Raw genomic sequence first — 56301 nt, forward strand, 5'->3', positions numbered from 1 at the left:
CCGGCTGCACGCTCGTCGTCACGCTGGAGCCCTGCACCATGTGCGCGGGCGCGATCGTCCTCTCCCGGCTCGACCGGGTCGTGTACGGGGCACTGGACGAGAAGGGCGGCGCCGTGGGCTCCCTGTGGGACGTCGTCCGCGACCGCCGGCTCAATCACCGCCCCGAAGTCATCCAGGGAGTGCTCGCCGAAGAGTGCTCCGCCCTCCTCACCCGGTTCTTCCGCTCGGGCGATTTCGGAGCACGGCCCCACGTGGGCTAAGCTCTCTCTCGGTAGCGTGTCCGAGCGGCCTAAGGAGCACGCCTCGAAAGCGTGTGTGGGGGCAACTTCACCGTGGGTTCAAATCCCACCGCTACCGCTCTTGAGCAGTAAGAACGAAAGCCCGGACTCGTACGAGTCCGGGCTTTCGTTCGTCCCTGGTCTCAGTTCTGGTCTCAGTTGGCCCCTACGGGCTCCCCTCCCCCGTTGTCGTCTCCATCGTCCGGCGCCTCCCCGGGCGCGCTATCGAGCGCTTCCTTCACCCGGGCGGCGATCTCTTCCGGCGCGAGATTCACGGTCGGCCAGAGCGCGTGTCCGAGCTTGTCGGCGATGTTCTTCAAGACCGGGGCCGTCATGTGCTGGTACCGGCGGCGCATCGCTCCGCCCGGCTCCCATCCCATGATCCCGTCAACGGCGGTGTCCGGGATGCCCAAGAGCAGCAGCACCGTGGCGGCCGTGTGACGAGCGTCATGCAGACGGCCGTCCCGCACCTTCGCAGCCTTCAACAGCCGCTTCCACTCGTCCCAGTCGTAGCGCGGATTCACGGGGCGGCCCACGTCGTCCGTGAACACCCACCCGCCTTCCTCCCAAAGCTGCCGGGCGTTCTCCTTGCTCCTCTCCTGTTGCTCACGGTGGAGCTTGAGCATCGGGAGGAGTTGCGGGGGCAACCCGATCGGCCGCTTCCCTGCCCGGGACTTCGTTTCCTTCGTGGCCGGCCGGATCGGCTTCCGCTGTTTGCAGTACCCGGGCTTCCTCCCACACGGCTTCTCGCAGCCGTGCGCGTACTTCGGTCGCAGCCGACTGCGCCGGACCCGCAGAACGCCGTTGTCGAGATCCAGGTCGATCCACTTGAGGCCAAGCGCTTCTCCCTGCCGCAGCCCGATAGCGAGCGCCAGGAACCAGCGCACGGGGTGCCGCCGGTCCGCGGCGGCGTCCATCAGGCGCGCGACCTCTTCGAGGGAGTAGGGCTCGACCTCTTCCTCATCCCCGTCCGGCTTGGGTGCCTTGGCCAGCCTCGCGGGATTCACCGCGAGGTGCCGGCGGCGGACCGCTTCGTTCAGCGCGGCCCGCAAGGTTCGGTGCGATTGGTGAACGGTCGCAGCCCTGCTGCCTTGGGCCTTCATTCGGGCGTAGAAACGCTCAATGTGTTCCGGCTCCAACTTGTCGAGCCGGTGTGCCCCAAGACCGGGCGTGAGGTGGACGCGTACCGCGACCTCGTATCCGGCGTAGGTGTTCACGCTGATCACCGGTTTGGCGATGTTCTCGACCCAATGGGCAAGCCACAGCTTGACCGTCCAGGGCTTACCGGGTTTGGGCATGACGCCGGATTCCCGCTTCTTCTCCAACTCCCGCACCGCCTTATGAATCTCGGCCTTGGTCTTGCGGGAGACGTGCCGGCGGTCGGGTGTGCCGTCGTCCTTCACACCCACGGTCACTCGGCCGTGCCAACGGCCGTCTTTGCCGAAGTAGATAGTGGACTCGCCGTTGGGCTTGCGGGTGCGTTTCTCGTTCTCTGACACAGAGGTCTCCTGAGAGGTGCAGCAGAAAATGGGAGAGGCGGTGGCCAGCCCGATCGGGCTGGCCACCGGCCTGGATTGGTCAGGCGGCGCGGTGGGCGCTGCGCAGGTGTGCGAGGCAGGCCGGGACGGCATCGGCGGGCACACGGCGCAGGCGGCCCACGGGGATGGACTCCAGCGCTCCCAGACGAATGAGGCGGTAGCAGTAGGTCCGGCCGATGCTGAGGCGGCGTGCGGCCTCTTCCACGGTGAGCAGGACCAGGGTCGGGTCGTATTCGGTGTCAGGGTCGGTGGTCACGGTTGGCTCCCTGATGCGGTGAGCGGCGCGGTGGTGGGTGACCGGAGGGGCGGCGGGTCGCCACAGAAACCACGCAATACTCAGAAATCAGGGGGCGTGCGCCTGACCTGCGATTTCGTGGGTTGTGGGGCCGGTTCGGGGGCTTCCACAGAAAGGGTCGGAAGTCCCACAGAAATAGAAGCGGGTATTTCTGTGGGACTTCCAGGGGTTTCTGTGGAAGCCCCGGGCAGCTCTCCGGAGGGCGTGTTGGTGCTGGTCAGGGCGTTGGGGCGGTGTTTCTGTGTATTGCGTGGTTTCTGTGGCGGGGTCCGCCCGGTCAGGTGGCGTCGGGGTCGTGCACGCGGGGGTGCACGAGGTACCGCGGTGAGGGCGGCCGGCCGCGTCCGCCGGTCCGGGCGGCTGGCAGGGCTCGCACCCAGCCGTGGTCTTCCAGCAGACCGAGGACGGGTTCGAGGTCGGCGACGGTCTTGAACTCCGAGCGGGAGAGCTTCATCAGCAGCTCTCGTTTGCTGATCTCGCCGACCTCGGCCGTCTTCAGTACGTCCAGGACGGTCCGCGCGCGATCCACGGTGGGATCGGCTCCCATGCGGTCGAATACCGCAAGGGCGTGGGTAGCGAAGTACTGCCCCAGTTCGATCGCGGCGTTCATCGTCGCTTCGGTGACGGGCATGGTGTGGGCGTTGTCCGGGTGTTCTGCCAGGTGCAACAGTCCAGCGATGCGGGCGACGGCTCCCACGAGTTTTCCCGCCCAGTCGCTGATGTGCCCGAACGCCCCACCGCGTGCCGCCAATTTGGGCTCTACAAGGTCCTGGAAGGCCAGTAGGGCGGTGTCCGCGTCGGGGGTGAGTTGCAGTAGCGCCGGATCCGTCCACTCCGCCAGGGACAGCGTGAGGGCGATGACGCGCCGCGTGTAGAGCTCCCGAACCTCCGGCGGGATGGGTTCGGGTTTCGAGATTCGCTGACCGACCAGGGATTCGGGCAGCGAGTACAGGAACCGTCCCAGCAGGCCGCGGCCCCGTCCGCCCTTGATGCGGCCGATGTCGTCCAGGACTTGCGGTTGGACGCACAGGCCCATGGTCAGGGCGGGGTGGTCGATGTACTCGCGGCGGGTCTGGCGGTCGACCCGTAGTCGGTCCCCGGCGTGGCCTTTGAGGAATGGCCCCATGTTCGGGGAGCCGCTGGTGTAGCGGCCCGCGATGATGTCGAAGATCTCGCCCTCGGCGGACATGACGGAGATCCGCCCTTCCTGCTGTGCCATGAGGGAGATGACGGTTTCGGCGGTCGCGTCGTCGGCGAGCAACTGCGGCACCACCGGAACGGTGAGGGTTTCGGCGGTCTGTGCCATGGCCACCGCGGTGGCCATCAACTCATCACGCTTGGCGCCGTCCGCTTTGGCTTCGCTGGAATGGCTCGCGGCCCCGGCCGCTTCCTTGGCGGCTTCTTTTGCGAGTTGGGCGGTCAACTCCGCTTCGACGATCAGCGGCTGTGTCATGGCTTTGAGCTGCTTCTCGGCGTCGTACAGCGGGTTGGAGAGCAGATCGAACACAGCGGATTTGCGGTTGGCGGGCGGGAGCGCGACGACCACGAACAGGTTCGTGGGCTCTCGCCAGTTTCCCCGCACGTTGACCACCGCCCGGCCGCCGGCGGCGGTGGCCAGTACTGCCAGGGCGATGCATCCGGCGAGGTCGATGGGGGTTTGGGTCTCTTCCGCGACGGCTTCGGTGAACTCCCGCAACCAGCCCGGCAGGGCATGGGCGGGGAAGGCACGAAGCTGCCGGTGACCGGTCAGGGGGACGGGGTTGTCCCAGACCTGCGGCGCTGGCTCATCCGGGTCCGACAGGGGCGCGTCCCACAGGTCCGGCAGGGATTCGTTCGGGGTGCTCACGCGGCACGCCTCCCTTCAGCGGGGTTGCGGAGCGGGCATTGGGTGCGGTGCGCGACGTGCTGTTCCACCAGGCGCAAGACGCTTCGCCGGTCGCGGGCGCGGCGCTCGAAGCCGCACGCGCACCACGCGTGCGCGGATACCGGGGCCGTCCAGGGCTTGGGGGCCACGATGTGGATCCACCCGACCACCCACGCGGGCCCGGCGGGGGTGGTCGGGTCAGGGCAGACAGGCTTGAAAGGACGGCCTGCGGCCGGCGACTTTCGGGCAACCACCGCCCGGCCGGCGGTGGGCTTGGCCGGGGGCGCGTCCTGGCCTCCGGTGAGGCTCAGTTGTCGGCTCTTAATTGCTGGGGTTTCCGCGCCGGTGGCCGTCATGCGGGCCGTCCCGGGTTGCGGGCGATGGACCAGTTCAGGGCTTGAGTGATCGTGGCCCTGCACTCGCGTTCCGACAGCCCGGCCGCCAATCCGGCGCAATTAAGAGCCTGCTCTACCTCGGCCCGGTCGAGATCCCCGGAGGCGACGAACCGGCCCATCGCACGGGCGGCGCGGGTGAGCTTGTCGTTGCGCTCACCCACCACGGCGGCCCGCACCGCGGCTTCCTCGTTGCGCAGGCCCACCGCGGCGTAGGACGAGGCGTCGCGCGCTACCCGGACCGTGGGAGCGTGCCGGGCGGGCGGTGCCGGTGTGAGCGCTTCCTGAAGCCATGGGGGCAGTGGCGCTACCGGCAGGTCGTCCAGGACGGTGTACGCGCCGGCCCGGGTAGAGCTGCCGGCGGCGACGACGTACCCGCCCCACGCCCGGGTGTCGATCTTCTTGCCCAAGTGGTCGCGGGTGTTGTGCAGCCGCACTCCGTCCGGGGTGGTGAAGTACAGGTGCTGGCCACCGCTCGCAGTCCGCACCCTGTAGGTGGCGGGCACGGCCTGCCCGGCGCGCTCGCAGAGCACTGCAAAGGTCGTCACGCCGCACGGCGTGCCCTTCGGGTCTTTCGGCTTGGGCATGTCGAGATCGACCACGACCAGCCCGGCCGGCCCGGTCGCGATCCCGATGTTGAACGGCCGGACCGCCCACGCGGCCCGAAGGCGGCCGGGGTCGGTGGTGGCCTGCTGTTCCCACTTGCGGTGCCCGGCCGCACACGGGCCGGACCCGGTACAGGAAGTCTCGCCATGCAGGGCGGGGGGCTTGTCGCCGACGCGCAGGGGAAAGACGAGCCAACCCCGTTCAGCGGCCTGAAGTGCTGCCGTCAGGAATCGATTCGGGGGGTGATGGGTCATGCTGGGGGTTCTCCTGTTTCTTCGAAGGGACGGAGAAACCGGGGCGGTCGCGATCTTTGGCGAGAGGCGACCGCCCCGGGCGTGTGTTCAGGCGACGTCGAACAGAGCGTCACCATGGGCGGGTTGGAGCAAGGAGCACAGGGCGTGGGCGGCCTGTTGCGGTACCACCCCGTTGCCCAGCGCTTTGAGCTGCGCGGTGCGCGACAGTGCGGGCACGTCGGTGACGTGGCCGGCGGGCAGGCCCATGAGCCATTCGACGAATACGGGGTTCAGGCGTCCCAGAGCGTTGGTTGGAGCGGGAGCGGGGCGCCGGCTGAGGTGTTCCCAGCGAGTGATGGCTGGGCCGTAGGCGCCCCAATCCGGTGCGCCGCCGACGGGAGCGTCAGATCCCCCTTGGAACCCCGCTGGTTCGGGCCGCCCTTGTCCCCGTCCGACGCGCGTGGCGTCGGCAGCAGCGCCCCCTTCAGGGTCGGATTGCCCCGCCCGTAGGTGGTGCTGGTCCGGTCCGCGTCGGCTGCCGCGGGTGTCGGCAGTAGCGAGCACACTTCCGCTGCCAGGCTCAGGCCGTGCGTCCCGGCTTCCTGCGAGGGGCTGCGTTTGGTCTGCCGGTTCTCGTTGGCCGACGCCCGTGGGGTGGGAAGCAGCGAGACGACGTGTCGCAGGTTCATCCCGCCCTGTGCCGCGTGCCCTGCTCCGGTCGCCTCCGACGTCGAGGGCGTCGGGAGCAGGGATACCGCGGTGGGAAGCTGTCCGCTCTGCCCGCCACCGCGCCAGTCCCGGGCGGCCGGTGTCGGCAGGCCAGGCGAGGACGAATAGCCGGTTGCGCTGGTGGGCGGCGCCGACATCGGACGCGCGAACAGTGCACCACCGCGCATCGAACCCGAGCGCGGCAAGGTCACCGAGGACGGCATCGAATCCGAGAGAAAGGTGCCCTGCGACGTTTTCAAAGACCGCGAGCTGGGGTCGTAGAACGCCAAGGGCGCCTGCGATGTGGGGCCAGATGTGGCGGGCATCGGCTGTTCCCTTCCTGCGGCCGGCGGTACTGAACGGCTGGCACGGATACCCGCCCAGCACGATGTCGACGGGTTCCACGTCCGTCCAGCGGACGGACGTGATGTCGCCCAGGTTCGGGACGCTCGGGTGATGGTGGGCGAGGATCTTCGCGGCGCCCGGGTCGTTGTCGGCGACCCACGCGAGGTCACCGCCGAACACGGATCGGACGGCCATGTCCAGACCGCCGTAACCGGTACACAACGAACCCAGCCGCAAGGCGGTGGGAGGGCTCATGCCGGGGGTTCTCCTGTTTCTTCGAAGGGACGGAGAAACCGGGGCGGTCGCGATCCTTTGGCGAGAGGCGACCGCCCCGGGCACATTCAGGTGACGGGCGGGCCGTCGGAGTAGGCGGCGTACTGCTGCCGGACGTAGCGGCGTGGTCCGCCACCCCGAATCCAGTCGTTCATTTGCCCGTACAGCGTCCGCAGCACTTCGTCTTGCGGATGGTCGCCGGAGGTCTTGACTTCCCCGTTGTCCAGGTCGAAGAGCGCTTGCGCGGCGTCGGCGGCCACATCGGCGGCGTCGGTGTCGCCGGGGGTGGCGAGGGCGATACGGTCCAGCAGCGCGGCTTTGCGGAGCTGCAACTCCCGCTCCCGTTCGGGGGTGTAGGAGATCCGCAGTGCCGCTACGAGGTGCAGGACGGTGTTGATCTCGCGGATGATCGGCGGGGCATCGGCGTACTCCTCAGGCGACAACATGCGGGTCACCACTTCCTGTCGGGGTCGTAGTCGGCGGCGGTCAGTTCGGGCAGCCCGGCGCGGTCGAGTGCGGCGGGGTCGAAGCCCGGCAGCGCGGCGCGGACGGTGAGCGCTGCGGCCAGCGCGGTGGCGTAAGCGCCCCCGGCCTGCGCGCTTTCGACCTGCGCCCGCGCGCGGATGACTTCCACCGTTTCCACGTGCCGGTGGTCCTCGTGGCGCTCGGTGGTGCGGCGGTCGTAGGCGAGGGTTTCGCGGCGGTCGGTGCGCCAGTACCGGACTGCCAGCGTGTAGGCCAGGACGGTGGCGATCGTCCAGAGCAGCAGGGGGAGCGGCAGGCCGTCCGCGTAGGCGGCGACTCCGGCGAACGCCAGGGTTCCGGCGGCGGTGAACGCCATGGCGGTCGCGGTGCCGTCGCCGTTATACCCGGAAGCCGAGTACCCGCCGGCGATGGCCGCGCCGGTGGCGAGGATTCCCATCAGCCACGCGTCGCCGGTGCTGTGTTCGGCGCCGTTGGCGTTCCAGATGCGGGCCAGGATCAGCACGGTGGACGTGGCGATGGCCGGCGCCGCTTTCGGCAACGCGTCGGTGAGCCAGTGCCGGGCGGTGGTCTGTTCATTCACGGCGTGGTGCTCCGTTCCGGTGGTCAGGGGCGCATGTGGCCGATGGTCTGGGCCGTGGAGGCGATGCCGTGGTTGATGGGTCCGGATGCGCCGGTGGAGGCGAGCAGGAACCCGAACATCACGGCGACGAAGCAGGCGCCGGCCTTGAGAGAGCCGAACTTGAGCAGCAGGGCAAGGAAGGCTCCGAACAGCAGGACGAGGGAGACGGTCACAGCCACGGGCGGGACTCCGTTCGGGGGGTGGCGGTCGGGGTGGGTCGGGTGCCGCGTTCGTAGGTGCGGCGCCACAGGTTCCACAGGTGGCGTCCGCGGCGTATGCGGATGCCGTGGCCGTCGCAGCGCCGGCAGTGCTTGCCGCGCTTGGGCTTGCCGTTGCGCTTGTGCGTGAGTTGGAAGCCCAACCCGTCGCACTTGTGGCAGCGACCGAAGGGCTGTGCGGCACACACGGCGATATAACACAGTGTGACGATGGCGAGGAAGGTGCTAGCAAGCAGTGGGAGGGTCATGAAGGGGCTCCAGGGCCGGTTTTCGGGGTTTGCGCAGGTCAGTCGCTAGGTGCTAGGTCCCTGCTCAGATGGCGAATGGGTTGCTAGCGAGGTTGCTAGGTCTAGCGAGGGGGCTTGCTAGACCTAGCAACCCTTCGGGCTACTTCTCGGCCCGTTCCTTGTTGCGCTGAGTAATCGCGTCGATGATGTGCTGACGCTCGATCCCGCGCCGGTTGGCGTCCTTACCGGCCTCGGTCTGGCCCCACACTTGGCCGGTGGTGATGCCGAACGGCTTCAGCGCGGTCGCCAGTTGGTCAGCCTTGGCGCGGCCCTTGAGCGCCTTCCAGTCCCCGTACGCGTCGGGGTTCAGCTCAGCGAGGCGGTCCACCACCACTTCGGACCACACCTTGGCCTCCGAGCGACCCAGCACGGCCGCCACCTCGTCCAAGATGGCGTCCGCCCGCCGGGTGGCCCGCTCCTCACCTGCGGCGTCGCCGGTCAGGGTGCCTTCGGCTTCGCGCAGGGCTGCGGCGCGGGTCAGGATCGACTCGGCGTCGCGGCCGTCCGCGAGGTAGGTGCGCACGATCCCGGCGTCATCGGACATGCCCTTGAGCAGGCCCACACCCTTGTGGGACTTGAGCAGCCGGGACGCGTCCAGGCCCTCGCCGTAGGAACCGGCACCCAGCACCACTTCGGAGACCTGGTAGGAACCGACCCGCAGGCAGAAACGGGCCTGGTGCTGGTCACGCAGCTTGGACGGGCACGCGGTGTCATCCGGCTTCTGCGTGGAAAGCATCACCGACACCCCCACCGCCGGGGCGACACGGGCGAGGTAGACCAGCAGATCCAAGATGACGTTGCCGTAGACGGGGTGCTGCAAGTACTCCTGCACCTCATCGACCACCACCAGCGTCAGCGGCATGTTCAGCTTCTTGTCCCGGGAGATCTCCGGGGTGAGCTTGCCCTCCGGGCAGATGTGCAACGGCAGCTCCGACAACCGGTGGTAGCGGTCCTCCACATCCCCCTTCAGCTCCTCCAGCGCTCTGACCAGCAGCTCGACCGGGTCCAGGCCGTTGCGCGGCACGATCCCGAAGCCGATCCGGTGCGCGACCAAAGAGAACTTGCGCCAGTCCGGGGACGCTTTGCCGTCGAACACGATCAGCCGCACAAACGGATCCAGCGCCGCGGCCAGGGCGATGGTGCGTGCGGAGAACGTCTTGCCCTGCCGCGGAACCGCACCGACCAGCAGCGACAGCCACAACACGGTCGCCATGACCGGGTTACCGCGCTCATCGACACCCCACGGGAACGGCTTCCAGAAGTCCACCCGGGTTGCCCCCATCAGGGGGGAGCGCCCGGCCGGGACCGCGAGCGGGTCACGGTCGGCGATCCACATCGACACCCGCCGCTCCGACGACACGTCCGGGTCCAGAAAGAGCTGTGTGGTGGCGATGTCGATCCCGGACGCGAGCGCCTTGCGCTTGCCCAACGCGTCGTTGAAGGACTTGCCGTAGGGCAGGTCCACGATGACGCGCCACCCGTCCCCGTCCCGGCCGATCGGCCGCGGGAACGCGATCCCCTGATCCTTGACGGTCAGCCCTGCCGCGGTGAACGCGCGGGTGATGATGTCGGACGACAGCTTCCGCTTGCGGAACGTGACCTTCGCCCGGTCAATCAGCGGCCGGTCCGCCGGCGCACCCGACACTCCCAAAGTGGTCGTCATCGTGGCGACCGCCAACGCCAGCAGCCATGCGGGCGCCATCACCCAGAGCACGAGCGCCCCGGTCAAGCCGACGACTCCCGCGAGACTGGCGAGGATGCCGCGCAGGCGAACCCGCGCATCACGCTGCCGGGACAACTTCAGGTAGTCGCCCGCGTCCTCTGCTTCGACCGCCGCAAGGCGCAGTGCCTTGCCTTCGGCGTCGAACACCCAGTGACCGGCGGCTGTTGACCACCGCCACGCACCGCGGGGGGCGTAGGCGAGGAGCTTGGGTGTGTAGATGCACGGCAGGCGCCACGCGTGATATCCGGCCATGGTCGAGTAGTGCCGTACCGCCCACCGGCGCACCGCCGCGCGCTGGTCAGGCAGCTTCACCCAGTCCGGGAAGACCGGCTGCCGCGCTTTGTCGTGGGCCTGCATCCACTCGGCGATCGACGGCGGATACACGGCCTTCGGCGGGTCAACCGGGTCACCCTCCGAGACTTCCCCTTCATCGTCGGGGGTCTCGTCGGGAAGGTCGGCCTGCCACTCCCCGGGCTTGATCTCCTCCGGGATGGACAGGTCCGGGGCGGGGCTGGGCTTCTTCTTCAGCGGGAACGGCAGCACCGACGCCGAATCGGTCAGGGTGTCGGTGCCGTCCGGCTCCCCTGCCGGGTGGTCAAAGTCGTGGGTCTCAGACACGGTGGGTGAGCTCCTCAGGATGGGAGTGGAAGGGGTCCGGCCGCGCTTCGGTCGGTTGACGGCCGGACCCCGGCTCGGCGAAGCAGTGCCAGCGCAGCTCAGATGTCGGTGAGCGCGACGGACGGGATTTCGTAGATGTCGGTCACGAACTCGGCGTTGGACCAGCGGCCCGGGCCGAAGTGGACGTACGCGAGGTGGACGCTGTTTCCGTCCCGGTCGGTCGTCTCGTAGACGAGGACGGTTGCGGCACCGCGCCGACCCCGGCGAATGCACTGGCGGGCGGTATCGACCGTCATCCGCTCGGGACACCAGTGCCCCGTGCGGTTGCTGCCCGTGTAGCGGACCAGGGAATTGAACGTGACGGGACGCATGGTGATGCTCCTTCGAGGCGGGGGTTAGGCGGCGCGCTGTTCCTCGGGATAAGCGCAGGCCACGCAGGCACCGAGCGACGTGGGGATGACGTATCCGGCATCCGTGCGGCAGTGCGGGCAGATGCGCCGGGCGGTGTTCGCCGCGGCGAGCGCCGCCCACTTGGCCGGCGTCATCGGCCGGACCGGTAGGGCCCGGTCGATGCGGTACAGGTACGCAACGCGGATGCCGCGGCCGTAGCGGCGCGATGCCCACATCACCTGTGCTGCGATGCCCTGCCCGCCGGGCCGTAGCCCGGTCGCGCGCAGTTGGCGGCGGGTAGCCAGGCCGTCAGGGGCGAGACGAAACGGGTAGGTGGGGATGCCGAACCGGCCCCCGTCCGGGTCATAGAAGCGCATCAGGGCGCGTCAACGAGGACCCGCTCAGCCTTGAGCGCATCGCGCACCACCCGGGCCTTGGCCGGCGCAGTCCGCAGCTCTTTGCGGATCGCCTCGGCGGTCAACTCAGCATCCGACCAATGGGCCGTGGCCTCCCGGGCCTCGGTCAGGAGCTGATCGGCGGTGCGGGTCGGTCGGGGGTTGCGGGCCGCTGCGGGGACTCGACCGGTCGCCCGACGCTTGGACTGCGCCGCGGCCATAGTCGGCTGCACCGTGACGGGTGCGATCGGGTCGGCGGTCGGGTGCGGGTCGGCTGCTTCGAGCGCCGGATAAACCGGCGGCGGCGTGTCAGCGTCCGGGATCGATACCGGCAGGTCAGACATCGACCGATTTCCGATTGTTACCTCATATTCCTCCTGGTTTGCGTCGGGGGTGGTTGGGGCGGGGGTGAGTTCGCCGAACTTCAGCAGGACCCTCGATCGGCGGGAAGTCTTGTACCGCCACAACAGCCCGTGTGCTTCGCGCAGATCGGCCCGGGCCAACAACCGGTCCCGCTCCAGATCGAGGGCGACGGCGTAGGAGGTGATCTCCCACAACGTCATCCGGCGCCACAGCGCGAACGTGGAAGGGAAGGCCAGCAGCCAACGCGAGCGGCGGATCTTCTCCATCCGGCGGCCGGTGACCGCACCGATCCGTGCCGCGTAGACGTGCGCGGCGACCTCGGACAGTGCCACCCACAGCAGGGGCATGGTGCCGTGCGCGATCTTCGCCGACAGGGAGTTCCCGGCGGCGATGTTGAGCCAGCACGTCACCCCGGTCAGGAACCACGGCACGAACCGCACCCACGCCAACGGCATGTCCATGCGGATCAACAGCAGATTCACGATGGAGAACACCGGAATCGCCGTGTCGATGCCGATCGGGAGCATCTGCGGAGGGGTGAAACCCCACCGCACCGCGGCGGCGGTCACGGTGCCGAACGACACGGCGAAGCCGGTCCCCCCGACCCCGACCCCCAACACGATGGCCCCCATGAGCAGGGCCCGTTCGAAGCGGGACAGCGACGGCAACCGGAGCGGCTCAGGAACGGTCGTCATGGCCGGCCCCCTCGATGTCCTCAGGGCCGCACATGCACTCATCCTCGGTGGCGCCCTGCCCGATGGAGCAGGCGCAGCAGATCCCGAACCACCCGATGACCTCGCCCGGCGCCATCGTGCACCGGTCGCACTCGCCGTTGTCCGCGGTCCAGTCGTCGTCCTCGGTCGTCCCGGAGTAGGCGTAGTCGTAGTCGAAATCGTCGTAGTCGTCGGCGGTCACTTGGCACCTCCTGTGCGGGTCAGGTGGGTTCCTCGGCGGCCGGCGCGGCGGCCGTTGACCGTGGCGGCCGGGGCGGTGTCATCGGCGATGTGCCAGCCACCACCGGACTGCTTCGCGGCGTACATCGCCTCATCGGCCCGGCGCAGCAGCGCCGACAGGTCGGCGGTCTCGGTGCGGGTGTCGATGGCCACGGCGCCGATGGAGGCGCCCACGGTCAGCCGGTGGCCTTCGAACTCGATCGGCTCACGCAGGGAGCGGAGGAGTTCACCGAGCATCCACAGCAGCTCAGCGCGGCTGTGGATAACGGTGATGGCCGCGAACTCATCGCCGCCTAAGCGGCCGATGATGGGGCCGTTGATCTGCCCCCAGAGGGTGAGGCGCTGTCCCACCGTGCGCAGGACCGCGTCCCCCGCGGCGTGGCCGTGGGTGTCGTTGATCTCCTTGAACCGGTCCAGGTCCAGGACGTAGACCGCGCTGCGGCCATCGGTCAGGGCCCGGCCGGCCCGGGCGGTGAACGCGTCGCGGTTGAGCAGGCCCGTCAGCGGGTCCCGGCGGGTGGCTTCGATCCGGTGGTGCAGCCGCAGCCCATGGACGGACCATCCGGCCGCGAGCGGCAGGGCAGCAGCCAAAGCGGCCATGGCTTGGCTCATGCCGCTTCCACCGCCCGGGATACCTGGGCGGTGTGGGTGCGAGAGGAGTTCAGGAAATGCACGGTGTGGGTGAGCGCCTCGGCGTACAGCGCGTCCCACCCGGCGATCTCGTCGCCGGCCTCGCCCTGGGCGATGAGGTCGGCGAGGATGTCGCGGGCCGCAGCCTCACGCGCCGCCCGCTCCTCGTTGCTCTCGCCCTGCACACCGAGGAACAGGGCCCGGTCGATCCCGAGCGCCAGCTCGTCGAACTCTTCACTGCCTACTACCTGCTGATTACCAATGTACGAACGCATGACGGAACTCCAGTAGACGAAGGGACGGAGAACCGGGAGGCCGCGATCTTTGGCGAGAGGCGGCCGCCCCGGGATGAAGCCGAACCGGCTCCCTGCCACCCCGCCCGTACAGCGCTAAGCGCCGGACGGACGGGGGAGGCAACCGGCCGCAACGCCGTAGCGCTGCGGAAAGGCTGTTCAGCCGATCGGAGGCGCCGGACACGAGGCCCGGGACCGCCAGCGCGGCGGGTTGTTCGGTCAAGCGGTCGGCGCCGGCGCGGTGGTCACCGCGCCGGCACCTGCGTATGTCGTGGAAACACAACGTCCTCCAGATCGAGGGAACAGAGGTCTTCACCAGCAGGCCGCAGCCGAAATGCGCTGCGGCCCGGGTGACCAGTGCACGTACTGTCTCTCTTTCGGGGACGCGGCTGCCGGTTCAAGGAACAGCTCGCTCAGGCCCCGTTTGAGGCAGAGAGACGTAGACCTTTCGGTCTGCCATCCGGACTGCCAAGGGATCGCACACCCTGCGGCATGCGACTGTCCGGTGCCCTCGACCCGATCTATCCCGGGCCCCTTTTCGTGCATTTCCGAGCAGCCCAAAGAAGGCCCTCGGATTCCTGTGCTTTAGCCAATCCCTGCCGGGTTGTTCCGGCGGTATAAGCCTGTTGCAGCCGCGCTCAGCAATCCAATGACGGCTTGTCATACGGCGGTCTGTCTCTTGCTCGCCGCCCTTGGACAACATCGTGCACCTAGTGTCCTAAGTTGGCAAGTGCTTCGCCACGTCGAAAGCTGTCCGGACGTAGGACACTGGTCTAGGAAGCACGAACCCCTGACTGGAGGACCAACTTCATGACCGAGTTCCGAGGGCAGCCGGCGTACCTCCAGCTCGCCGATGACCTGCGGGAACGCATCCGCAGCGGGAAGCTGGAAGATGGCGCTGCGCTGCCGTCGACTCAGGAATTGGTCAACAGCACGGCTACGTCCACCACCGTCGTGAAGAACGCTGTATCGCTCCTACGCGCCGAGGGCTACGTTGTCGGCCACCAGGGCAAGGGCGTCTTCGCGCAGTTTCCGCCTCGTCTCGCCGACCACTCACGTGGTGTGGCCGACTGGGCGATGCCAGTCTTCCAGGCTGGTCAAGCCATGGAACGGGCCTTTCGAAGCACGCTTGAGGGCAAGAACATCGACGCTGGAGAAGGCGAATCGGCCCTTGAGCGCTGGCGGGAGGCTGTCGCAGCGCTCCCGAGCAGCGTCAAGAGCCGATTGTCAGAGACTCAGTGACGTTCGCCGGTCAGGGCCGACCAACCGTCCGTGACAAGTTGCTCAAGCCCCGAACGCTCGGGCTTCCAACCCAGCTCACGTGTGATCTTCGAGGTATCAGCCACCAGTTGAGGCGGCTCGGGCTGCGGTGGGCGATGAACTACAGGAACGTTGCGCCCGGTAACTCGCTCTACTGTGGACACGATCTCGCTCATGCTCGCTGCGGTGGCACCTACGTTGTAGACACTGCATGGAGCCGTGGAACGAGGGCCAAGCGCTAGCACATACGCGCGTGCAAGGTCATCGACGTGCACGAAGTCCCGGACCGCGCTGCCATCTCCATTCATCTCTAGATGCGGATACCGGCCGGCGGCAACGGCAAGGGCCTTGGGAATGATCCGCGTATCGTCGACGTCTCCGAACCCGTGAACGGCGCCAGAGATGTTGAAGCACCTCAGGATCACAGCCTTCAAGTGGCCAGACAGCGCCCGCTTCTGGAGCGTCTCATCAGCAGCAAGCTTGGACAAGCCGTATGGGTTGGTCGGAGCAGGTACAGCATCCTCGCCAATGGGTTGCTGTTCGGGTGCTCCGTAGACGGCTGCCGTCGAGCCCAACACAACCGTTGGCGCGTCTCCACCTTCAGCCTGTTGCGCAAGAACGTCCAGCAGAGTAGCGGTGCCCCCAGCGTTGACATCGTGGTACTCCTGCGGGTGTTCGAAGGACTCACGCACTCGCGTAAGTGCTGCCAGATGACAGACTCCTTGGACCCCGTCCAGCGCACCGCGTAGCGACTCAGGAGACCGAACGTCGCCATGGAAGACGCGGGCAACCGGCAGCTCGGGCAAGGGAGCATCCGCTGGTCGATGGGTCAGGGCCCATACTTCGTGCCCCGCCTCGGAGAGTCGCCGTACGACTGCGTTGCCTACGAAGCCGTAGGCGCCGGTCACTAGAACGCGCACTTAGATCCCTTTCACCCAAGAATGATCCCGCGATGTTGCCACGCCAGGTCGAGGCAGGCGGCAGCAGCGGATGCCAGGGGTTCATTGTCCAGGAGACGCCTGATGTTTGCGCGGGTGAACTCAACCCCGGCAGTGTCCTCTCCAGCCCGGCCGGCAACCACAGTGCCCTCAGAGTTCCGGGACACCATGCCGGCGAAGACGGAGTCGTACACGTCAGCATCAATGACCACCACACTTAGGATTTCTCCCGCGAGAGTGAGCGGGTCCAATCCGATCCCAAAGCAGTATGGCCGAACTTTCCCTTCCCGCCGAGCCTGGTTGAGCGTTCGAAAAGGCTCTGCTCCGTCGTAGTCGATTGGCTCACCACTGCTGCCGTCCGCTTCGGGGTCTCCGAGGAACTCCTCCGCGTACTCCCGCAGGACATTGCGCCAAAGGTTGAAGTCGTTCGACTGGTCCCACGGCATGATGGAAGAAGGCTGGAAGACTCCGGCAGGCATGATGTGATACGTGCCGCCAGCGACCGCAACGTTGCTAGCGGAGCGGTGGTGCAGCGGAAATGAGGCACCGTCTGAGCCGAGCCGGATCGTTAGGGTATCGATGGATGGCAACAGGGCCCGTCGATTTAGATCAAACGGGTCTCCAACGAGAGAGCGGAAGGGGAGTGCGTCCCAGGTAGGATCAGTGATCCACGCCGAATCGCTCCCCGTCGCCAGCCACGCGCTCGCCAGCTCGTGTGCGACTCCCTCGCAGATGTCGGCCATGTCGAAATATGTCGTGTATCCGAAAGATAGTTTGGGCCTACCGTCAATCGTGGAGACGTCCAGCAGCCGGAAGCTCGGTCGGTTCTCGAAGAGGGATGGCCGGTCAATCATCCGGATTGCCTGCGAGTACCGGTCGAACCGGGCGCCACGTGGTGACAACGGACGCACGCCTTCGGACTGCGGCTCATTGCCTAGAACTTTCGGCGCTTCGGTCTTGGGGAGCCAAGCGAGGTCAATCTCAGCGAAGTCGATCGGCTCCGACCACATCCACGACGTCTTAGTGATGACGGGGCTATCGCCCGCGCGGTCCGCGGAGTACAGTCGCGCGGCTGCATTCGTGAGCTCGCTCCGATGCCGGTTCAACTCTCGGCGCGTCATTCGCCATCGCCGCTGTTCGTCTAGCGCGTCGTGGGGATTGGGACCGGCCTGACGGACTGTTTCTGCGGGCAGGGCGACTGCCGTATCGGCGGTAGGAAGCAGCCCGAGTTCATCCTCAGGCAGACCTAGCACTTGCGCGAGCCGGCGGAGTTCGTCCATGTCGCGGATGGTGCGCTTGCCTCGCTCAAGTAACGAAACGTATGACTGGTCATACCCGAGTAGGTCGGCGAGGTCCTGTTGCTTGATCTTGTGTAGCGCCCGATATGCTTTTAGAACATCGGTGAGGTTCGACCCGTCCGGAGGTGCGCTCCGCTCGGTTTCGGTGGCAAGCCAATGGCGATTGTCCGCGGACTCCATTTCTGGCCGGGTGGGGGTTGAGGCAGCTACACCTACAGCGCGACGGCAAGGGCTGCACATGGAGTCGGAATTGCCCCGGCCGAGCTTTGTCCCGCATCTGTTGCAAGTTGCGGCCACAGAGGGTGCGACGGCCATTTGACTGTCATTCCTTTCCGAGTATGACGATATGGAACAGTTTGCCTTCTGGAACTGCTTAATTCCTAAGGGTCAATAGACCCCCGGCGTGGAGACGGCAACTCGCGTAGTCCAAGGTCGGCATCTGGTCCTTCGAGCGCGTCATCCAAAGTCATTGTTGATGGATCCGGCCCGAATGCGCGAACGTCCATAGTGGCTTGTCGCCCACTAGACATGTGCAAAACGCCTCTTACGAACACGGGGCGCCTCTCGGCCATATATCGGGATGCCATCCCAAAGCTACGCCAGTCGAGGTCAAATTTTACCGTTCTAGCTCTACCGTTTATAGCTGCCTGCACTGTCACGCGTCCGTTGCCTTCGCGCAATGGGGCGGCACAATTTGTAATTATTCCAAACACAACTTGTTCTTCTACATGCTCGAAATCCTTAAGGGTACTAGCAATTCCCTCGACTACGTAAACGGCTCCTTTAGGAAATTCCACACTGTCGGCAAGTAGCCGAGGGGGACTCACAGCAGGTGCCCATTGGAAATTAATATCGTAGCTGTCCACTTGACCTGTTGCCAAAACCCTGAACACGGCATCGCAAAGTTCACGCGACACTCCTTCTGCTACGGCATCATGCACATCGGCCGCGCTCGGAGTACGATCCCGCGTAACTGCAATCTCTTCTAGAACTTCTAGTGCATGCGCCATCGTTGTGGTCACACGACGGTCAAACCGCGCTTCCTCAACCTTGAGATCGAGCTTGGGCTGACTGCCCGAACCTTCGTCGGCCGCGTAGACATCCGGCATACGCACTTCATTAATGATCGGAACAATGTACGATCCCTGAATCGTATGACCTAGACGAACATGCTTAGCGTGATTTAGGGCTCTCTTTGGCATACTGCGCCCAAAGTTTCCTTGTCGCATCAACGTCGAAGCGGCCGAGGCAGTAACTAGGCGCTTGGCTGACTCAAACAGAGCAATCCCGGCATGGAGCGGAATCGTATCGCCGATTAGATCGACACTGGCAGCACGCAGATTTGTGATATCCAAGAATTGCCGCGCCATATCATCACGGACTTGGGCAGAGCTTCGCCCTTCCATATTTGCGAGTTCGTTGGTAAGGCTACTCAACATGCTTTGATAGTCGGGCGCAGACGGTACCTTGGGCACCATGATGCGACGAAGATTACCCGAGCTGGCTTCCCAGATCTCGGCAAGCGGCCCCTTCATGACCGGCTGCCAGGCAGCGCGTGTTAAATAACTCGTCATATCGTCGAACCCGACTCGCAAGCTCGTCATGCCGTGATCACCGCCTGTGCTCCATGCATCAATCTGACCCACGCATGAGAGAACATCTCCTCGAACCCGGGCAGGTCTATTCTTTGGGTCGTTGGTAGATGAATCGCTTTCGAGCTTGTGTTCTCAACGGGCGGAGCATCTTGGATTTTTGCCCAATAACCAGAGCATCGCATCGTCAATTCGCGCTCATCATGAATCATCCATTCCTCGATATCGCGAGGTACGATGACAAGCCCGAGAAATCCCACCGCAGTTCTGGTGTGCGCACGCAATTTATCGTAAGTGGGTATGTCCAAGTCGTAGGAGTAAGAAGTTCCGTGGGATGACATTTTAGGACTGTAAGTGCATTTCATTTGTAGCTCGAACGCCAAGCCGTCGGCGCGCTTGACAGATAAATCCACACCGTCTTTGTCGACCTCCCACTTGCCAAGGGTGTAGCCACCCCTTGTGGCCAAGGCCGCAACGTAAGCCAAGCTGACTTGTTCCTGCTGCCAACTGTCGGCAACTCCCATGATCCCCCCTCCATTACAGAGGGAACGTAACCTACTACCCACCGTGTCCGCATATCTAGGTGGGGGAGCCTCTCGTCTCCGAAAGCCCCGTATGCGTAGGCGCGTTGGGTCTTGTGCAGGACCTACGCGCCGGCATGGGGCACGCGGCGTCGGAGGCACCTTCCCCTGCTCATGAAGGCGCGGCTCCAGACGGAGCCTCATACACCGAAGTCGGCATCAGGGGAGTAATCGTCGTCCCAGGGCAGTTCGCGGCCATCAGGGCGGGGGCGCCGAAGGGGGTTTCTGTGGTCCCGACGGAGCGTGGCGGGGTGTCGCCAGGTGGCGACGGAGGAGTATTCGTGGCCGTCGATGGGGGAAACGGCGTGCGCCGGGGCCAGGAACTCAGTGGGGGCAGGCTCTCCCGACAGGCGGTCGCCGGATCCGTTGCGGGTCTCGACCCGGGCCCACAAAGAGACGGTCAGCTGGTACCACCATGACCCGTCGCGATCCTTGATTCGCCGCAGAACGATCGCCTGGACGGTCTGCCCGTCCGGAAGCCGGACGGCCGCCAGTGGCCCACTCTCCAGCGCCTGCGGGTGGTGTCCGACGATCCCCATAGTTCGATTCTAGTTCGAATTTTCGAAATGCTTGTTACCAGGGCCCATCCGATGGTCGTGTTCTGTCTCACCGAAGGCCAACCACTCTCACCAGGACTGGACACCGAAGTCAGCGCCGTTTACCGAGGCTAGGCAGTCCTCCGGCCACCGCCCGAACGCTGCTCGACGGTTCGTCGGCGACGTATCGTGAAGATTTGGGAACGGGGGGCTTCCGAACAGCTCTCAGCGGTGGGAGCAGGGGCGGCTCACCACCTTGCGGGGGTGTCACGACATCTCCAGAGGCTGAGCAGGCAGTGCTTCCCCCCGGTACGTGGTGGGAGTAGAGACGGCCGGTGCGGGTGTTGACCTTCGTCGTTGCACCGCAGTCGGCGCATTCGTGGCGTATCGCGTCCGGATTTCGCACTCTGCCTCCTCCGAGAGGCCGCTGCCGGCGGAACCTGCCCGGTCACCTCCATCGTGGCCTGCACGCCCTGTGTTCGCTAGAGCATCGTGGGTTCCGGTTCCTCAGCCTTCCGAGACGGGACATCGTGCGCTGACGGTGGACAGCCTGCTGGCATCGGTTCCCTCCCCTCTTCTACTGCTTCTCGCCTCCGGCCAGACTCGAAACCGAAGGAGAGGACGCATCTCGGCGAGGCCGTGTGGGCAGGAAGTGGTAACCCCCCACACGGGGTGCCGGGGCCATGGAGGGAGAACGCTTGTTAGGCGTCAGGGAACTCAGCAAGCATCGGCAGCGCATGGTGAAGGCTGCGGGGGTCGCTCGGGTCGAACTTGTGTGCTCTCCCGCAACCTGGGGTGAGCTGCGAGAACGGTGTTCTGACTCCTACGGCTTCGCACACTTCCCGCAAGAAGCCGATGCGTCCACGTCTGATGGACTTGTGCACGTCCAACTTGAAGGTCCCCACCTCTCCAAACTCATGCAGCGGACGTTTCGCGGGTCCCTGCTGTGGGGTCTGGAAGGTGGAGACGGACGTGCGCTCTGTCGCCGCGCCTACGACGCGGCGGCCGACGTGGTGGACGAGATCGATCTGTCAGCGGTGACAGGCAAGCCCGTCCGCGACATAGTCCTAGACGCTCGCCTTGGGTACTCTTAGCGATCACCCGGGGGGCCATGGAGTGCCCCGGCCGAAGCCAGCCCAGGACATCGTGGTCTCAGTCTTGGTCTCATTCACTGACGTTCGCGACGGTTCACGGACGTACGTCCGCCACATCCAGGGCCAGGCCGGACCACCTCTGACCTGCGCTGTACACCCGATCACAGACCTCGAAAGCGTGTGTGGGGGCAACTTCACCGTGGGTTCAAATCCCACCGCTACCGCTCTTGAGCAGTATGAATGGACCACCTACGGATTTCCGTAGGTGGTCCATTCTGCGTTCCCGTCTCAGTTTCCGTCTCGTTTGGCCTCTCGGGAGCGCTCTACGGGCTCCTCTGGCACGCTCTCCGGTGCCTTGGCCGCTCGCTCCCAGAGGAGCCCTCCGACGCGCTTGGCGACGTCTTGGCGGATCGAGTCGGTCACGTGCTGATACCGCGCGGCCATCGCGGTTGAGGACCAACCCATGATGGCCATCACGGTCCGCTCAGGGACGCCAAGGATGAGCAGCACTGTGGACGCTGTGTGTCGGGCATCGTGCAGGCGCCCGTCCCGGACACCGGCACCGGTCAACAGCCGCTTCCATTCGTCGTAGTCCGTCCGGGGGTTCAGCGGAGCGCCGGTCTCCGACGCGAAGACCCAATCCCCCGGGACCCATCGCTCGCCGGCCGCGGCGCTCTCCCGGCCCTGCGCTTCGCTATGAAGCTTCAACAGCTCGGCCAGTTCCTCGGGCAGCCCGATCACGCGCCTCCCTGCCTTCGACTTGGTGTCGTCCGTGTCCTTGTTCGAACGGGACCGCTGCGGGCAGTAACCCGGGTGCTTCCTGCCGCACGGTTCGTCGCATCCGTGGGCGTACTTCGGACGGAGCCGGTTCCGGCGGACACGGATCGCTCCCCTTTCGAAGTCCACGTCACGCCACTGGATCCCGAGGCATTCGCCTTGGCGAAGCCCGAGAGCGAGAGCAATAGCCCATCGGGTGCTGTTCCGGCTCTTGGCAGCCTCTTCCAGCAGCCGCTGAACCTCCCTAACGGAGTAGGGATCGACTTCTTCCTCTGTGATGCGCGGAGCCTTTGCCAACGAGGCCACGTTGCGCACGATGTGACCTCGCCGCATCGCTTCGTTGAGCGCCAGCCGGATGGTTCGGTGCGCCTGATGAGCCGTCGCGGGCTTGCTGCCGTTGCGCTGCATCTTCGTGTACAGCCGTTCCAGATGTTCCGGCTCCAGCTTGTCGAGACGATGCCCGCCGATGCCGGGGATCAGGTGGACGTTCACGGCGGCTCGATAGCTGGAGTACGTGCTCTCTCGCACTACAGGCGGCGCGGTGATGTTCTCCAGCCAGTGCACGAGCCACGCCTTCACCGTCCAAGGCTTGCCAGCCTTCCGTACGGCTCCGGCCTCGCGCTGTTTCTCCAGATCACGTACGGCATTGATGACCGCGGCTTCCGTCTTCCGCTCAACGTGCCGCCGGTCGGGCGACCCATCGTCCTTGACTCCGACGGTCACCCGTCCGTGCCATTTGCCGTCCTTGCCCTTGTAGATGCTCGAAGCCCCGTTGGGCCTGCGGGTTCCCATGGCTGGCTCCTCACACGACAGATTGATGGGCGGCGGTGCGGTTCGCCCGACGAAGGCGGGCGACGTATTCGAGAACGGCCTCAGCCGGGACCTTGCGTAAGCGCCCGACGGGAACGGACTCCAGCTCTCCCGAGCCGATAAGGCCGTAACAGAACGTGCGTCCGATACCGAGGCGTCGTGCGGCCTCTTCGACGGTCAACAAGGCGATCGTTGGGTCGATGGCGATCGCTACCTGATCCGGGATTTCCCTCACAGCAGCCTCCTGACGGCAGGCGCGGCAGAGAGCGGGTGCAGCGCAGTGTCCGCAGCGTCCGTAGTGTCCGGCGCGGCGAGTTCGGGCAGGTCGGAGACCGTTCGGGCGCCGGACGCTGGCAGGCGGTCAGTGTCCGTTCCAGTGTCCGCAGCGTCCGGAGTGGACCAGGGAGGGCGCTGTGCGGACGCTGGAGTACGGTCGCTCTCTACTGAGGTCAGGCAGAACAGGCGGCTTCGGCGCTTGTCCGCGCTGCGCTGGCTGTCGTCGACCTCGATGCCGATGGCTCGCAGTGCGGGGGCGAGCCGCTTGAGTTGGCCGCCGGCGCGGGTCGGATCCTTGGGCCATTTGCGGGGCAGCTTTTCCGGGGTGGCGACCTTGCCGAGGATTTCGGCGGCCGTCATCTGAATGCCGGTAGGTCCGGCTGCTCGCACCAGGTCGACGAGAGCCTGTGCGAAGGGCTCGCCTTCGAGAACGTCGGCGACGGCATCGGCAGCCGTGGCCTTGTAGCTGCCTTGGGTGTCCCAGCCGGTCACGTGGTCGACGGCAGCCAGCACGCGGGCGAAGTCCGCCATACGCGGCCGGTGGGTCAGCACCACGTCCGGCAGGACCCTGAGCACGTTGGCCAGGAGGTCGAACAGCGACGCCAGGATGCCCGCATGGGCATCGCGATAGGCGCGGTCAAGCTCGGCCTCTTCGCGGCGGGCCCGGTCGGGAATGGTGTGCAGCTCGATGGTGAGGAGCCGTTCGGCGAGGTCGCCTGCCAGGGCTCCGGCATCGATCGTGGTCATCGCCAGTACACGGCGGAATTCCAGGACCACGACGTCATCGTCGGTGTAGAGAGCCCGGTCGACGATGCCGTCCCCGGTCACCGCTCGGCACAGCGCGTCGGAGAACCAGTCCGGGATGTACGAGACATTGTCGATGCACAGCGCCCACGAGTTGAACGCCTGCGTTGCCCACGACTTCACGTCCCGGGGTGCGGTCCGCTTGGGTGCGCCGGACGGGTCCACGATGCCGATGACCATGGCCGCGCCTTTGGACTTTCCGGTGCCTTGCTCGCCCCGAAAGGTGAGGATCGGGTGCGGCAGATCCGGGATGAATGAAGCCACGAGCCAGGCGGTGAGGAGGTGAAACCCTTCATCGTTGGTGTTCATGAGCGCCCGCAATTTGGCGAGCCCGTCTCCGTCGCGGACCGGCGTCGGCAACGCCTTCATGGCACCGGAACGGCGGAACAGGACGGGCGAGCGCGGGCAGCGTAGCCATCCGTCCGGGCTGACCAGCACGCAGCGTCCGTCAGGCGTCGCGAGGTCAATGACGATGAGGTCCTCGTGACGCGCGGTACGCAATTGCGGGGTGCAGGGGTCGGCGATCGCCGCGATGCCTTCGAGCACGGTCATCGCGTCGGCGAGAGCGGATTGCGAGGGGACGTTGCCGCCGGATACCTCGGTGTAGATCCGGGCGAGCTGCGACCGGAGGCCGGCCCTGCCTCGCAGTGGCAGGGCGATGTTCGGGCCACCTTCGGCAACGGCGTACGGGCGACCGTCCTCGGACATGAAGACTTCAAAGCGTTCCCGGGCGAGGGTGACCAGCTGCGATGCCTGGGACGGGCCTTTTCCTTCCTTTGCTTCGAGATTGATGCCGTTGGCGGACAGGATCTCTTTGGCTTGCTCCGTGCTGTTCATCGCCCGCCTCGAACCTTGCGCGCGGCAGACGCCACGGTCGCGCGGGCTTCGCGTTCCGGCAGCCCGATACTCACGGCAGCGTCCAGAAGGGCGGCAGCGAGCCCGCCCGCGGCCTCGCCACCGGTTTCGTACGCGCGGCAGGCTGCCCAGTACAGCCGGTTGTTCCGCTCGCCCTCTCCCGACTCCAGCACTGTCTTCACCAGGCCCACGGCGCCGCTGCCGGTGATCGGGCCGGTGTGCGCCCGTAGCGGTGGCGAGGGACGCACGGTCAGGGCATACGCGAGCCAATCCGGTAAGACGGCCGGCCGGACGTCGTTGATGATCTCGTAGGAACGGCCGTTGACGGTGCTGCCTGCCGCGACGACGTATCCGCCCACGGCGCGGGTATCGACCTTCCATCCCAACTTGCCGCCGCTGTTGCGCAGCTCGATGCCTGCCGCCGCAGCGAAGTACAGATGCATTCCGCCGCGACCGGTCCTGACGGTGAACGTGTCGCCCGGATAGGGCTGGCCGTGCCGCTCGCTCAGCGTCGCGAGCACGTCCATGCCGTCGACGATGCCGGGCAAGGACCAGGCCGGCGGAGGGAGGTCATCGGGCGTCTTGGGAGTGTCGAGATCGACAACCACCAGGCGGGAAGGGCCCGTGGCAAGGCCGATGTTGTAGCGGCCGTGCTGCCAGCACCGTTGGATCCGATCGCGGTCGATGGTCGCCCGCTCCTCCCATTCGAAGATCACCGGGGGCTTGTCTCCCGGAACGAGAGGAAAGACGTGCCAGCCTCGTCGCGCAGCATCGAGAGCCGCGGTGAGCAGCTCGCTGGCACCGGGACGGCTGGGGGCGAGATAGGGCATTCTGAGGGTCTCCTATCTGGTTTCGGTCGGTTGGGAGACCGGAGCGGCGGGCTGTCCTTGGCCGGGAGACCGCCGCTCCGGGCACCGCTAGTCGTGCTGGCGCCAGGCGGCGTATTCCTGCCGGACGTAGGGGCGGTGGCTGGGGTCCCACTCGATGGAGTCGGGATGATGCGGGCCGACGACCAACCCGGGGTGCTCGCGGTCGAGCGCAACGAGCGGCGCTGTTGCCTCCACGGCGGCGGTGATCGTGTCGGCCCTGTGGTCTTCCAGGGCGATGCGGTCCAAGAGCGCGGCCTTGCGAAGCCAGAACTCGCGGTCATCGACCGGGGCGGCAGACAGCCCCGTTCGACGTTCGGCGGATCGCTTGCTGACCATGGCGAGTACGGCGCTGATCTCGCTCGTGATGCTCGGCGCGTTGGCGTAGGCAACAGCGGGAGTAGGGGCGTCGAAGCCTTCGCCTGTCTGCGGATCGGTGATCACTTCCGGGTCCCTTCGATGGCGGTGTGGTTGAGGGGCAGGTCGGGCAGCCCCGCTCGGCTCAGCGCGGCAGGGTCGAAGCCCGGCAGGGCGGCGCGAGCGGTGAGGGCGGCTGCAAGCGCGGTGGCGTAGGCGCCGCCTTCGCGGGCTGTCTCGACCCGTGCCCGGGCGCGGATGATCTCGACGGTCTCGGTGTGCTGGTGGTTCTCGTGGCGCTCGATGGTGCGGCGCTGGTAGGCGACGGTTTCCCGGCGGTCGGTGCGCCAGTAACGCGCTGCCAGGGCGTAGGCGAGAACGGTCGCGATGCCCCACAGGAGCAGGGGTAACGGCAGGTCATCGGCGTAGGCGGCGACTCCCGCGAAGGCGAGCGTTCCGGCAGCGGCGAACGCCGTTCCGGCGAGGACGCTGTCAGCGTTGCGGCCGGTCGCGACGCTCCCGCCAGCGAGGGCGGCCGCGGTGGCGAGAATGCCCATGAGCCACCCGTTACCGACGCTGTGTTCGGCGCCGTTGGCGTTCCAGATACGGGCAAGGATCAGCACCGTTGACGTGCCAATGGCAGGGGCCGCTTTGGGCAGGGCAACGGCGAGCCAGTGCCGTTGCCCGGACTGTGCGTCGATGATGCGCTCGTACATGGCGGGTCTCCGTTCGGTTCAGGCGCGCAGGCTGGCGATGAAGTGAGCGAACGAGGTGAAGGCGTCGTTGATCGGGCCTGAGGCGCCGGTACTGGCGGCGAAGAACCCGAAGAGGAACAGCACAAGGGCAGCGCCGAACGATGTGGACTTGACCTTGAGGGCGAAGACGGCGGCGACTCCGAAGAGCAGGACAGCGGAGATGGACAGCGTCACGGCGGGGCTCCGATCTGAGTGGCAGATGGGCGGCGGTCAGCGGGTGCCGGCGCTGTACGTGCGGCGCCACAGGTTCCACAGGTGGCGGCCGATGCGTATGCGGGCGCCGTGGCCTTTGCAGCGGCGGCAGTCCCGCCCGCGCTTGGCCTTGCCGCGGCGGGTGGTCTTGACCAGGAAGCCGAAGCCGCGGCACTTGCGGCAGGCCGCGAACGGGTTCGCGGCACACAGAGCGACGTAACCGAGGGTGAATAGCAGGATCAGGGCGCTAGCAGCGAGGGCAAGGGTCATGACGGGCCTCCCTGGCGGTTTCAGGGTGTGCGAACGGGAGGGTGCTAGGTACTAGCACCCTGATCAGGGCATCTTTGGGTCGCTAGCGGTGCTGCTAGACCTAGCGGGGGTGGCCGCTAGGTCTAGCAGCGGATCTCGCCTAGTCCGCGCCCGGCTTTCCGTCACGCTTCGTGACAGCAGCGGTGATGTCGGAGCGGGTGACGCCGCGCCGGTTGGCGCCCTTGCCGTCCTCGGTCTTGCCCCACACCTGGCCCGTGGCCACTCCAAGCGGCTTGAGGACGCCGGTGAGTTGGTCGGGCTCCCAGCCGCCGTAGACCGCCGGTCGCAGCTCGGCAAGGCGGGACAGGACCGTCTCGGACCACGCCTTGGGCTCCTCGGCAGGGACCACGGCGAGGATGTCGGCGAGCAGATCGAACGCCGGACCGGTGGTGACTTCCGGTTCCTCGCCGAGCGCGTGGCCAGACAGCGTGCCGGCCCGCTCGCGAGCCTTGCGGGCGCGCAGCGCGATGACTTCGACGGTGGGGGCGTCGGCGTACACGGACCGCACGATGCGGGCGTCCGCACCTTCACCCACGAAGTAGTGAATGCCCTTGTCAGCCCACGCGAACATCGTCGCCCGCACGCCGCGCTTGTAGGACCCGGTCCCGAGAACCATGTCGTTCTCGATCTGACCCATGACCTTGAGGCAGAACCGGGCGGAAGCGTTCGCGCTGATCCCGGTCGGGAGCGCATCCTTGTCCGGGCGCTGCGTGGCCAGGAGCAGCACGATGCCGGTGGCGGGGCCGCGCTTGACCAGGTCCGTGCAGATCTCTTCGAACTCCGCCCCGTACTTGGGGTGCTCGAACCACACCTGGCACTCGTCGACCCCGATCACGATCGGGTGCAGCCCCAGCGACTTCTTCGAGGCGAGTTCGCTGGTCACCTTCGACTCCGGGCAGATATCGCGAGGCAGGGAGCGGATCATCTTGGCGCGGCGCCGCAGCTCCTCCCGCAGCGCTCGCAGGTCGGCGATCGCGTATTCGATGTCCGCGTCGTCGTCGCCGGCGCGGTGCCGGTGGGAGACCTTCTCCCCGACCGGATCGAGGTCACCTGTGCCTTTCAGGTCGTAGGTGTGCAGCTCGGCGCGGGGATCGAGTGCGGCGATGAGCAGGAGCAGGCGCAGCAGGAACGTCTTGCCCATACGCGGGATCGCACCGATGACCGCGGCGATGTACATGAGCGTCAGTTCCACCCAGCGTCCGCGCTGGTCAGTGCCGAACGCCACGGGCTTGAACAGGTCCACAGTCCCGGACTTGGCCAGCGGCCACGTAGGCTGCTTGGCCTTGGACATGTCCTGGTCGCCCACCCACAGGACCAGTCGGCCGGTGTGTTCGTCGGGGACGGCTTCGGGCCAGACGCAGCCCAGCGGGCGGCGCAGTCCGGAGGCCAGGCGGTCGCGCCGGTCCATGACGTCCGAGACGGTCACGCCGTACGGGAGGTCGCCCTCAGCTCGCCAACCGGGGCCGTCGCGGGTGATCGGGGACGTGAACACGAAGCCGGGGCCGCCCTTGGCAACAGCCTGGTTGATCTGAGCGATGCTGATCGACGCCAGCGCCCGCAGCACGATGTCCGAGGTCAAGCGCTGCATCTTGGGAACCTCCACGGCTCGGGAGATGACGGGTGAGTCGGCCGGTGCGCCGGCCCAGCCCAAGGCCGCGGTGACCACCATCGAGGCGATGACCAACAGCCAGGTGGGAGCGAGGATCCACAGCGCCAGCGCGGCGCCTAACCCGACCACCGTGGACAGGACCGTGATCAGGGTGCGGAGCTTGACCCGCGCGTCCCGCTGCCGCGACAGCTTGAGATAGTCGCCCGCGTCCTCGCGGGCCACTGCATCGGCGCGGACCGGAGCTCCTTCCGCGTCCGCGACCCAACGCAGCGTCCCGCCGATCGTCTTGGCTGCCCCAGCCGGGGCGCGCAGTGCGAGGGTTCCGGCGTAGATCGGGGAGCGGACCGCGTGATAGGCGGTGATGTGGCCGACGTATCCCGCTGCCCACGTGGCGACGGCCTTGAACTCGGCGGTCGACTGGAGCCAGTCCGGCAGTACCTGCCGTCGCTTGGCACCCATCCACCGACCCAGTCCGGACGGACCGACCGGCGCGGGCCCATCGACCATGACTACAGAGGGGCCCGTTTCAGTCGCGACCGCGTCCGCCCGATCTGCACGGCTGGCGCGAGCCTTCTCCAGAGACAGGACTTCGCCTCCGGAGTCGGCCGCGAGGTCCTTCTCCAGTCGGTTGAAGAGTTCGTTCTCTTCTTCGTGATTCACTGAACTTCCTTCCAGTTCAGGAGGGGTGGCGGGACCCGGGATCGCTTTGGTCGGTTGAGACCGGGCCCCGCCGTTGGTCAGGCTGCGTATTCGCTCGGGTAGGCACAGGGGATGCAGCTGCCGAGCGAGGTCGGTATGACGTATCCGGCCTCGATCTGGCATTGCGGGCAGGTCCGGCGAGCCTTCATCGCCGCGGCGTGGGAGGCCCATTTCGCAACCGTCATCGGCCGGACCTTCTTGGCGTGCCTGATCTCGTAGAGGTAGGCAACCCGGATGACGCCGGCCCGCCGGGTGCGGCACATGACCTGAGCTACGACCGGGTGCCCTCCAGGCCGTAGACCCTGAGCCCGGAGCTGCCGGCGCGTGGCCAGGCCGTCCGGCGCAAAGCGCCACGGGTAGGTGGGCATGCCGTACTGGGCACCGGTCGGGTCGAAGAACTTCGACGGTGTGGCCATCACTGATCACCGCCCACAGGAACCAAGTGCAGTCCCACGTGGTCAGACTCGGCCGAGATCGAGGACCCGATGGTGAGCGCGTTCTTCGTCTCGCGAATCCGCGCGCGGCACCACGTCTCGCCGCGCCCGCACTCTGCCGCGAGCTCGCGCCATGACACTTCATGGCCCTCGCTCAACCGCCGTGCGACCCACGCCCGCGCCGCTGCCTGCTCCTCCGGATCGGTGGCGCGGGCGGTGTGGGCAGCGGCCGTCCGTGCTGCCGGGACCTGCTTACGGCGAGCCTTCACAGGCTCCTTTACCGGCGGGGGGTTGTTGGGCGCGACCTGTGCGTTTGCTCCGTCCGCGACCTGGCGCGCGGGATGTTCCGCGAGCGGTTTGCGGACGGATCCCGGGTCGGGTGAGAGCTCCCCTTCGAGCTCGCGTGCGGGCGACAACTCGCCGATCTTGAGCAGCACGCGCGTACGGCGCGGGGTCTTGCGCCGCCAAGCGCGGCCGTGTTCCTCGCGCAGGTCGGCACGGATCAACTGGCGATCCCGCTCGCGGGCGAGAGCATCGGCGTAGCCGGTGATCTCCCACAAGGTCATGCGGCGCCACAGTGCGAACGTGGACAGCGGAGCCAGGAGCCAGCGGGAGCGGCGGATCTTTTCAATCCGGCGCCCGGTGACCGCACCGATTCGGGTGGCGTAGACGTGGGCGGCAACCTCGGACAGCACCACCCAGAGCAGGGGCATGGTGCCGTGCGCGAGCTTCGCCCACACCGAGCGTCCTGCGGCAACGTTGAGCAGGCATGTCACGCCGGTCAGCGCCCAGGGCACGAAGCGCACCCACCCGAGCGGCATGTCCATTCGGATCAGGAGCAGATTCACGGCGGTGAACACCGGGATCGCCACATCGATGCCGATCGGCAGCATCCACGGTGCGGTGAATCCCCAGCGGGATCCTGCCGCGGTCACCGCCTCGAACGAGGTTGCCAGCCCGAAGGCTCCGACGATGACCGCTGCCACGGTGACCAGGCTCAGCAGGGCCGTCTCAGACTTGCTGAGCGGAGGCGCTGCGACCGGCGCCGGCGCCATCACGCTGCCACCGCCTTGGAACTGCCATGGGCCCGAAGGCCACGGCGGGCGGTGTCTGCGCTGCACTCCCCCGGTCCGTGCTCCGGAACGATCGTCATCGCGACCGGCACCGGTTGAGCCGGAACAGTGGGCTTCCGGAAGTACTTGTAGATCCGGAACCGCTGGTTGGGCGTCTTGCCGCCGCGAATTCCGAACCGGTTGCTGTGGCCGGCGCCTCCTTCAACCCTCAGGGCATCGACCAGGCAGGCAGCAACCACGGGGCAGTGGGCGCAAATCTCCCTCGCCAGGTTCGCGGTCTTGGAGTCGCCAGGCTCAGGGAAGAACAGCTCAGGCTCGATACGAGCACACAGCGCACCGACCAACCCCGGGTCGAGCGCCAGGTCGAGCGCAAAGTCCTCGCCGCCAAGGCTCCGGGGTGCGAGGTGGGCGGAACGCCTACCTACGAGCGTCTGCGGGCTGCGGAGAACAGGCATCAAGCTGCCCTCCACTGCACGGTGCGGCGCCGCATCAGCGCCTTTGCGAATGCAGCGTCCTCAGGGGCGTGTTCGCTGAGGTCTTTGATGACCTCAAGCGCCACTGCCAGGCGAGGGCGCCGCTCTTCGGGGGACTCACCGGGAACGCCGGTGAACAACTCAATCTCGATGCCGAGTGCCAGCTCGGTGAACTCGGAAGCCGATAAGGCTTCCTGACCAGCGACGAAGGTTCGCATCGGTCCTCATCTCTCGGTCGGTCCGGTACGAAGAGGCGGGGCTGTCCTTGGCCGGGAGACCGCCACTTCGGGGAAGAGATCGGTGCTCGTGAGGGCGAAGCCGCCCCCACATCAACTAGCGTGCACTAGTCCATGCTGGTGTGGCAAGGGGATGAGCAACGTGGACTAGCACGGCCTGACGGATACGCTCGATCCATGACGATTGCGAAGGACGGACCGAGGCTGCGGTCGGTGCAGGTGGCGGACGAGTTGCGCAAGGAACTCGACGCGGGGAAGTACGTCCCGGGCAAGAAGATGCCTTCGATCAAAGATCTTGCCGAGCGGTTCGACGTCGCCGAAGAGACCGTCAAGAAGGGACTCGCAACCCTTCGGGAGGAACGGCGGATCTTCTCCGTCCCTAACCGCGGACACTTCGTCGTCGACCCGGACAGCGAGGCCGGCGAGGCTACCGCCGGTCGCGAGGATGTGCTCGAACTCATCAGTGCCCTCCGCTCCGAAGTCCGCGAGCTGAACACCCGAGTCGCCCAGCTGGAAGAGCGGATCGACTCCGGCGATGCTTGATCTGGCCCCACAATGAGTGGCCGAAGCCTGAACCCACAGTGATAGGAGCCGGTCGAGCGGGGGACTACATGGATAGGGAGCGCGTCACCGGGTTGTCACCTTGACTGTCACCGGGCACCCCGTAGTGAGATCGGAGCAGGCACCCTGAGGAGGGCGTAATGAGCGACGATCGACCCGCATGGGCACGGCGCATGGTCGCCGAGAGGGACGCGCGCGACTGGTCCCAGCTCGACACGATCCGCGCGATGCGCGCCCACTCTCCAAAGGAGCTCCCCGAGGACGCGAACATGCTGCGTCAGTGGAAGCGCTGGGAGGCCGGCGACGGAATGCCGGGCACGTTCTACCAGCCGATCATCGCCGCCACCTTCGGGACCGTCACTCACGCGCTCTTCCCCATGAAGGGGCGCCGCAACGCTAGTGCGGAGATCGCCGCTGCCAGCGGGATGGAAACCTTGGAGATCGTCAGTCGGCTGCAAGCCTCCGACGTCGACAACGCCACGATCGAAGCGCTCCGAATCACCGCCGACCGACTGTGCTCCGAGTACCCGTATCTCCCGAGCGAACAGCTCATCATCGAAGGCCGCGCCTGGCTCCGACGCGTCGGGCAGCTCCAGGAACAGCGCCTGACGCTCGCTCAGCACCGCGAGGTTCTCACCCTCTCCGGATGGCTCGCCCTTCTCGTCGGCTGTGTCGAGTACGACAGCGGCCAGCGGCAAGCCGCGGAATCAACCCGCCGCGCTGCGCTCTCCCTCGCCAGCGAAGCCGAGAATGCCGAGATCCAGGGCTGGGCCCATGAAATGCGCGCCTGGTTCTCCCTGACGACCGGCGACTACCGCGGCGTCATCGCAGCCTCACAAACCGGAACCAGCCTGGCGCCTCACCACAGCGTCTCCGTACAGCTCGCTGCACAGGAAGCGAAGGCATGGGCCCGCATCGGTGACCGACGCCAGACCGAGGTAGCCCTAGACCGAGGCCGGCGCCTCCTCGAATCAATGCCCCACCCGGACAACCTCGATCACCACTTCGTCGTGGATCCCGCGAAGTTCGACTTCTACGCGATGGATTGCTACCGACTCCTGGGCGAGGACCGCATGGCGCGCAACCTCGCGGAAGAGGTCATCCGGGTAGGCACCGACTTCGACGACACCGAGCGCTCCCCCATGCGCAACGCCGAAGCCCGCATCACCCTCGGCGTTGCCGCGGCCCGCGAAGGCGACCTAGACCAAGCCATCTCGTTCGGCGAGCGAGCCCTGAGCGGTGACCGGCAATCTGTGCCGTCGCTCATCATGGTCAGCCGCGAACTAGCCGCAGTAGTGAACAAGCGCTACAGCGCAGAACCCGCAGCCCAGGATTACCTCACGCACTTGAACGACCTCGGCCGCGCGAAACCCGGATTCCTGCCATCGTGAAGCGCATCACCGAATTGCTCGGGTTCTCATTTTGGCGTGTTCGGAGCCAGAAATAGGAAGATCATGAACCCTAAGGCAGTGGTGATACGTCGGCGCCACCAGAATTCCTTCTTTCAGTCTGCATACTGCACCAAGCCTGCAGCCCAACCTGCGAAGCGCCGTAGACACACCATGTGTCAGCCACTGGCTGGTGGTGCCGGCCGGTCCGTCGTCAGCCTGCCCCATCAAGCGAGCCAGTGTGCCCCGGGCATTCCAGCGGCGTTGCTCTTGGGAGGGTAGGTAGGCGCCCCAGCGCGCGTAGCGCCTCCGGTGGCGAACGCCAGCCATGAGGAGGAACCTGGTGCCTACAGGCCAGAACCGGAATGCGTGGGCATATACGAAAGTCGCGGCAGACCTGGAGCGATTATGAATATTCTCGTCCATATACTGGCGGAGAATTCAGAACTAGGGGCTTCTCTCTCGACTCCCAATGCAACCACTTCCAGTCTTGTGCAGTCACTCATGACGGCGGAGATAATACCCCCAAAGCACCCACAATCCCGGTTGCTTCGTTCAATGAAAATCGGATCACGAGTTCCCTCGGTCGATATATCTATATGGCGTAAACGCTGGGCAGAGACAACGAGCCATCAGAACATTATGGACGTCAGCGAGGCAGATGCAATTCGTTGGACTGCCGTAGCGGAGGGCAAAGAATCCGCGTTTTTCCTCCCCGACGATCACCGCAACAAGGGTGGGGACATCCAGCTATTCTCATCCATTGGCGGCCACCCGGGGCGACTGCGAATTATTGGAGACCTGTGGGAGCAGGAACGAATGACCAGCATTTCCGACATAGTCTTCGAATCCTCAATGCTTTGCAACGATTCTCCCTGCGATCCTGGAAAAACTGGCGACTGTGGCGGTTGCTGCAAACTTTGCGTGTGCCAGCCATTGGTCGACGAAAGAAAACCCGTCTTCCGATGCCACTGCCCGAAGCATCACTAACGGCTCCGAGGAGAAACGGCGGCTAGAATGCCTGCAGAGGATGTAACGCTGGCTGTCGGTACTTGGATAGTCGGATCCTCGGCCACGTGGGCCGTGGGTCTAGGGGCTGCCTACATCGGATACCGACAATTGATAAATTCGTCATTCCGCCCGAAAGTCGAAGCAAGTTGGGAAGTTGCATTCCCTGACAAAAGGCGAAATCGCCGGATGATTGTGATAAGGATCCAAAATCGCGGTGGCGCTGGAGGAATGGTGGAACAGGTCTACGTAGTCGGCACTCGAACACACAGTGATCGCGAGAATTTTCGATACGAATCATGGGAAGCTTCTCAACCTCCGATTCCGTTCATGCTCCCCGGAAAATCCTCTGCGGTGCTAACTTTGAGGCCAACTGGATTTCGAACAAATTTTGCAATGGATCGGGAAATTCGCCTGATTTGGGGAAATGGAACCGAGGATATTGTGCAAATAAATTCCTGCTATTCGAGTCTGTACGGCTCTAGTACCACAATTCCGCCGGGCTCCTTGCCTAATACTGGCCGAATTGGTCCATTGTGATTCATCTATAAACCTTGAACAGTCGAAACAGAAAGTCCCACCAATCGCCATTCATTCTACGGGCGCCTAAGTTGAGGCCGATCGACAGTCTTGCTACACACTTCTGGAAGCGGCGCGGGCGGAGCCCCTCTGCGGTAGACCCGGGGCATGAGACGACGCGTATTTGGGTGGGTTGCGGCGACGCTCGGCATCGTGGTGTTCGTGTTACTGCTCTGGAAGGGACCGTGGTGGGCAGATGGCGCCCACCTCGGACCGAGCTTGACGCCTGGCGCTGGAGCAGTAGTGACGGGGTTCAGGACGGCGGTCGTCGCGGTGGGGGCCGGCGTTGTGGCTGGCTTCGGTCTGTTCTATACGGATCGGAACTTCCGACACACGCGAGAGCTGTTCGAACACGTACGCGAAAAAGATCGTGAGCAGGCGGACCTCACTCGTGAAGGTCAGATGACGGACCGCTACGCCACCGCCATCGGCCTGATCGCAGCACCGGAACTCACGAAGAGGCTGGGCGGGATCTACGCATTGGAACGGGTGATGCGCGACTCCCCGAAGGATCACGCCACCGTCGTGGAGGTGCTGGCAGCGTTCATCCGCGAGCATGCTCCTGCGCCAGGGCTAGATGCAGCAGCGCCTGCTGATGACGCAGATCTGCGACCGGCAGAGCATGTTCAAGCGGCCTTGACCGTTCTCGGCCGCAGACCCGTGCAGGAGGAGCCCTTCCGAGTCGACCTCAGGCGGACGGATTTACGGGGTGCGGACTTGCGTGGAGCCCATTTGCACAGGGCCCGATTGCAAGGGTCTCGCCTGGAATCGGCCGATCTGTCCGGGTCCAACCTTGAGGAAGCAGAGCTTGGTGGCGCGCGCATGTCAGGGGTCCATCTGACTGATGCGCGATTGGACCAAGCGGAGCTAACCTCAGCGATCTTGGACAATGCATATCTAACGAGAGCCTCATTGGTAGGCGCAGGTCTCGCCGGCGCTAGCCTACGTGCGGCCTTCCTTGAGGGCGCCGATCTGCGGGAAGCCCTCTTGATTGGAGCCCACCTCGAGGGCGCACTCCTCAACGGGGCGGACCTGCGACGAGCCCGGATGAGTGAGACCCACCTCAGCGGCGCGCTCTTGATCAACGCCGACCTCCGGGAGGTGAGCGGATACGTTGTGCATCTCGACGAAGCGACGCTGTATCGCTCCAATCTGTGTGATGCCCTTCTACACAGAACTGATCTAAAGAACGCAGACCTGCGCGAAGCGGTCTTAGCAGGGACCCAACTGGATGGGTCCCAACTTGAGGGGGCCAACTTCTCCACGAGTGTCGGCCTCACCCTTGAGCAGATTCTGGCGGCCTGGCCCACGGACACCACCCAGCTTCCTGATGAGCTCTCCGCCAGCGCCACCCTGCAGGCGCATATCAGCGGTCGGGGAGGGGGAGCACCGCCTCAGTCCTGACTGCTGCTCGTCCTCCCCGGCCTTCGGCTGGCCAGACTCAGGGACCGCGCTCCGTCTCAGTTTCCGTCTCGTTCGGCTCGGTCCGGCTCCGTTCACGGCCGTACGGCAGACCGGTCCGCCCAGGTCACAGGCTGTGTGTGGACCCGCGCGAACGGTCCTGGACGGCTCCCCGCGGGCTCCCCGGACACGGGTGCTGACCTCGAAAGCGTGTGTGGGGGCAACTTCACCGTGGGTTCAAATCCCACCGCTACCGCTCTTGAGCAGTACCGAGCAGTACCCAGTAGTAAAGACGAAAGCCCCGGCTCGTGCGAGCCGGGGCTTTCGTCGTTCCCGGCTTCTGACGGCGCGTCCGGGCGGGCCGCCGGATGTGGGCAGGAGGAAGGGGACCTTCGTGCTAAAGCGCCGGTTGAACCGCTGGCGGGGCCGCTGAATAGGCCGTTCGATGGATAGACTCCACCAATCGCACGCTGGGGACAGCCGGTGGGGGCTGCCACTGCTGCCGGGGAGGGCAAGGGGCATGGCGCAGGCGAAAAAAGTCACCATGTACGTACTCGTGGTCTTCGTGCTCTACACGATCATCACGCAGCCAGCGCGCGCCGCCGATCTTGTGCAGGTAGGGTTCGAGGGCATTTCGAACGCCGCAAGAGGCATCGGAGAGTTCATGCACGAGCTGGTCAACTGATCGGCGCGCTGCCGGTGAGGAGTCCCGCGTGATCCGCCATCTGGTCCTGTTCAAGCTCAATGACGGTGTCGGCCGTGACGAGTCCCGGGTCGCCGCCGGAGCGAAGGCGTTCGAGGAGCTCGGCGGGCTGATCCCCGAGCTGACCTCGTGGGAGTGCGGCTGGAACATCACCGACCGGCCGATCGCTTACGACTTCGCGATCAACTCCTCGGTCGCGGACGCCGCCGATCTGAAGACCTATCTGGAGCACCCCGCACACCAGGCGGCGGCGGGCCAGTGGCGTGAATTCGCGACCTGGGTGATCGCCGACTACCCCTTCTGACGGTGCCTGGCCGCCGGTCCGCCCGGTAGCCGCCGCACCCGTCCCGGCCCGTCCCACGGCCGGTCACACGGCCTGTCGCTCAGCCCCCCGCCCACCGGGCGGGGGGCTTTGTCGTGTCCCGCCAAGGTCAACTCACCGCCCAACACGGCGTTATTAGGTGCTTGCGTACAGTGCACATGAATTGTGATGCTATGACCGCTTTTGCCGGATGAGTGGACCGATGAGGGGTGGTGTGTCCGTGTCGGCCCGAACGGCGTCAACAACTTTCGCCCGCAGTAGGACGAGTACGCCCAATACCAATGCCCTGGAAGCGCGTGCGCTGACGACCGTGCTGTTCGAGGAGATCTCCGGGCTCGAACCCGGAACACCCGAACACGCACGCGTACGCGCCGCGCTGATCGAGGTCAATCTACCCCTCGTCCGCTACGCGGCAGCCCGCTTCCGCAGCCGGAACGAGCCCATGGAGGACGTCGTCCAGGTCGGCACCATCGGGCTGATCAACGCGATCGACCGGTTCGACCCGGAGCGCGGGGTGCAGTTCCCGACCTTCGCCATGCCCACCGTGGTGGGGGAGATCAAACGTTACTTCAGGGACAACGTGCGGACCGTTCACGTACCCCGCCGGCTCCATGAGCTGTGGGTCCAGGTGAGCGGGGCGATCGAGGACCTGACGGTGCTGCACGGCCGGTCGCCGACGACCGGAGAGATCGCCGAGCGGCTCAAGCTGGCCGAGGAGGAGGTGCTGGCCTGCCTGGAGGCGGGGCGGGCGTACCACGCCACCTCACTGGAGGCCGCACAGGAGGGCGACGGCGCTCCGGGGCTGCTGGACCGGCTCGGGTACGAGGATCCGGCGCTGGTCGGGGTCGAGCACCGCGACCTCGTCCGGCATCTGCTCGTACAGCTGCCCGAACGGGAGCGGCGGATCCTCATGCTGCGGTACTTCGGCAATCTGACGCAGTCCCAGATCAGTGCCGAGCTGGGCGTCTCGCAGATGCACGTGTCCCGGCTGCTGTCCCGCAGCTTCGCCCGGCTGAGGTCCGCAAACCAGCTCGAAGCGTAACTCTTGGGGAGGAACGGTCCTGCAGAAATATGTCGACTTGGCGCTACAGCGTGTTGCCGACATGTGACATTCTGCAGGAACCGCGTTTGTCGCGACCCGGCCTCCGGTATTCAGGTGGAGGAACAAACCGTCGCTCGCGACACCCGTCCGCGACCTCAAGGGGGTGGCATGTCCGTTCAGGTGGGCAGTCCTCAGGTGCGCCGTACCAGCGCACCAATCGATGCACGCACCGGCGAAGCCATCGACACCCGCACACTGTCCCGTTCGCTGTTCCTGCGCCTTGCGGAACTGGAACAGGACAGCCCGGAACGAACCTATGTGCGTGACACGCTCATCGAGCTGAACCTGCCACTTGTTCGGTATGCGGCAGCCCGCTTCCGCAGCCGCAACGAGCCGATGGAAGACATCGTCCAAGTGGGCACGATCGGCCTGATCAAGGCAATCGACCGCTTCGACTGCAACCGCGGCGTGGAGTTCCCGACGTTCGCGATGCCCACCATTGTCGGCGAGGTGAAGCGGTTCTTCCGCGATACGTCGTGGTCAGTGCGGGTGCCGCGGCGGCTGCAGGAACTGCGGCTGGCGCTCACCAAGGCGAGCGACGAACTCGCGCAGAAGCTGGACCGGTCGCCGACGGTGGCCGAACTGGCGGTCTGCCTGGGCGTGTCCGAGGAGGACGTCGTCGACGGCCTCGCGGTCGGCAACGCCTACACCGCCAGCTCGCTCGACTCGCCGCCGCCGGAGGACGACAGCGGTGAGGGCACCCTCGCGGACCGCCTCGGCTACGAGGACACCGCGCTGGAGGGCGTGGAGTACCGCGAGTCGCTCAAGCCGCTGCTCGCCCAACTCCCGCCGCGTGAGCGCCAGATCATCATGCTGCGGTTCTTCGCGAACATGACGCAGTCGCAGATCGGCGAGGAGGTCGGCATCTCCCAGATGCACGTCTCCCGGCTGCTCACCCGCACGCTCGCCCAGCTCCGGGACGGCCTGACAGCGGAATAGACCGGCCCGCTGGTTCGCTGACGTTCCGTCAGTAGACTGGCGCGATGGTCGCGATAGCACGGATGTCTGGCCGCCGGGGCGCGGCACTCGCCGTCCCGGCGGTTGGCGTGGCCCTGCTGCTGGCGATGACGACGGCCGGCTGCGGAGCGGCGGGCGACGACGGGTACGTGGCGGTCGGCGGGGTCGGTCCCTCGCAGGGCGACGCGACGGGGGACGTACCGCCGGTCGGTCCGGTCGTGATGGTGCCGCTGGACGGCCCGGCACCGCCGGGACCCGGCAGTGGCACACCGTCCGCACCGGGCTCGACCCCAGGATCCGGATCAGGCCCCAGCGCTCCCGGATCGGCTCCCGGTTCGACGGGGGGCCAGGGGACGACCCCTGGAACCACGCCCGGGGGCTCCGGCACGCCGGGGAACGGTTCACCGGGGACGTCGCAGCCGGGAGGCGGCGGCTCGACGGCACCCGCACCACCCGGCACGACCCCACCGCACACGCCACCACCGGGCACGACGCCGCCGGCATCGCCCGCGCGGCTGACCGTGAGCACGCCGAAGCGCGCTCCGGCCGCGGACCGGTGGTGCGAGAAGGTGACGGTCACCTTCACCAATTCCGGCGGCAGAGCGGCGACTTCAGGCAGCGTCACCTTCGGCACCCACATCATCGGCGGCCTCGGCATCGACTGGGCGACGATCGAGACCACGAAGCCGGTGCCGGTGCCCCTGGCGGGCGGCGCCTCCAAGGTGCAGACCTGGGAGATCTGCGTGGATGCCTGGCGGGTTCCGCTGGGCATGCACATCGAGACCCGGGACGTCACCCTTACGTGAGCGACGCGGTCCGGTCCCGTGCCGTCGGGCGGTGCCGTCAGCGCATCGCGAGCGCGACGACTCCGGCGATCACCAGGACGGCGACGACGATGCCGATGATCAGGCCCGTGCGCTTGCCGGACCCGGTCTGGGCCTGCTGCTGCTGGAGTTGCTGCGGCTCCTCGACGAAGGCGCGGAACATCTGGGTGTCGCCGGCGGGGTCGTAGTTGTTCTCAGGGTTCGACATGCTGCCCGACCCTAGCGAACAAGCGGAATCCCGGGCACCCCCGGGTGCGCCTGGGAGACCGACGCCACGTCCCCGTCACGTCCGCCGGAACCTCCCCCTGTCACCTCCCCGCAGGAATACCGCCGGCTCCCGGCCGGTTGTAGGTGCCCATGGCACGCATCGGAACATCTGATCTGGACGTCTTCCCGCTCGCCCTGGGCGGCAACGTGTTCGGCTGGACGGCCGACGAGGCGCAGAGCTTCGCCGTACTGGACGCGTACGCGGCGGCCGGCGGCAACTTCGTCGACACCGCCGACGGCTACTCGGCGTGGGTCCCGGGCAACTCGGGCGGTGAGTCGGAGACCCTCATCGGGAAGTGGCTGGCCTCCCGCGGCAACCGGGACGCGATCGTGGTCGCCACCAAGGTCAGCAGCCACCCGGACTTCAAGGGACTGCGGGCCGACAACATCCGGGCCGCCGCCGAGGCGTCGCTGCGCCGGCTCGGCACGGACCACATCGACCTCTACTACACGCACTTCGACGACCCGCAGATCCCCGTCGAGGAGATCCTCGGCGCCCTGGACGAGCTGGTGCGCGAGGGCAAGGTGCGGCAGATCGCCGCGTCCAACATCTCCGCGGAGCGGCTGGCGGAGTCGCTGGCCTTCTCCGAGCGGGAGGGGCTGGCCTCGTACGTCGCCCTGCAGCAGCTCTACAACCTGGTGGAGCGCACGGACTACGAGGGGGCGATGGCCGAGGTGGTCGCCTCGCACGGCCTGTCGTCGGTCCCCTATTACGCGCTGGCCTCCGGCTTCCTGACCGGCAAGTACCGGACCGGCACCGTGGTGGACAGCCCGCGGGCGGGCGGCGCGGGGAAGTACCTGGCGACCGGCCGCGGACAGCGGGTGCTGGTGGCGCTGGACGAGGTCGCGCAGGCGCATGACGCCGAGGTCGCGACCGTGGCGCTGGCCTGGCTGGCGGCGCAGCCGACCGTCGCGGCGCCGATCGCGAGCGCGCGCACCGTGGAGCAGCTGCCAGCGCTGCTGGCGGTGGCGGATCTGAAGCTGACGGCCGAGGAGCTGGACCGGCTGACGGCCGCGTCCGCCTGACCTGCGGATATGACGTAGCACTCGCTTATCCCATCGGGGGGATCGCCCGTCTCGCTTTACTGGAGGCGGGCGATTCCTTTGGGGATTCTTGACCGCCTAGGGCGCAGATTCATTTGCCTGTAGCAACCAACCACCCCTACAGTTGCTCAAGGCAACCAATTGGACGATGAGACGATCGGCGGGGCTGTGGCGACGAAGGAGCACTGCGCGGAGCTCGCCCGCCAGTTGCGCGTCGTCATGGGCGTCGGCAGGGAAGTGGGCCGGGCACTGCCGCCCGAGACCCCGCCCTCGACCGTCGCGGTGCTCACCGTGCTCGGCCGGTACGGCGAGATGCGGATGAGCCGGCTCGCCGAATATCTCGATATCGATATATCGGTCACCAGTAGACATGTCGCCTATCTCGCCGAGCGCGGCTGGATCGACCGCACTCCCGACGCCCTCGACAAACGATCCCGGCTGCTGCGCCTGAACCCGCACGGCGAAAAGGTGCTGGCCGCCTCTTCGGACCGTGCCGCCGAGGTGCTGGCGGCCCATCTGAGCGACTGGTCAGACGACGACGTCGACCTGCTGTCCGGCCTGCTGGACCGGCTGCGCCTGAGTTTCGGCGACTGCCGGCCCAAGGCCCACGCCCCGCACGCCCGGACGGCCCACGCAGCGCACCCGGCCACCACGGCCGGCACCGGCACGGCCCACACACCCCGTACACACGCGAATTGACGAGGATGAAGATGGCTACAACCACACCGACCGGTGTGCGGGAGGCGGAAGCCCACGGTGGGCCCGCGGCCCCCATGTCGCACCGGCAGATCATGGAGGCGCTGTCCGGGCTGCTGCTCGGCCTGTTCGTGGCGATCCTGTCGTCCACGATCGTCTCCAACGCCCTGCCCACCATCCTCGCGGACATCGGCGGCGGGCAGAGCGCGTACACCTGGGTGGTCACCGCCGCCCTGCTCGCGGTCACCGCCACCACCCCGCTCTGGGGCAAGATGTCCGACCTGGTCAGCAAGAAGCTGCTGATCCAGATAGCCCTGGTCATCTACGTACTCGGCTCGATCATCGCCGGGTTCTCCACCAACCCCGGCATGCTGATCGCCTGCCGGGTGCTCCAGGGCGTCGGCGCCGGCGGTCTGTCGGCCCTCACCCAGGTGATCATGGCGGCGATGATCTCCCCGCGGGAGCGCGGCCGTTACAGCGGCTACCTCGGCGCGGTCTTCGCCGTCGCGACCGTCGGCGGCCCGCTGGTCGGCGGCGTCATCGTCGACACCGACTGGCTCGGCTGGCGCTGGTGCTTCTACGTCGGTGTACCGTTCGCGATCATCGCGCTCATCGTGCTGCAGAAGACGCTGCACCTGCCGGTGGTCAAGCGGAAGGTCAAGATCGACTGGTCCGGCGCGTTCTTCATCTCCGCGGCCGTCAGCCTGCTGATGATCTGGGTCTCGCTCGGCGGCACCAACTACCCGTGGATGTCCTGGCAGACCTATGTGATGGTGCCCGGCGCCTTCCTGCTCGGCCTGGTCTTCCTGTTCGTCGAGTCCAAGGCGTCCGAGCCGATCATTCCGCTGCGGCTGTTCCGCAACAAGACGATCACCCTCACCTCGCTCGCGAGCCTCTTCGTCGGCGTCGCGATGTTCGCCGGCACCGTCTTCCTGAGCCAGTACTTCCAGCTCGCGCGCGGCAAGACCCCGACCATGTCCGGCGTGATGACCATCCCGCTCATCGCGGGCCTGTTCATCTCCTCGACCGTCTCGGGCCAGATCATCACCAGGACCGGCCGCTGGAAGGGATTCCTGGTCGGCGGCGGAGTCCTCCTCACCGCGGGCGCCGCGACGCTGGGCCTGCTGCGCTACGACACCCCGTACTGGCAGGTCGCGATCTACATGGCGCTGCTGGGTCTCGGCATCGGCATGATGATGCAGAACCTCGTGCTCGCCGTGCAGAACCAGGTCAAGCCGGAGGACCTCGGCGCGGCCAGCTCGCTCGTCACGTTCTTCCGCTCGCTCGGTGGCGCGGTCGGCGTCTCGGCGCTCGGCGCCGTCCTCGGCAGCCGCGTCACGAGCCTGGTGTCCGACGGCCTGGCGGCCCTCGGCATCAAGGGCGGCGACGGCGGCGGCATCCCGGACGTCGCCAAGCTCCCGGCCCCGGTCAAGGGCGTCGTGGAGAGCGCGTACGGGCGTGGCATCGGCGATGTCTTCCTGTACGCGGCACCGTTCGCACTCATCGCGCTGCTGCTGGTGATCTTCGTCAAGGAGGTGGCGCTCAAGACCAACAGCGGTCTGCAGCAGGTCGCGGGAGCGGAAGCGGCTGCCGCCGCCGGTGGAAGTGCCCGTGGTGCCGAGGTGACCCTGCCCGCGACCTCCTTCGCCAAGGAGGTGGCCGCCATGACACCGGTGGCGATACTGGACGACCGGCCGGTGTCGTCCGGCGACGACGGCACGCCCGTGCACGGCATCGTCAGGATCACCGACGGTACGGCCATCAACCACGCCAAGGTCACGCTGATCTCGCTCCAGGGACAGCAGCTGGGCAGGTCCGTCACCGGCTCCGACGGCCGCTACCTTCTCGAAGCGCCCGGCGCCGGCTCGTACGTCCTGATCGCGGCGGCCGACGGCCACCAGCCGCAGGCGTCGACCGTGCTGGTCGGCGACGCGCCCCTGCCGTTCGACGTGGTGCTCAGCGGCGCCGGCGGGCTCACCGGGACCGTGCTGGGCGCGGTCGACAGCCTGCCGGTCGTCGAGGCGATGGTCGTCGTGACCGATGTGCGCGGCGAGGTGCTGGGCACCGGGAAGACCGGTGACGGCGGCGGGTTCGCCTTCGCCGAACTGCCCGCGGGCGACTTCACCGTCGCCGTGAACGCCCCCGGCTTCCGGCCGGCCGCGCTGCCCGTCGAGGTCGGCGGCACCGGCGCCACCCGCGTCGAGGTCGTGCTCCAGCCCGGCGCGCAGGTGCGCGGCGTCGTACGGGCGGGCGCCGACCGGCGGCCGCTGCCGGACGCCAAGGTCGTCCTGGTCGACGCGGCCGGGAACGTGGCCGGTACCACGACCACGGGTGCGGACGGCGCGTACGCGTTCACGGACCTCGACGCGGGCGAGTACTCGCTCGTCGCGAGCGGTTACCCGCCGCTGGCCACCGCGTTGAGCGTGCAGGGGCGCGGGGCCGAGGAGTTCGACGTCGAGCTCAACCACCCCGAGGGGTAACGGGAACAGCCCCCAGCCCCCGGACTCCGGACCGTCGGACTTCGGACTTCGGACTTCGGGGGACAGGCTTCCGGACGATCGGCCCGCGTGCCTTGCGGAGAGGTGCGGGCCGGTCCGGAGGGATCGGGATCCGAGCGACGGCCGGAGCAGGGGACGGCCGAGGCCGTCGCACCGGATCCCCTCGCCGGGCGGGCTCCGTCGAACGGGCCCGCCCGGCGATCGACAGCAGCGCGGCACCACTGCACCACCGCACCAGAGCACCACGGCCGGGCCCACGGGACACCGGCACGTCACGGGAGGCGAACCTCGATGAGCAGCCACGGCCTGCGGGCCCGCGTACGCACCAGGGACGGCTGGGCCGTCTCGCACGCGGTGCTGACCGTCACCGACATGACGGGCAGTCAGGTCGACCGGCAGGAGGCCGATTCCGACGGCGTCGTCCGTACCGGACCGCTGCCCGCCGGCTCCTACACCGCCATCGTGACGGCGATCGGGTATCTGCCGGCCGCCTCGACCGCGATCGTCACCGCGTCGGGGTCCGCCGACGCGGGCACCGTGACGCTCAACCGCGCGGGCGGCGTGGAACTGCCGCCGCCCGGCACCTGGACCATCGACCCGGCGCACTCCTCCGTCACCGCGACCGCCCAGCACCTCGGGATCTCCAGCGTGCAGGGCCGGTTCACCGTGTTCGGCGGGCGGATCGAGATCGACGGGCGGACCGCCGCGTCATCCGTCGACGCCGTCATCGAGGCCGCGTCGATCGACACCGGCAACGCCCTGCGGGACGGGCATCTGCGCTCCTCCGACTTCCTCGACGCCGAGGTCCACCCCAAGATCACCTACCGCAGCACGGGCGGCCTGGAGCCGGCCGGCGAGGAGCGCTGGACCGTGCAGGGCGAACTGACCCTGCACGGCGTCACGCGGCCCGTCGATCTCGACCTCGCGTACCTCGGCACCGGCCCCGACCCGTGGGGCGGGGTGCGCACCGCCTTCCGCGCCACGACCGAGCTGCGCCGCGCCGACTTCGCGATGAACTACAACCAGGTCGTCCAGGCCGGGATCGCCGCCATCGGCACCACACTCAAGGTCGAACTCGCCATCCAGGCGGTGCGCGGCACCGAACTGCCCGGGTCGTAGCGCGAGAGCCAGGGTGCCGGGGGCGTTACGCGAGGCGGGCCGGGAATCCGCCGGTCGCGATCGGGCCCCAGCGCTCCGGGGTGATGCGGATCAGCGACTTGCCCTGCTTGATCATCGCGGCCCGGTACTCGTCCCAGTCCGGGTGTTCACCCGAGATGTTGCGGAAGTACTCGACGAGCGGCTCGACGGAGTCCGGCGGATCGATGACCTCGGCAGAGCCGTCGATCTGCACCCAGGGCCCGCTCCAGTCGTCGGAGAGGACGATGACGCTGGCGCGCGGATCCCGCCGGGCGTTCCTCGTCTTGGCGCGTTCCGGGTAGGTGGACACGACGATCCGCCCGGAGTCGTCGACACCGCAGGTCAGCGGCGAGCCCTGGGGCCGGCCGTCCGCGCGGGTGGTGAGCAGGATCGCGCGGTGGCGTGGGCGGACGAACTCCAGCAGCTCGTCGAGGGACGCCTTGGTGTTGGTGGCAATCGTTTTGGGAGCCATGCCAAAACACTAGCGGCGCGGCTCCCTGCCGGGCCGGTGCGCACGCCGGTCCCCGGAGGCCTCAGGTCTTCAGGTCCGCAGGTGCCGGTCGCGCATCGTCTCGATACCGGCGATCACGCACTCCAGCCCGAAGGTGAAATCCCGCTCGCGCTGCTCGGCGACGGACACGGTGCGGTGTTTGAGCAGATCGAGCGACTCCTCGAAGCCGGGACGGTCCGCGACGGTGCCGGCCCAGTCGGCGTAGAAGTCGTCCTCGTCCTGGCCGCTGGCCCGGAACCGTCCGCCCCACGGGCCCTCGACGGTGCCGTAGCCGTAGACGAACTGGAAGACGCAGCCGAGCGCGCCGGTCATCTGCTCGGCCGCCAGGCCGGAACGGGCCAGGGCGCGCATCGAGAGGTTCGCGAAGTCCATCGCGAACGGACCGATGTTGAGGTATTCGCCGATCAGGTGCGCCGTCCAGGAATGGCGCACCAGCATCGCGCGGTAGCCGACGGCGAGTTGGCGTACCTCGTCGCGCCAGTCGGCGTCCGGCTCCTCGGCCGGCAGCGCGATCTCGCCGTGGACCGCGTCCAGGACGCGCTCCAGCAGGTCGTCCTTGCTGTCGACGTACCAGTAGACGGACATCGCGGTCACGCCCAGCTCGGCGGCGAGCTTGCGCATCGAGAACTTGGCGAGACCGTCCGTGTCGAGCAGCCGGACGGCGGTCGCGACGATCCTGTCGCGGTCCAGTCCGGCCGGCTGCTCGCTGCGGCGCTTGGCCGCCGGACGTTCGTGCAGCCACACGCTGGCACCGGGCGTGGTCGCGCGGCTGTCCTCGGCCATGGCGGGCGGTTCCCTTCGGGTGTTCCGGGTCGTCGGGCCTGAGGGCTGCCCGCCCCCGATGCTATGCCGCTTCCGAACGCTCGGCCCTGCGCAGCAGGAGTGCCGCGAGGAGACCGCCGAGCAGTACGGCGGCGGCGCCGATCAGGGCGGCCGGCAGCGAGCCCGCCGCGAAGGAGGAGGCCAGGACGGCACCGAGGACGGCGACGCCGAGCCCGTTGCCGAACTCGGTGAGCGTTCCGTTGACGCCCGCGCCGATACCGGCCCGCTCCACCGGGATGGCACTCATGATCGCGTTGGCCATGGCGGGCATCGCGAAGGCGATACCGGCGCCCATCAGGACCAGACCCGCGCACATCCCCGGATAGCCGTGGCCGCCGAGCAGCGCCACGGCGGCCAGGCCGGCGGCGAGCATCGACATCCCGGCGAGGATGGCGACCGGGGTGCCGGCCTTCGCCAGCAGCCGGGCGCCGATGCCCGCGAGGTTCAGTACGACGATGCTCAGCGCGAGCGGCGCGGTGCGCAGCCCCGCCTCCAACGGCGTGTACCCGAGCACGAACTGCAGCTGCTGGGTGAGCAGGAAGAGCGACCCCGCCATGCCGAACGAGACGAGGATGCCGCCCGCGACGGCGCCCACGAAGCGGCGGTCGCGGAAGAAGGTCATGTCGAGCATGGGGTGCGGGGTGTGCAGCTCCCAGCGGACGAACGCGGCGAGCCCGGCGCAGCCGGCGACGGCCGGGAGCAGGACGTCGGCCGAGGTCCAGCCGTGCCCGGGACCGGAGATGATCGCGTAGACGATGCCGGTCATCCCCACCATGGAGAGCAGCGCGCCGAGGAGGTCGGGGCGGTCGCCCGACGGGTTCTTCGACTCGGGGACGAGCCGTGCCACGGCGGCGCCGCCGAGCAGTGCGACGGGGATGTTGACCAGGAAGATCGCACCCCACCAGAAGTGATCGAGGATGACCCCGCCGATGAGGGGTCCCGCGACGAAGCCGAGCGAACTGATCGCGCCCCACAGGCCGATCGCCTTGGGCCGTTCCTCGTCGTCGAAGATCTGGACGACGACGGCCAGGGTGGTGGTCATCAGCAGCGCGCCGCCGATGCCCATGCCCGCGCGGGCCGCGATGAGCTGCCCGGCGGAGTGCGCGAAGGCGGCGCTGCACGAGCCGGCGCCGAAGAGCGCCAGACCGACGAGCAGCATCCGCTTGCGGCCGTAGCGGTCGGCGGCGCTGCCCGCGGTGAGCAGCAGGCCGGACTGGACGAGCGCATAGGCGTTGATCATCCACTGGATGTCGGAGGTGGTCGCGCCCAACTCGGTGCCGAGGGACGGGATCGCGACGTTCAGGACCGTGTTGTCGAGCAGCACGGTGAGCTGGGCGAGACAGATGACGCCGAGGATCAGCCAGCGCTGGGGGTGGCGTTCCTTGGCCGCTCGCGGGATGGCGGTGGTTGCCGTGGCTGGCAAGCGGACTCCTTATACGGTGTACGGGGCAATACGTTGTACGCCGTACAGCTGTCCCTGTACGGTGTACAAGAGATTTCACGGAAAGGGCGGTACCCGCAGGTCACGATGCCTGCGGATACCGCCCTACCCCTCTCGATCGTCCTCTCGGGCGTCCTCTCGATCGCTCTCCCGAACGCCCTGCGTCAGCTCTTCGCGGGGCTCGTCAGGTCGTAGACCGTCGTGCTGCCGACCGTCTTCGCGGTGAACGCGGAGGTGACCCAGGTGGTGATCGCCGAGGACGTGCCCTGGCCGCCCATGCCACCGCCCATTCCGCCGGAGGAGGAGATGAAGTAGTGGATCTTCCCCTCGGCCACGTACTGCTTGAACTGCGCGAGCGTCGGTGACGGGTCGCTGCCGTTGAAGCCGCCGATCGCCATGACCGGGTCGCCGGTGGCCAGTTGGTAGCTGGCGGAGTTCTGCGAACCGATGGCCGCCGCGACCCAGGTGTAGTCCGAGGCGTTCTGCTCCATGAGCGTCTTCATCGCGGAGCTGACGGTGGCGCCGCCGAGCAGCCCGCCCATCCCGCCGCCACCGCGACCACCGGCCGTGCCGCCGTCGCCGGTACCGCCACCGGCCGTACCGCCGCGTGGGAAGCCCTGCGCGCCCTGGCCGGGCTGACCCTGCTGACCCTGCTGGCCGGGCCGGCCGTTCTGGCCGCCGCCCGGAACCGTCGGCGGCTGCCCGCCGCCGCCGGGCAGGGCCTGGCCGTTCTGGCCCGCCTGCCCCGGCATGCCGCCGGGAGCGCCGCCGCGCATCCCGCCGGGACCGCCCCTGCCGCCCTGGACGGCGGGGCCCGCCGTCACGATCGAGCCGCTGTGACCGGTGTCGACGGTGTTCAGGGTGTACGCGAACGGTGCCGCGAGCGCCGCCGCGATACCGAGACCCGCCACGGCGGCCGCGAACCGCCGGCCGAGCCGTACGGCGAGCAGCAGTCCGGCCGCCGCCAGCAGCCCGCCCGCCAGTACCGTCCAGCGCAGCCACGGGTGCCAGTCGGTCGCCCGGCCCAGCAGGACGTACGCCCAGTACCCGGTGCCCGCCGACGTCGCGGCGAGCGTGGCCGCCGCCGCGAGGTGCGTGCGCTTCTCCCAGAGCAGCGTCGCGCCCATGCCGACGAGGGCGGCGATGTCGGGCGCCAGGGCGATGTTGTAGTACTGGTGGAAGATGCCCGACATGAAGCTGAAGACCCCGAAGGTCATCAGCAGCGAGCCGCCCCAGACGAGGAACGCGGCGCGCCGGGCGTCGGTGCGCGGCGCCCGCCGGGTCAGCCACAGCCCCGCGGCGATCAGGACGAACGCGGCCGGCAGCAGCCAGGCGATCTGACCGCCCATGTCACCGTCGAAGAGCCGGGTGATGCCGGTGGCTCCCCACTGGCCACCGCCCTGGCCGCCGCCCGCTCCCCCGCCGCCGACGCTGCCCGTCTCGTTGCCGGTGATCCGGCCGAAGCCGTTGTAGCCGAAGGTCAGCGACAGGAAGCTGTTGTCCTGCGAACCGCCGATGTACGGGCGGGACGACGCGGGCCACAGCTCGACGATCGCCACCCACCAGCCGCCGGAGACCAGCAGGGCGAGCCCTGCCAGGGCCAGTTGGCCGACGCGCCTGCGGAAGGCCGTCGGCGCGACGACCGCGTAGACGACCGCGAGCGGCGGAAGGATGAGGAAGGCCTGCAGCGTCTTGGTCAGGAAGGCGAGACCGAAAGCGACACCGGCCCAGACCAGCCACTTCGTCCGGGCGCCTTCGAGGGCGCGCAGCACGCAGTAGGCAGCGGCCGTCATCAGGAGCGCGAGCATCGCGTCCGGGTTGTTGAAGCGGAACATCAGCGCGGCGACCGGGGTGACCGCCAGGACGGCGCCCGCGATCAGTCCGGCGGCCGGGCCGAAGCGGCGGCGGACGGCGGCGTAGAGCACGCCCACCGTCGCGACGCCCATCAGCGCCTCGGGGACCAGGATCGACCACGAGTTGAGGCCGAAGATCCGGACGGCGATCTCCATCGGCCAGAGCGAGGCCGGGGGCTTGTCGACGGTGATCGAGTTCGCCGCGTCGGACGAGCCGAAGAAGAGCGCCTTCCAGCTCTCGCTGCCCGCCTGGACGGCAGCGGAGTAGAAGGAGTTGGCGTATCCGGACGCGCTCAGGTCCCACAGGTACAGCGCGGCGGTCACCGCCAGCAGCGCCAGGAACGCGGGACGCACCCAGCGGGCGTCCTCGGCCCGTCCCCGCCAGACGCGCGCCGCGAAGCCGCGGGGGCCGGACGGGGAGGACAGGGCGGACGGTGCGGCCGCCCGGTGCCCGCCGGGCGGCGGGGCGTGCTCGGGCACCGGGGTCCGGGTCACCGGACCGGGCAGGTCGGCGGGCTCCGGCGGCGGACCGGCCGGGGTGCTGTACGGCACGGTCATCGTGCGCTCCTCGGATCGGAGTCGTAGTCGTAGGTGGGAGTGGGGGTGGGGGTGGGGGTGGCGTCGGACGGGGCCGCTCCGGACGGGAAGACCCAGGCGCGGAAGAGCAGGAAGCGCAGCACCGTCGCCGCGAGGTTGGCGGCGATGAGGACGGCGAGCTCCGTGCCGTGCGAAGGACGGGTGTTCGCCGTCTGCAGGGCGGCCAGCGAGCCGCTGGTCAGGGCGAGGCCGATCGCGAAGACGACCAGGCCCTGCGCCTGATGGCGGACGGCCTGCTCCCGGCCGCGGACGCCGAAGGTGAGCCGGCGGTTGGCGGCGGTGTTGCCGATCGCGGAGACCAGCAGCGCCGCCGCGTTGGCGGGCTGTGAGCCGAGCCCGAGCCGGAAGCCCGAGTACAGCACCAGATAGACCAGGGTGCTCAGCGCCCCGACGACGCAGAAGCCGACCAGCTGGCGGGCGAGGCCCGGTGGCACACCGCCCAGTTCGCGGTCGCGCGGATCGTCGCCGAACGGCCGGCGCAGCCGGTCGAGCGCGAGCGCCCCGGTGGCGAGCGCCCGGCCCACGCGCCAGACCCCTTTGAGGTCGTCGGCGGCCGTGCGGACGATGTCCACGGTGCTGTCGGGGTCGTCGACCCAGTCGACCGGCACCTCGTGGATCCGCAGTCCGGCGCGCTCCGCGAGCACCAGCATCTCGGTGTCGAAGAACCAGCCGGTGTCCTCGACCATCGGCAGCAGCCGCTCGGCGACGTCCTTGCGGATCGCCTTGAAGCCGCACTGCGCGTCGGAGAAGCGGGCGGCGAGCGAGCCGCGCAGGATCAGGTTGTAGGTGCGGGAGATGAACTCGCGCTTGGCGCCGCGCACGACGCGGGAGCTGCGGGCCAGCCGGGAGCCGATCGCCAGGTCGGAGTGGCCGGAGATCAGCGGGGCGACCAGCGGCAGCAGCGCGTTCAGGTCCGTCGACAGATCGACATCCATGTAGGCGAGCACCGGCGCCTCGGACTCCGTCCAGACGGCCCGCAGGGCCCGCCCGCGCCCCTTCCGGTCGAGCCGGAAGGACTCGACCTCGGGGATCTCCGTCGCGAGGCTCTTCGCGACGGCCTCCGTGAGGTCGGTGCTCGCGTTGTCCGCGATGGTGATCCGGAAGGGGTAGGGGAAGGTGTTTGCCAGGTGCGCGTGCAACCGCCTGACACAGGGCTCCAGGTCGTTCTCCTCGTTGTGGACGGGGATCACGACGTCGAGCACCGGGTCGCTGTGTGCGACCGGCAGGTGCTGCCGGGACGGCAGAGTGCCGAGGTGAGTTCGCATACCCCGACGCTCCACCGCCGCGCTGTCACGACCTTGTGGTGAACCTGAGTCCCGGCTGTGAGTCCGGCCGCGCGTCCGGCAGTTCGTCCGTCCGCACGTCGTGTGCCGTCATCTGGCGTACAGGTGACGGGAGTTGGACGGTGAACGCGGTGCGGCCGGGGGCGCTCTCGACCCACACGCGGCCGCCGTGCGCCGCGACGACCGCGTACACGATCGCCAGCCCGAGGCCCGTGGAGCCCGATCCGGCACCCCGGGCGCGTGACGCGTCGCCGCGTGCGAACCGTTCGAAGATGTACGGCGTGAGGTCGGGCGGGATGCCCGGACCGTCGTCCACCACCTGGAGCAGCACCCCGTGGTGCCGGTCACCGGTGACGCGCGCGGTCACGGTCGTGCCCGGCGGGGTGTGGGTGCGGGCGTTGCCCAGCAGGTTCGCCAGCACCTGCTGCAGCCGGTCGGCGTCTCCGTGCACGGTGGCCGGCTCGTCGGGCAGGTCCAGCCGCCACACGTGGTCGGGCCCGGCCGCCCGCGCGTCGCTGACCGCGTCCACGACGAGCGGTGACAGATCCGTCCCGGCGAGGCTCAGCGGCCGCCCCGCGTCCAGCCGGGCGAGCATCAGCAGATCCTCGACCAGCGACGTCATCCGTCCGGCCTCGGACTCGATACGGCCCAGCGCGTGCCGGGTGTCGGGGCCGACGTCCTCCCGGCCACGCCGGGTCAGCTCCGCGTAGCCGCGGATCGAGGCGAGCGGCGTCCGCAGTTCATGGCTGGCGTCGGCGACGAAGCGGCGGACCCGCATCTCGCTCTCCTGCCGGGAGTGCAGCGCGGAACCGACGTGCCCGAGCAGCCGGTTGAGGGACGCGCCGACCTGCCCCACCTCGGTGCGCGGATCGGTGTCCGCCTCCGGCACCCGCTCGTGGAGCGCCACCTCGCCCCGGTGCAGCGTCAGTTCCGACACCCGGGAGGCGGTCGCGGCGACCCGGCGCAGCGGCTGGAGGGAGATACGGATCAGGGCGGTGCCGGCGAGCCCGGCCGCCGCGAGACCGGCGGCGGTCACGCACACCTCCACCCAGACGAGGGTGTTGAGGGTGTCCTGCGCGCCGGAGGCCCGGATGCCGACGAGGTACGTGCCGTTCTGCGTCGTGACCGACTGCATGCGGTAGGTACCCAGGCCGGGGACGTCGATGCTGTGCGCGGCGCCGTCCAGCGGCAGGCTGCCCAGCGCCGCGGTCTGCGCGGCGTCGAGGGTCTCGGGCGTCACCTGCGGCCCGGCCTCGCTGTTCTCCGTCTGAGCGCTGAGCGCGCTGTCGGTGATCTTCCCGTCGCTGACCTTGGCGCCGATCGTGCCGAGCGGCTGGCCGCCGCCGATGACGAACCCCAGCTCGTTGCCGGACCGCAGGTGCGGCAACGGATTCGAACCGGGCGGCGGGCCCTCGGCGCGGTGCGCGACGGCGGCGAGCTGGGTGTCGAGCTGCCCGTACAGATAGGTGTGCAGGGCGATCGCGGTGACCGTGCCGATCACCGCGCACACGACGGCGACCAGCGCGACGGACGACACGACGAGCCGGCGCCGGAGCGACCACGGGCGGCTGGGCAGCGACCAGCGCCGCCGGCGCGGGGCCTTCACGCCGTCTCGCCCGGCTTGATCAGATACCCCGCCCCCCGCCGGGTGTGGATCATCGGGGCACGTCCCGCGTCGATCTTCCGCCGCAGGTAGGAGATGTAGAGCTCCACCACGTTGGCCTGGCCGCCGAAGTCGTAGGACCAGACCCGGTCGAGGATCTGCGCCTTGCTGAGCACCCGGCGCGGGTTGCGCATCAGGAAGCGCAGCAGCTCGAACTCGGTGGCGGTGAGGTGGATCGAGTCGTCGCCGCGGTACACCTCGTGGCTGTCCTCGTTCAGTACGAGATCACCGACGACCAGCATGGATTCGCTCCGTGCCGCGGCGGCGCCCGAGCGGCGCATCAGCCCGCGCAGCCGGGCGACGACCTCCTCCAGGCTGAACGGCTTCGTCACGTAGTCGTCGCCGCCCGCCGTCAGTCCGGCGATCCGGTCCTCGACGGCGTCCTTGGCGGTGAGGAAGAGCACCGGCACATCAGGGGCGTCACGGCGCAGCCGGGCGAGCACCTCCAGGCCGTCCATGTCGGGCAGCATCACGTCGAGGACGACGGCGTCGGGCCGGGCGTCACGGGCGGCGCGCAGCGCGCCGGCGCCGTCGGCCGCGGTACGGACCTCCCAGCCCTCGTAGCGCAGGGCCATGGACAGCAGGTCGGAGAGAGCGGCCTCGTCGTCGACGACGAGGACACGCACCGGGGACCCGTCGGGACGGGACAGGTCGGCGGAGGCCGCAGCGGGGAAGGAAGGCATGGGACCAGCCTGGGAGGGGGCCCTGAGAGCATTCTTTCGGCTACCTGTGAATCTCCTGAGAAACGGCCCGTGGGGCCTGTGAGGGTTGGGCGGGGGTCCGCCGGGGGCCGGAATACGGGAGTCGATCACCGGGTTGCCACCTGCACGCACCGAGAACCAGGGAGCCGGGAACATGGGGAGCAACGACAGCGGCGGCGGCACGGCCGCCAGGGAGTCCGTCGGCCGCTACGGCATCTGGAACGCCGGGCTGCGCTCGGACGATCCGGCGCTGCGCGGCGAGATCGCCGAGGCGGCGGCCGAGCTGGACGAACTGGGCTTCGGCGCGATCTGGCTGGGCGGCAGCAGCTCCGTCGAGCACGCGGCGCGGGTGCTCGACGCGACACCGCGGATCGCGGTCGCCACCGGGATCCTCAGCATCTGGGAGCACGAGGCGGCCGCGGTCGCCGCGAGCACGGCGGCGGTGGAGGCCGCCCACCCGGACCGTTTCCTGCTCGGCCTCGGGGTGAGCCACGCACAGATCGCCGACCGCTACCGGCGCCCGTACTCGGCGATGGTGGCCTATCTGGACGCGCTGGACGCCGCGCCCGCGCCGGTGCCGGCCGGGCGGCGCGTGCTGGCCGCGCTGGGCCCGAAGATGCTGGAGCTGTCCCGCGACCGGGCGGGCGGCGCGCACCCGTATCTCGTCACGCCGGAACACACCGAACAGGCCCGCTCGCTGCTGGGCTACGGCCCCTTGCTGGCACCCGAGTTGAAGGTCGTGCTGGAGACGGACCCGGCCGTCGCCCGCGAGATCGCCCGCGGGTATCTCGCCGTCTATCTGGCGATGCCGAACTACACCAACAGTTTCCTCCGACTCGGCTTCGAGGAGCCGGACTTCACCGGTGGCGGCAGCGACCGGCTGATCGACACCGTCTTCGCCTGGGGCGACGAGGACCGCATCCGGCGGCGGATCGAGTCCTTCCACGCGGCCGGTGCTGACCATGTGGCCCTGCAAATCGTCACCGGCCAGGACCGATCCGTGCTGCCGTGTGCCGAATGGCGGCGCCTGGCCGAGGTGTTGGCCTGACCCGGACGGCGTTCGGCGCACCGCGCTCCACAACTGACGGAGTGTTCAGCGGTGTTGATCAACTGATGCTGTGGGGTTGCCGAGTTGATCAACTGCCCTTGTTTGTCCACTATGTGATCAATCGTCATATTTGCGACAAATAACGGCAGTTGTCAGCACCCACGCAAACGCATCATGTCGTCTTCGTACGAAACCGATCGCCGCACCTCCACCCCGCGACAAACGGAGGTACGTTCGCCGCATGGACAGTGGCGCCGTCCCTTACACCGTCTCCGTCGACCGCATGGCCTCCGGAGATCACGCCTGTCTGGGCTTCGACAGCCACCGGGCCCGCTGGGCGGTCCGGGCCGCCTTCACCGAGGCCGGCCTGCTCCGCGGTGAGCGGGTGATCCTCTTCGTCGACCCCGGCACCACCCCGGGGAAGGCGGCCGCCCGCCTCGCCGACCACGGCGTCCCCGCCGCCCAGGCCCTGCGCGACGAGCGGCTGCTCGTCATCAACGAGACCCCCGGCTACGACCCGGAGCGCGGATTCGACGCCGAGAGCCGTGCCGCGACCTGGCTCGA

The 56301-nt window shown here is 67.8% G+C and carries 59 protein-coding genes, 1 tRNA gene and 1 pseudogene (2 of these 61 running past the window's edge); 17 read left to right on the forward strand and 44 right to left on the reverse strand.

Annotated features, from left to right (window positions below):
• Both tadA and C8250_RS21580 read left to right on the forward strand, forming a co-directional pair.
• Positions 1–260 carry the 3' portion of a tRNA adenosine(34) deaminase TadA gene (gene tadA / locus C8250_RS21575; protein WP_138356239.1) on the forward strand. 196 nt of this gene lie to the left of the window's left edge, so the window shows 260 of its 456 coding nt (coding positions 197–456); its start codon lies off the left edge, out of view; it ends in the stop codon at positions 258–260.
• Between the two features lie 10 nt (positions 261–270).
• Positions 271–357 (forward strand) — tRNA-Ser (locus C8250_RS21580).
• 76 nt (positions 358–433) lie between these two features.
• On the opposite strand, the gene C8250_RS21585 is transcribed toward C8250_RS21580, so the two are convergent.
• The 18 genes and pseudogenes from C8250_RS21585 to C8250_RS21660 all read right to left on the reverse strand — a co-directional run bounded on the left by C8250_RS21585 (position 434) and on the right by C8250_RS21660 (position 13489).
• Positions 434–1777, reverse strand: a complete 1344-nt coding sequence (locus C8250_RS21585) for a site-specific integrase (RefSeq protein ID WP_244809264.1) — start codon at positions 1775–1777, stop codon at positions 434–436.
• Positions 1778–1856: 79 nt separating this feature from the next.
• On the reverse strand, positions 1857–2072 hold the full coding sequence (locus tag C8250_RS21590) for an excisionase family DNA-binding protein (RefSeq protein ID WP_138356241.1): 216 nt from the start codon (positions 2070–2072) through the stop codon (positions 1857–1859).
• A gap of 316 nt (positions 2073–2388) precedes the next feature.
• The gene (locus C8250_RS21595) at positions 2389–3957 is read right to left on the reverse strand and encodes a YfjI family protein (protein ID WP_138356242.1); all 1569 of its coding nucleotides are present in this window, start codon (positions 3955–3957) and stop codon (positions 2389–2391) included.
• Between the two features lie 370 nt (positions 3958–4327).
• Entirely contained in the window at positions 4328–5227 is a 900-nt protein-coding gene (locus C8250_RS21600; protein ID WP_138356243.1) for a bifunctional DNA primase/polymerase, read from the reverse strand.
• Between the two features lie 87 nt (positions 5228–5314).
• Positions 5315–5473: a hypothetical protein gene (locus tag C8250_RS44880; protein WP_346268809.1), complete on the reverse strand. Its 159-nt coding sequence runs from the start codon at positions 5471–5473 to the stop codon at positions 5315–5317.
• Between the two features lie 23 nt (positions 5474–5496).
• Complete coding sequence (locus C8250_RS44885; protein ID WP_346268810.1) at positions 5497–6126, reverse strand: hypothetical protein; 630 nt, start codon at positions 6124–6126, stop codon at positions 5497–5499.
• Positions 6077–6514, reverse strand: a pseudogene (locus C8250_RS44890) (DNA cytosine methyltransferase); the annotation flags it as partial. The pseudogene C8250_RS44890 and the gene C8250_RS44885, both read right to left, overlap by 50 nt.
• An 86-nt stretch (positions 6515–6600) precedes the next feature.
• Entirely contained in the window at positions 6601–6978 is a 378-nt protein-coding gene (locus C8250_RS21610) for a hypothetical protein (protein ID WP_138356245.1), read from the reverse strand.
• Positions 6979–6983: 5 nt separating this feature from the next.
• Positions 6984–7598, reverse strand: a complete 615-nt coding sequence (locus C8250_RS21615; RefSeq protein WP_138356246.1) for a hypothetical protein — start codon at positions 7596–7598, stop codon at positions 6984–6986.
• Positions 7599–7621: 23 nt separating this feature from the next.
• Positions 7622–7816, reverse strand: a complete 195-nt coding sequence (locus C8250_RS21620; protein ID WP_138356247.1) for a hypothetical protein — start codon at positions 7814–7816, stop codon at positions 7622–7624.
• A complete protein-coding gene (locus C8250_RS21625; RefSeq protein WP_138356248.1) occupies positions 7807–8103 on the reverse strand; it encodes a hypothetical protein in 297 nt (98 codons plus the stop codon). Before C8250_RS21625 ends, C8250_RS21620 begins: the two co-directional genes overlap by 10 nt.
• Before the next feature lie 139 nt (positions 8104–8242).
• Positions 8243–10483 carry a cell division protein FtsK gene (locus tag C8250_RS21630; protein WP_138356249.1) on the reverse strand — a complete coding sequence of 747 codons (2241 nt, stop codon included), beginning with the start codon at positions 10481–10483 and terminating at the stop codon, positions 8243–8245.
• Between the two features lie 98 nt (positions 10484–10581).
• On the reverse strand, positions 10582–10854 hold the full coding sequence (locus C8250_RS21635) for a hypothetical protein (RefSeq protein ID WP_138356250.1): 273 nt from the start codon (positions 10852–10854) through the stop codon (positions 10582–10584).
• A 24-nt stretch (positions 10855–10878) separates the two neighbouring features.
• Positions 10879–11250 carry an RRQRL motif-containing zinc-binding protein gene (locus tag C8250_RS21640; RefSeq protein ID WP_138356251.1) on the reverse strand — a complete coding sequence of 124 codons (372 nt, stop codon included), beginning with the start codon at positions 11248–11250 and terminating at the stop codon, positions 10879–10881.
• The gene (locus tag C8250_RS21645; RefSeq protein WP_346268765.1) at positions 11250–12368 is read right to left on the reverse strand and encodes a DUF2637 domain-containing protein; all 1119 of its coding nucleotides are present in this window, start codon (positions 12366–12368) and stop codon (positions 11250–11252) included. The genes C8250_RS21640 and C8250_RS21645 overlap by 1 nt, the downstream gene beginning before the upstream one ends.
• Positions 12310–12546 carry a hypothetical protein gene (locus C8250_RS21650; RefSeq protein ID WP_138356253.1) on the reverse strand — a complete coding sequence of 79 codons (237 nt, stop codon included), beginning with the start codon at positions 12544–12546 and terminating at the stop codon, positions 12310–12312. The genes C8250_RS21645 and C8250_RS21650 overlap by 59 nt, the downstream gene beginning before the upstream one ends.
• A complete protein-coding gene (locus C8250_RS21655; RefSeq protein WP_187144936.1) occupies positions 12543–13196 on the reverse strand; it encodes a GGDEF domain-containing protein in 654 nt (217 codons plus the stop codon). Before C8250_RS21655 ends, C8250_RS21650 begins: the two co-directional genes overlap by 4 nt.
• Positions 13193–13489, reverse strand: a complete 297-nt coding sequence (locus C8250_RS21660) for a hypothetical protein (RefSeq protein ID WP_138356254.1) — start codon at positions 13487–13489, stop codon at positions 13193–13195. Before C8250_RS21660 ends, C8250_RS21655 begins: the two co-directional genes overlap by 4 nt.
• A gap of 828 nt (positions 13490–14317) precedes the next feature.
• On the opposite strand from C8250_RS21660, the gene C8250_RS21665 reads away from it, so the two are divergent.
• Positions 14318–14749, forward strand: coding sequence for a GntR family transcriptional regulator (locus C8250_RS21665; protein WP_138356255.1), 432 nt, complete (start codon positions 14318–14320; stop codon positions 14747–14749).
• Here C8250_RS21665 and C8250_RS21670 read toward each other — a convergent pair.
• The 18 genes from C8250_RS21670 to C8250_RS21755 form a co-directional block, all read right to left on the reverse strand.
• On the reverse strand, positions 14743–15687 hold the full coding sequence (locus C8250_RS21670; RefSeq protein ID WP_138356256.1) for an NAD-dependent epimerase/dehydratase family protein: 945 nt from the start codon (positions 15685–15687) through the stop codon (positions 14743–14745). The two genes, C8250_RS21665 and C8250_RS21670, sit on opposite strands and share 7 nt — an antisense overlap.
• An 11-nt stretch (positions 15688–15698) precedes the next feature.
• Positions 15699–17183: a helix-turn-helix transcriptional regulator gene (locus C8250_RS21675; protein WP_138356257.1), complete on the reverse strand. Its 1485-nt coding sequence runs from the start codon at positions 17181–17183 to the stop codon at positions 15699–15701.
• Between the two features lie 200 nt (positions 17184–17383).
• Positions 17384–18649, reverse strand: coding sequence for a hypothetical protein (locus tag C8250_RS21680; protein ID WP_138356258.1), 1266 nt, complete (start codon positions 18647–18649; stop codon positions 17384–17386).
• Positions 18604–19119 (reverse strand): DUF4365 domain-containing protein, encoded by a 516-nt coding sequence (locus tag C8250_RS21685; protein WP_138356259.1) that lies wholly within the window; start codon positions 19117–19119, stop codon positions 18604–18606. The genes C8250_RS21680 and C8250_RS21685 overlap by 46 nt, the downstream gene beginning before the upstream one ends.
• Positions 19120–19316: 197 nt before the next feature.
• Entirely contained in the window at positions 19317–19715 is a 399-nt protein-coding gene (locus C8250_RS21690) for a hypothetical protein (RefSeq protein WP_138356260.1), read from the reverse strand.
• A 1379-nt stretch (positions 19716–21094) separates the two neighbouring features.
• Positions 21095–22375 carry a tyrosine-type recombinase/integrase gene (locus tag C8250_RS21695; RefSeq protein WP_138356261.1) on the reverse strand — a complete coding sequence of 427 codons (1281 nt, stop codon included), beginning with the start codon at positions 22373–22375 and terminating at the stop codon, positions 21095–21097.
• Between the two features lie 10 nt (positions 22376–22385).
• The gene (locus C8250_RS21700) at positions 22386–22628 is read right to left on the reverse strand and encodes an excisionase family DNA-binding protein (RefSeq protein WP_244809269.1); all 243 of its coding nucleotides are present in this window, start codon (positions 22626–22628) and stop codon (positions 22386–22388) included.
• The gene (locus C8250_RS21705; RefSeq protein WP_203218438.1) at positions 22625–24310 is read right to left on the reverse strand and encodes an ATP-binding protein; all 1686 of its coding nucleotides are present in this window, start codon (positions 24308–24310) and stop codon (positions 22625–22627) included. Before C8250_RS21705 ends, C8250_RS21700 begins: the two co-directional genes overlap by 4 nt.
• Positions 24307–25158 (reverse strand): bifunctional DNA primase/polymerase, encoded by an 852-nt coding sequence (locus C8250_RS21710; RefSeq protein ID WP_138356262.1) that lies wholly within the window; start codon positions 25156–25158, stop codon positions 24307–24309. The genes C8250_RS21705 and C8250_RS21710 overlap by 4 nt, the downstream gene beginning before the upstream one ends.
• An 87-nt stretch (positions 25159–25245) precedes the next feature.
• On the reverse strand, positions 25246–25638 hold the full coding sequence (locus tag C8250_RS21715; protein WP_138356263.1) for a hypothetical protein: 393 nt from the start codon (positions 25636–25638) through the stop codon (positions 25246–25248).
• Entirely contained in the window at positions 25635–26267 is a 633-nt protein-coding gene (locus C8250_RS21720) for a hypothetical protein (RefSeq protein ID WP_138356264.1), read from the reverse strand. The genes C8250_RS21715 and C8250_RS21720 overlap by 4 nt, the downstream gene beginning before the upstream one ends.
• Positions 26268–26285: 18 nt before the next feature.
• Positions 26286–26480, reverse strand: coding sequence for a hypothetical protein (locus C8250_RS21725; RefSeq protein WP_138356265.1), 195 nt, complete (start codon positions 26478–26480; stop codon positions 26286–26288).
• Between the two features lie 36 nt (positions 26481–26516).
• Positions 26517–26768, reverse strand: coding sequence for a hypothetical protein (locus tag C8250_RS21730; RefSeq protein ID WP_138356266.1), 252 nt, complete (start codon positions 26766–26768; stop codon positions 26517–26519).
• Positions 26769–26907: 139 nt separating this feature from the next.
• Entirely contained in the window at positions 26908–29076 is a 2169-nt protein-coding gene (locus C8250_RS21735) for a cell division protein FtsK (RefSeq protein WP_138356267.1), read from the reverse strand.
• A 77-nt stretch (positions 29077–29153) separates the two neighbouring features.
• On the reverse strand, positions 29154–29531 hold the full coding sequence (locus tag C8250_RS21740; RefSeq protein WP_138356268.1) for an RRQRL motif-containing zinc-binding protein: 378 nt from the start codon (positions 29529–29531) through the stop codon (positions 29154–29156).
• The gene (locus C8250_RS21745; RefSeq protein ID WP_138356269.1) at positions 29531–30604 is read right to left on the reverse strand and encodes a DUF2637 domain-containing protein; all 1074 of its coding nucleotides are present in this window, start codon (positions 30602–30604) and stop codon (positions 29531–29533) included. Before C8250_RS21745 ends, C8250_RS21740 begins: the two co-directional genes overlap by 1 nt.
• Positions 30604–31077, reverse strand: a complete 474-nt coding sequence (locus tag C8250_RS21750; protein WP_138356270.1) for a WhiB family transcriptional regulator — start codon at positions 31075–31077, stop codon at positions 30604–30606. The genes C8250_RS21745 and C8250_RS21750 overlap by 1 nt, the downstream gene beginning before the upstream one ends.
• A complete protein-coding gene (locus C8250_RS21755) occupies positions 31077–31313 on the reverse strand; it encodes a hypothetical protein (protein WP_138356271.1) in 237 nt (78 codons plus the stop codon). Before C8250_RS21755 ends, C8250_RS21750 begins: the two co-directional genes overlap by 1 nt.
• 195 nt (positions 31314–31508) lie before the next feature.
• On the opposite strand from C8250_RS21755, the gene C8250_RS21760 reads away from it, so the two are divergent.
• The 8 genes from C8250_RS21760 to C8250_RS44485 all read left to right on the forward strand — a co-directional run bounded on the left by C8250_RS21760 (position 31509) and on the right by C8250_RS44485 (position 40158).
• Positions 31509–31874, forward strand: a complete 366-nt coding sequence (locus tag C8250_RS21760; RefSeq protein ID WP_138356272.1) for a winged helix-turn-helix domain-containing protein — start codon at positions 31509–31511, stop codon at positions 31872–31874.
• 158 nt (positions 31875–32032) lie between these two features.
• On the forward strand, positions 32033–33283 hold the full coding sequence (locus tag C8250_RS21765; RefSeq protein ID WP_187144937.1) for an XRE family transcriptional regulator: 1251 nt from the start codon (positions 32033–32035) through the stop codon (positions 33281–33283).
• Between the two features lie 1692 nt (positions 33284–34975).
• Entirely contained in the window at positions 34976–36271 is a 1296-nt protein-coding gene (locus tag C8250_RS21770) for a pentapeptide repeat-containing protein (protein ID WP_138356273.1), read from the forward strand.
• Between the two features lie 517 nt (positions 36272–36788).
• Positions 36789–36953, forward strand: a complete 165-nt coding sequence (locus C8250_RS21775; protein ID WP_187144938.1) for a hypothetical protein — start codon at positions 36789–36791, stop codon at positions 36951–36953.
• A gap of 28 nt (positions 36954–36981) precedes the next feature.
• Positions 36982–37275 (forward strand): Dabb family protein, encoded by a 294-nt coding sequence (locus tag C8250_RS21780; protein WP_138356274.1) that lies wholly within the window; start codon positions 36982–36984, stop codon positions 37273–37275.
• A 232-nt stretch (positions 37276–37507) separates the two neighbouring features.
• Positions 37508–38335, forward strand: coding sequence for an RNA polymerase sigma factor SigF (locus tag C8250_RS21785; RefSeq protein ID WP_138356275.1), 828 nt, complete (start codon positions 37508–37510; stop codon positions 38333–38335).
• 168 nt (positions 38336–38503) lie between these two features.
• Complete coding sequence (locus C8250_RS21790) at positions 38504–39334, forward strand: RNA polymerase sigma factor SigF (RefSeq protein ID WP_138356276.1); 831 nt, start codon at positions 38504–38506, stop codon at positions 39332–39334.
• Positions 39335–39378: 44 nt separating this feature from the next.
• Positions 39379–40158: a hypothetical protein gene (locus C8250_RS44485; protein WP_274599401.1), complete on the forward strand. Its 780-nt coding sequence runs from the start codon at positions 39379–39381 to the stop codon at positions 40156–40158.
• Between the two features lie 37 nt (positions 40159–40195).
• Here C8250_RS44485 and C8250_RS21800 read toward each other — a convergent pair whose 3' ends face one another.
• Positions 40196–40384 (reverse strand): hypothetical protein, encoded by a 189-nt coding sequence (locus tag C8250_RS21800; protein ID WP_138356277.1) that lies wholly within the window; start codon positions 40382–40384, stop codon positions 40196–40198.
• Between the two features lie 149 nt (positions 40385–40533).
• Between C8250_RS21800 and C8250_RS21805 the strand changes: the two genes are divergently transcribed.
• The 4 genes from C8250_RS21805 to C8250_RS21820 all read left to right on the forward strand — a co-directional run bounded on the left by C8250_RS21805 (position 40534) and on the right by C8250_RS21820 (position 45800).
• Positions 40534–41469, forward strand: coding sequence for an aldo/keto reductase (locus tag C8250_RS21805; RefSeq protein WP_138356278.1), 936 nt, complete (start codon positions 40534–40536; stop codon positions 41467–41469).
• A 186-nt stretch (positions 41470–41655) separates the two neighbouring features.
• Positions 41656–42186, forward strand: coding sequence for a MarR family transcriptional regulator (locus tag C8250_RS21810; RefSeq protein ID WP_138356295.1), 531 nt, complete (start codon positions 41656–41658; stop codon positions 42184–42186).
• A gap of 11 nt (positions 42187–42197) precedes the next feature.
• The gene (locus C8250_RS21815; RefSeq protein WP_138356279.1) at positions 42198–44663 is read left to right on the forward strand and encodes an MFS transporter; all 2466 of its coding nucleotides are present in this window, start codon (positions 42198–42200) and stop codon (positions 44661–44663) included.
• 309 nt (positions 44664–44972) lie between these two features.
• Positions 44973–45800 carry a YceI family protein gene (locus C8250_RS21820; RefSeq protein ID WP_138356280.1) on the forward strand — a complete coding sequence of 276 codons (828 nt, stop codon included), beginning with the start codon at positions 44973–44975 and terminating at the stop codon, positions 45798–45800.
• 25 nt (positions 45801–45825) lie between these two features.
• Here the strand turns inward: C8250_RS21820 and C8250_RS21825 are convergent, their stop codons facing one another.
• From C8250_RS21825 to C8250_RS21855, 7 genes are all read right to left on the reverse strand, one after another.
• Positions 45826–46290 carry a PPOX class F420-dependent oxidoreductase gene (locus C8250_RS21825; RefSeq protein WP_138356281.1) on the reverse strand — a complete coding sequence of 155 codons (465 nt, stop codon included), beginning with the start codon at positions 46288–46290 and terminating at the stop codon, positions 45826–45828.
• Positions 46291–46359: 69 nt separating this feature from the next.
• Entirely contained in the window at positions 46360–47112 is a 753-nt protein-coding gene (locus C8250_RS21830; protein ID WP_138356282.1) for a TetR/AcrR family transcriptional regulator, read from the reverse strand.
• Between the two features lie 61 nt (positions 47113–47173).
• Positions 47174–48574: an MFS transporter gene (locus tag C8250_RS21835; protein ID WP_138356283.1), complete on the reverse strand. Its 1401-nt coding sequence runs from the start codon at positions 48572–48574 to the stop codon at positions 47174–47176.
• A gap of 182 nt (positions 48575–48756) precedes the next feature.
• Positions 48757–51003: a glycosyltransferase family 39 protein gene (locus C8250_RS21840; RefSeq protein WP_138356284.1), complete on the reverse strand. Its 2247-nt coding sequence runs from the start codon at positions 51001–51003 to the stop codon at positions 48757–48759.
• On the reverse strand, positions 51000–52307 hold the full coding sequence (locus tag C8250_RS21845; protein WP_138356285.1) for a bifunctional glycosyltransferase family 2/GtrA family protein: 1308 nt from the start codon (positions 52305–52307) through the stop codon (positions 51000–51002). The genes C8250_RS21840 and C8250_RS21845 overlap by 4 nt, the downstream gene beginning before the upstream one ends.
• 25 nt (positions 52308–52332) lie before the next feature.
• A complete protein-coding gene (locus tag C8250_RS21850; protein ID WP_244809271.1) occupies positions 52333–53931 on the reverse strand; it encodes a HAMP domain-containing sensor histidine kinase in 1599 nt (532 codons plus the stop codon).
• Positions 53928–54671, reverse strand: coding sequence for a response regulator transcription factor (locus tag C8250_RS21855; protein ID WP_138356286.1), 744 nt, complete (start codon positions 54669–54671; stop codon positions 53928–53930). The genes C8250_RS21850 and C8250_RS21855 overlap by 4 nt, the downstream gene beginning before the upstream one ends.
• 172 nt (positions 54672–54843) lie before the next feature.
• On the opposite strand from C8250_RS21855, the gene C8250_RS21860 reads away from it, so the two are divergent.
• Together C8250_RS21860 and C8250_RS21865 are read left to right on the forward strand one after the other, a co-directional pair.
• The gene (locus C8250_RS21860; protein WP_138356287.1) at positions 54844–55737 is read left to right on the forward strand and encodes an LLM class F420-dependent oxidoreductase; all 894 of its coding nucleotides are present in this window, start codon (positions 54844–54846) and stop codon (positions 55735–55737) included.
• Positions 55738–55978: 241 nt separating this feature from the next.
• On the forward strand, positions 55979–56301 hold the 5' end (the start) of the coding sequence (locus C8250_RS21865) for an MEDS domain-containing protein (RefSeq protein WP_138356288.1). The gene runs 553 nt beyond the window's last position; the window shows 323 of its 876 coding nt (coding positions 1–323); it begins with the start codon at positions 55979–55981; its stop codon lies beyond the right edge, outside the window.

This window comes from Streptomyces sp. So13.3, assembly GCF_005860785.2.
Lineage (GTDB): Bacteria > Actinomycetota > Actinomycetes > Streptomycetales > Streptomycetaceae > Actinacidiphila > Actinacidiphila fildesensis.

Bases quoted from the DNA above. Each gene is read 5' to 3' on its own strand.
- C8250_RS21625 (WP_138356248.1), bottom strand. From the start codon at position 8,103: ATGACCCTCCCACTGCTTGCTAGCACCTTCCTCGCCATCGTCACACTG.
- C8250_RS21710 (WP_138356262.1), bottom strand. From the start codon at position 25,158: ATGCCCTATCTCGCCCCCAGCCGTCCCGGTGCCAGCGAGCTGCTCACC.
- C8250_RS21640 (WP_138356251.1), bottom strand. From the start codon at position 11,250: ATGCGCTTCTATGACCCGGACGGGGGCCGGTTCGGCATCCCCACCTAC.
- C8250_RS21845 (WP_138356285.1), bottom strand. From the start codon at position 52,307: ATGCGAACTCACCTCGGCACTCTGCCGTCCCGGCAGCACCTGCCGGTC.
- C8250_RS21765 (WP_187144937.1), top strand. From the start codon at position 32,033: ATGAGCGACGATCGACCCGCATGGGCACGGCGCATGGTCGCCGAGAGG.
- C8250_RS21705 (WP_203218438.1), bottom strand. From the start codon at position 24,310: ATGAACAGCACGGAGCAAGCCAAAGAGATCCTGTCCGCCAACGGCATC.
- C8250_RS21645 (WP_346268765.1), bottom strand. From the start codon at position 12,368: ATGAGTGCATGTGCGGCCCTGAGGACATCGAGGGGGCCGGCCATGACG.
- C8250_RS21665 (WP_138356255.1), top strand. From the start codon at position 14,318: ATGACCGAGTTCCGAGGGCAGCCGGCGTACCTCCAGCTCGCCGATGAC.
- C8250_RS21815 (WP_138356279.1), top strand. From the start codon at position 42,198: ATGGCTACAACCACACCGACCGGTGTGCGGGAGGCGGAAGCCCACGGT.
- C8250_RS21675 (WP_138356257.1), bottom strand. From the start codon at position 17,183: ATGGAGTCCGCGGACAATCGCCATTGGCTTGCCACCGAAACCGAGCGG.
- C8250_RS21740 (WP_138356268.1), bottom strand. From the start codon at position 29,531: ATGGCCACACCGTCGAAGTTCTTCGACCCGACCGGTGCCCAGTACGGC.
- C8250_RS21790 (WP_138356276.1), top strand. From the start codon at position 38,504: ATGTCCGTTCAGGTGGGCAGTCCTCAGGTGCGCCGTACCAGCGCACCA.
- C8250_RS21830 (WP_138356282.1), bottom strand. From the start codon at position 47,112: ATGGCCGAGGACAGCCGCGCGACCACGCCCGGTGCCAGCGTGTGGCTG.
- C8250_RS21825 (WP_138356281.1), bottom strand. From the start codon at position 46,290: ATGGCTCCCAAAACGATTGCCACCAACACCAAGGCGTCCCTCGACGAG.
- C8250_RS21730 (WP_138356266.1), bottom strand. From the start codon at position 26,768: ATGACCCTTGCCCTCGCTGCTAGCGCCCTGATCCTGCTATTCACCCTC.
- C8250_RS21750 (WP_138356270.1), bottom strand. From the start codon at position 31,077: ATGCCTGTTCTCCGCAGCCCGCAGACGCTCGTAGGTAGGCGTTCCGCC.
- C8250_RS21690 (WP_138356260.1), bottom strand. From the start codon at position 19,715: ATGGGGATCGTCGGACACCACCCGCAGGCGCTGGAGAGTGGGCCACTG.
- C8250_RS21695 (WP_138356261.1), bottom strand. From the start codon at position 22,375: ATGGGAACCCGCAGGCCCAACGGGGCTTCGAGCATCTACAAGGGCAAG.
- C8250_RS21770 (WP_138356273.1), top strand. From the start codon at position 34,976: ATGAGACGACGCGTATTTGGGTGGGTTGCGGCGACGCTCGGCATCGTG.
- C8250_RS21660 (WP_138356254.1), bottom strand. From the start codon at position 13,489: ATGCGTTCGTACATTGGTAATCAGCAGGTAGTAGGCAGTGAAGAGTTC.
- C8250_RS21775 (WP_187144938.1), top strand. From the start codon at position 36,789: ATGGCGCAGGCGAAAAAAGTCACCATGTACGTACTCGTGGTCTTCGTG.
- C8250_RS21655 (WP_187144936.1), bottom strand. From the start codon at position 13,196: ATGAGCCAAGCCATGGCCGCTTTGGCTGCTGCCCTGCCGCTCGCGGCC.
- C8250_RS21610 (WP_138356245.1), bottom strand. From the start codon at position 6,978: ATGTTGTCGCCTGAGGAGTACGCCGATGCCCCGCCGATCATCCGCGAG.
- C8250_RS21820 (WP_138356280.1), top strand. From the start codon at position 44,973: ATGAGCAGCCACGGCCTGCGGGCCCGCGTACGCACCAGGGACGGCTGG.
- C8250_RS21860 (WP_138356287.1), top strand. From the start codon at position 54,844: ATGGGGAGCAACGACAGCGGCGGCGGCACGGCCGCCAGGGAGTCCGTC.
- C8250_RS21840 (WP_138356284.1), bottom strand. From the start codon at position 51,003: ATGACCGTGCCGTACAGCACCCCGGCCGGTCCGCCGCCGGAGCCCGCC.
- C8250_RS21755 (WP_138356271.1), bottom strand. From the start codon at position 31,313: ATGCGAACCTTCGTCGCTGGTCAGGAAGCCTTATCGGCTTCCGAGTTC.
- C8250_RS21635 (WP_138356250.1), bottom strand. From the start codon at position 10,854: ATGCGTCCCGTCACGTTCAATTCCCTGGTCCGCTACACGGGCAGCAAC.
- C8250_RS21745 (WP_138356269.1), bottom strand. From the start codon at position 30,604: ATGGCGCCGGCGCCGGTCGCAGCGCCTCCGCTCAGCAAGTCTGAGACG.
- C8250_RS21685 (WP_138356259.1), bottom strand. From the start codon at position 19,119: ATGGGAGTTGCCGACAGTTGGCAGCAGGAACAAGTCAGCTTGGCTTAC.
- C8250_RS21800 (WP_138356277.1), bottom strand. From the start codon at position 40,384: ATGTCGAACCCTGAGAACAACTACGACCCCGCCGGCGACACCCAGATG.
- C8250_RS21720 (WP_138356264.1), bottom strand. From the start codon at position 26,267: ATGTACGAGCGCATCATCGACGCACAGTCCGGGCAACGGCACTGGCTC.
- C8250_RS21760 (WP_138356272.1), top strand. From the start codon at position 31,509: ATGACGATTGCGAAGGACGGACCGAGGCTGCGGTCGGTGCAGGTGGCG.
- C8250_RS21600 (WP_138356243.1), bottom strand. From the start codon at position 5,227: ATGACCCATCACCCCCCGAATCGATTCCTGACGGCAGCACTTCAGGCC.
- C8250_RS44880 (WP_346268809.1), bottom strand. From the start codon at position 5,473: ATGGGCCTGCCCGCCGGCCACGTCACCGACGTGCCCGCACTGTCGCGC.
- C8250_RS44485 (WP_274599401.1), top strand. From the start codon at position 39,379: ATGGTCGCGATAGCACGGATGTCTGGCCGCCGGGGCGCGGCACTCGCC.
- C8250_RS21805 (WP_138356278.1), top strand. From the start codon at position 40,534: ATGGCACGCATCGGAACATCTGATCTGGACGTCTTCCCGCTCGCCCTG.
- C8250_RS21855 (WP_138356286.1), bottom strand. From the start codon at position 54,671: ATGCCTTCCTTCCCCGCTGCGGCCTCCGCCGACCTGTCCCGTCCCGAC.